Here is a 57,671-nt window from a genome sequence, read left to right as displayed (position 1 = left end):
GCCGAACTAAAGGCTCTTATATCCGCGACAAAACCTATTACAACTACACCTATACAGGTTCCACATGGGATAATCAGTGGATGGGTTCATTGCAGCAAACAACGCGTTTCTTAGCGGGCACATATGATGCTTCGTATACTAACTACGCTATTTATCTCGACGATAATATCCAATATAAACGCCTCACATTACGTCCTGGTATCCGTTTAGATCGTGATGATTTTGTTCAAAAAAATAATATTTCTCCACGTTTAAGCGGAACTTATGATCTTTGGGGAACAGGTGATACCTTAATTATTGGTGGTGTAAACCGTTATTACGGTCGTTCCATGCTGACTTACGCACTGTATGGCGCACAAAATGCAGGCTTACAGCACTGCTATTTCTCTTGTGATAACAACAATCCAAATGATTGGGAAAACCGTACCGACTTTGAAGGTGTTGATTCTCTCAAAACACCGTATAACGATGAAATTACGTTAGGTTTACAACAAGAAATTGTGTCTACAACTTGGCGTCTGCAATACGTTCATCGTGAAGGTCGTGACGAAGTCCGTAGTGATACAAAATACCCGAATGACAAAGACAAAATAAGAATTCGTCACTTCAATAATAATGGTCGCAGCACTCACGATACCTTAACGCTTTCAGTGAAAAACAGTCAGCCTTGGGAATTAGCCCAAGCAGATCATGTTTTTAATGCTTCTATTAGTTGGCAGAAAAGCAAAACCAATACCCCTAAAGATTCTGGTTACGCCAATTTCGATCCTAGTTCACAAGGAATGAACTATGACAAAGTTTGGTATGACGGAAAAATCATCAATGCCAAAGACTTACCTTCTGGCAATTTTAACTCACCATTAAAAGTCACGGCTGAACTCACCAGTGTTTGGGATGATTGGGATATTACTTGGTATAACCGACTTCAATGGAATGGTGCTCGTTCACAAGCAGAAAAAGTCAATAATGGCGCGCCAAAACCAAGTGAATATGGTCCATTATTTGAATACAAAAAACGTAATTACAGTAGTCGTTTTACTTGGGATACCAAACTGGGTTGGAAACCTGAATTTGCTTATGGTGTCGGTATTTCTGTTGAAGTGAATAATGTCCTTAACACCAAAAATGTGGCTGACTACTTCACTTACCAAGATAAAGATTACAAATCTTATGAACCAGGTCGTCAATTCTGGTTACAAGTCAGCTACGACTATTAATAAATTGACGAAGTTAATGTGAGCAACCTAGTCGATAAACAATAAAAATATGACCAATAAGCAATGAAAACAATAAAACAATTTTTCTATTTAGTTTCACCTTTTTGGGGGCGGCGTGCCGCCCTTTACTGCTGGTTTCTGTTGATTGTCTCATTAACCTTAACCCTGTCATCGGTTTGGTTTAACGTCAAAATGAATGAATGGAATGGCAGTTTCTATAACGCATTACAACAACTTGACGGACAAGCGTTATACAAGCTCCTTCAACAATTTGTCATTATTATTGCGGGATTAATTACTGTGGTAGTAATGGGCGATTTTTTACGCCAAAAAATGGTCATTCGCTGGCGAGAAGGCATGACTGAACAAGTGCTTGATCGCTGGTTATCAAAAAACAGTAAACACTATATGTTAAGACTCACTTCTCAAGAGCCTGATAACCCAGATCAGCGTATTGCAGAAGATATTCGTTTACTGATCGAATCAACAATGCGTTTAACCGTGACATTTTTGCACTCGTTACTCACGCTTATCTCTTTTGCCACCATTCTTTGGTCACTGTCTGGCGCTATCTCTTTCACATTAGGTGGTAGCGAGTGGACAATTCCTGGCTATATGTTCTGGGCTTGTATTGTGTATACCATTATTGGGATCACTATTACGCAGTTTATTGGTTCGCCACTGCGTAAAATTAATATGGATAAACAGCGCAAAGAAGCTGATTACCGTGCTGCTCTCATCACCCGTAAACAACATGGCGATGCAATTGCAGGCCAACGTGGTGAAATCAGTGATCGTAATGAATTAATGGGCCGTTTTTTAGGGGTTATTCATAACTGGAATAACCTTATCCGCTACGAAAGAAATCTTGCATTCTTCACTGTGGGCTACCAACAAGCTACTGCAATGGCGCCAATTATTTTTGCCTTACCTAAATTCCTTGCTGGCGAATTAATGCTAGGGGGATTAATGCAGTTGAGACAAGCATTCTCTAGCGTTGCGGGTGCATTAAGCTGGTTTATTTTCTCCTATAAAGAGATTGCTGCATGGCAAGCAACGGTGACGCGTCTTTACAATTTCGTAGTGCTTTTAGAGCACGATCATGAGCCAGAAGTCACTGATTTAAATGATAAACAGATTAAGTTGAAAGCCAATCTTTCTCTATTTATGCAAGATAACAGCCTGTTAATCCAAGATATTAACTTCTCTGTAAAAGCGGGTGAATTAACCGTTATCGAAGGTTGTTCTGGTTTAGGTAAATCAACACTGCTTAGAGCATTAAGTGGACATTGGCCTTATTTCAAAGGGGAAATTCAACGCTCACCAAATGTGTGTTGGATCCCACAACGTATGTATCTGCCTTTTGCGCGTTTAGATAGTTTGCTCGCTTATCCTTATCAGCCTAATCAATTCTCCGCCAAAGAGTACGAAGAAGCGCTTCATTTGGTGGGCTTAGATAAAATAAAAAATCAACTTTCACTGGAAACTGATTGGACAACACGCCTATCAGGTGGTGAGCAACAACGCCTTATTTTTGCCCGTTTATTACTCAATAAACCAGAGCTTATTTTACTAGATGAAACCACATCAGCACTTGATGAACAAAATGCATTAAGCATGTTGAAGTTGCTAAAACAACATCTGCCAACTGCGGGTATTGCCTTAGTCAGCCACCAGCGCTTTACACATGTGATTGCAGATAATGTGCTTTCATTAAAAGCCTCTACCGTATCCTCCTCTCAACCTGCTGGAGCTACCGAATATGTATCGTAATTTACTGATTGTTTCAGTCAGTCTTTCACTTTTAGGGTGTGCTGCAAGCACCCCTAATCAAAATGACAAAAATACGCTATCTCTGCGCCCTGATGTTCGCCATTTTACATTAGATAATGGTTTAGACGTCTACTTACTGCAACGCCAACAAACTGGCGTTGAAATGCGTCTATTAGTGAAAAGCGGTTCTGTGCAAGAAGATGAAAAGCAACTTGGTTTTTCACACTTTACCGAACATATGGCGTTTAAAGGCACCACACACTTTCCGGGTACAACGGGCTTTAAACAACTTGAAAGCCTAGGCATGAAATTAGGTAGCCACGTTAATGCAGCAACTAGTTTAAATGCAACTACCTATAAATTGTCATTGCCGAATGCAAATCCCATCCAAATTAAAACAGGGCTAAAAATCTTATCAGATTGGGCATTTGAAATGACATTTGACCCTATTGAGTTTGATAAAGAGCGCCCTGTTATTGTTGAAGAATGGCGTTTACGTCAGGGGATTGGTTTTCGAATTAACCGCCAGTTAGAAGAATTGCGTTATTACGGTAGCCGTTATCTGGATCGTGATCCTATTGGTGATTTAGACATCGTTAAATATGGCGATGTAAAAGATGCGAAACGTTATTATGATGCTTGGTATCAACCAGAAAGAATGGCTTTAGTGCTGGTGGGTAACTTTAATCAAGGCGATGCAATCGCAGATATTAAACAACTGTTTAACGCTAAAAATAGCGAGAACAAAGGGATTGACGACCCATCTTGGCACAACTTTATCGATCATAAAGATTTACTCGTTAAGACTATTTTCGATAAAGAACAAGGCTCACGTATTTTGCAATTTACCTTGCAACGTACTTTGCCTGCACCTTTAAATAGCCGCCAAGGTCAATATGAAGACCTAATGGATTCATTATGGCTATCGATTTTAAATCAACGCTTCTCAACTATCGTCGATAATGGCTTGATTGCGTCCATTAGCGCTAATGCGCAAGGCGCAATGTTAGACTCTCGCCGCTCACAGCAATTGATGATTGCGCACCCTAAAGGTAATGATTACCAAGGCGCATTAGATATCTTATTTACCGAAGTTCAACGCCTAGCCTCTGTTCCGGTAACTCAAGAAGAATTAGATAATGCTCGAAATGCGATGTTAAAGCGTCTAAGTCAACAAGCAGCGGGCGAAGAACGTTACGAGCACGATTATTTAGCCAATCAAATTACCACCGCGATCGAATTGGAGATGCCAATTCAAACAAAAAAACAGGCATTAAATTTAAGCTATCAACTCATCAATAAAGTGACACCTGAAACACTTGAACACTATTTTGCTCAATACCTAAAACAAGCATCACCACGAGTGGCGGTTATTGGCCCTGATAGTGATGCCAATGTATTTAGTGCAACTAAAGCAGCACAACGTTGGCAAGAAATTAGACAATCAAATCCAGGTGCATTTACGTTAAAAACACAAGCCGTTGTGTTAGATATCAAACCTGAACAAACAGGCTCCATTGTTTCAACGCAATCACTGCCGATTGAAAAAACACAAGAGTGGACACTGAGCAATAACGTAAAAGTGATTGTGAAAAATGACAGTTATCTTAAAGATAATATTCAAGTTTCACTGCGTATTCCGGGTGGTTCATCCCTTGAAACCAATCAAAGCTTAGGCATGGTGCAATGGGCATTAAAATTACCTGAAGTCAGTGGATATGGTCATTATAACGCTCGCGAATTAACGTTATTTACCAAACAACACCAAATTAGTTTACGCCCTTACAGTGAACTATTATTCCACGGTTTCCGTGGTGAAGCGCCCATTGATGAATTGGAAACTTTACTCACGTTAATGCACTTAAAAATCACATCACCGCAATTTAATGGCGAGAAATTAGAGCAACAAAAACAAGCGATGGCATTAGGCATTTCAAAAACGCCTGTTGAACGCACGTTCTTAGATAATATCAATAAAGAAAGTTATCAAAATGGCGATCGTTTAGTGGTTTCTCCTCAAGGTGCTTGGAAGCAGTTTACTGCCCAACAATTACAGCAAACCAACCAAATGATTTTAGGGCAACCTGCTGATATGACGTTAGTTATCAGTGGTCCCGTGAACCTTAATCAAGTTAAACCGTTAATTGAGCGCTGGATTGCGAGTCTGCCAACACGTTCAGAGCAACGCTTATTTTGGGCAGATCCCGCTATTAATCCTAAACTCACCTCGTTTAGCAAAACATATCCTATTGCAAGTAGTGATAAGAGCATGATTAGCATTCAATATGCAGCGCCTGCTCAATGGTCACAGCAACAAGTATTAGCGCTAAATTTACTCGATACGGTGATCAGCCAACGCTTAAGACTTAATCTACGTGAACGTGCTGGAGGAATTTACTCTCTTGGTTTCTCTGAAATGTTAACGAAAGTCCCTACAAGCTACTATACTGGCCGTTTAAACTTTACAGCATCACCTGAGCGTGCAGATGAATTAATCACTCTCGCGCGTAAAGTGGTCAACGAAGTTAAGCAGTCAGGCATTACAGATAAAGAGTTACAAGAGGCTAAAAATATCTGGCTAACTGAAAATTCACAAGTAAATGACAGTGCAAGCTATTGGACAGATGCCCTTGCACAAGTTGCAACTGATGACCAGCAGTATCAGCGTTTACTTACTGACCCTGCCATTATAAAAACATTAAGTGTTAACGATATAAACCAAGTAGCTCGTCAGTGGCTAGGCGAAAATGAAAAAGTATTTAAATTAACGCCACCAAATCAAAAATAAAAACGACTTTAGTTTATAAACGATAATTAACTACGTTGTCGAAAACAAAACGCCCAGTTCAAGATAAAACTGGGCGTTCATTCATCAATTTTAATCAAGTTATAAAGATAACATTCAAATTTATTGATTATTAAATTTATTAATCCTTTTTAACAGCGAAACGACCGCTACCTAAAAACATGACAGCAATTGCCGCAAATAAATAGAAGCCCGCGCTTTCTGGTGCCCATCCCCCTGTTTTAGGGTTTAGTGCAAATAAATCACCTGAGTGCACCATCAGTACAGCAACAAACATTGTACCCGCTAAAACCAGCGCTGAAGCACGAGTAAATAAACCAATAATCAATAGAATAGGCGCAACAACTTCTCCAATCACTGTGCCATAAGCAATAAATGCAGGTAGATTAGCATTAGCCAACATTCCCTGAATACCTGCTAATCCACCCGGTTCCATTTTATGAAGTCCATGTAATAACATTAAAACGCCAAGAGAAACACGTAATACCAATTTACCCAAGTCAGAACAGTCAACAAGTTGATTAAATTTATTAATCATAACGTCTCCAAATTCAAAATAGTGAAGTGTGTTTTTAATACGTATTAATAGGTACACTACATTATATGATGAAATATTATGAATGAGTGTGATTTTTATTATCACTATTTGTTCTCATTAACTAATCACTTAGATTATTATTGATTTATAGCCCGCCATTCACCTTTTCCATGATTAAGATCACAACTTATTAACATAATAAACTCTTAATCACTCACTTCTCGTTATGCTAATAGATATCTCATCTGACCAGTATAAAAAGGGTATCTGATGGCACATTATTCTCATCTATTTTCGCCTCTTGATTTAGGGTTTACCGTACTTAAAAACCGTATTCTTATGGGCTCTATGCATACTGGACTTGAAGAAAATCCGAATGATGCCCCAAAACTTGCACAGTTTTATGCCCAAAGAGCCGCGGCAGGTGTTGCACTAATAGTGACTGGAGGGATCTCTCCCAATAAACAAGGCGTGTTATTGCCACACGCTGCAACATTGATGTCTGAAAGCCAACTGGCAACTCATCAACTTGTTACTGATGCGGTTCATCAACAAGACGGTAAAATTGCATTACAGATATTGCATACAGGCCGTTATAGCTACCAACCTAATTTAGTTGCACCTTCAGCTATTCAATCGCCAATCACCCCGTTTATGCCAAAAGCCATGAGTCATGAACAAATCGAACAAACCATCAATGATTACATTCATTGTGCTCAATTGGCTCAAAAGGCAGGTTATGATGGTGTTGAGATAATGGGATCGGAAGGCTATTTAATTAATCAGTTTTTAGTCAGACAGACTAATCAGCGAGACGATCAGTGGGGAGGAAATATCGAAAATCGTTGTCGCTTTGCTTTACGTATTCTTGAAGGCATTAAGAAAGCCGTGGGTGAGGCGTTTATTATTATTTACCGCCTTTCTATGTTGGATTTAATCAAAGATGGCGCAGAGGCATCAGAGGTACTTTATCTTGCCAAAGCCATTGAAAAAGCGGGCGCTACAATGATTAATACAGGGATCGGTTGGCATGAAGCGCGAATTCCGACCATTGCCACGATGGTACCAAGAGGCCAATTTGCGAATGTCACACGCGAATTAATGGGAAAGGTGAATATCCCACTGATTACATCAAACCGAATTAACACACCACAAACCGCAGAAGCTATTTTAGCTGAAGGCTGTGCTGATATGGTTTCAATGGCTCGCCCTTTCCTTGCTGATCCTGAGTTTGTGCTTAAAGCACAACAGGGGCGCGAAGATGAAATCAATACTTGTATTGCTTGCAATCAGGCATGCCTTGATGAAATATTTTCAGGTCAAACCGCCTCTTGTTTAGTTAATCCCTTTGCTTGTCAAGAAACCGAACTTCTGGTTATTCCAACTCAACAACCTAAAAAACTGGCTGTTGTTGGTGCGGGACCCGCGGGATTATCTTTTGCGGTAACCGCCGCGAAACGAGGCCATCATGTCACACTGTTTGAAAAAGAAGATGTGATTGGTGGTCAACTTAATATCGCCAGTCAAATTCCGGGGAAAGAAGAATTTCAAGAGACATTACGTTACTTCAAACGACAATTACAACTCACGGGAGTCATTGTTAAAAATAATACCGAAGCCACTCCTGAACATCTTGAAAACTTTGATGAGGTGATTTTAGCAAGTGGCGTTAAACCTCATATTCCTGAGATTGAAGGACTTGATGAACCCATTGTGAAATCTTATCTCGACGTTCTTAAATACCACCAGCCAGTAGGTAAAAATGTCGTGATCATGGGGAGTGGCGGAATTGGCTTTGATACCAGCCTTTATCTCACGCAAAAAGGGCAATGTAGTAGCCTAAGTCCTTGCGCCTTTAATAAAGAGTGGGGTATTGATCCGACACTTTCTTATCGTGGTGGCATAAAACCCGCAAATCATTCAAAAGACGATACTAAACACATTGTTATGACACAGCGTAAAGCAGGGAAAATAGGTTTAAGCTTAGGTAAAACAACGGGATGGATACATCGTTTAACGCTAGAGAAAAAAGGCGTTAAATTTTTAACCCATTGCAACTATCAAAGGATCACACCAGAAGGTCTCATTATTGAACAGGATGGAAAGCAACAGCTTATCCCTGCTGATAATATTATATTGTGTACAGGGCAACGTGCTTATCACCCATTACTTACGCCTTTAGAAAAAGAAAACAAAACAGTTCATCTTATTGGTGGAGCAAAAGATGCCAGTGCATTAGATGCAAAACGCGCTATTAGGCAAGGCACAGAACTCGCCCTTGAAATTTAATCAATTAAAGTTAGCAAGACAAAAAGAAACCCCACAAAATGTGGGGTTATATTTTTTTATTAATTATTATTTTTACTACTCTTCCTGTCTTACTACTTACCCTTTTTACCCATTATTTTTTTCAGTTAATGGATTTTCTGAAATACGATTATCTTCAGCGATACAAACTGTTGCAGTAAACAGAACGTCAGTTGATGAGTTCAGTGCGGTTTCAGCTGAATCTTGTAACACTCCGATCATCACGCCCACAGCAACCACTTGCATAGCGATATCATTGCTAATACCAAACATGCTACAAGCCAGTGGAATTAACAGTAAAGAACCACCTGCAACACCTGATGCACCACACGCACAAATCGCAGCAACAAGACTTAACAATAACGCAGTTGGAATATCGACTGGCATACCCAGTGTATTAACCGCAGCTAATGTCAAAATAGTGATAGTGATTGCAGCACCACCCATATTAATGGTTGCACCTAATGGAATTGAAACAGAATAAGTATCTTCGTTTAAATTCATACGACGACACATTGCCATATTCACTGGAATATTTGCAGCTGAGCTACGTGTAAAGAAGGCAGTTACACCACTTTCACGCAAACATGCCCACACTAATGGATATGGATTACTACGGATTTTCCAAAATACGATCAGTGGATTCACGACTAAAGCAACGAACAACATACAGCCAATCAATACAGCAAGAACTTGTAAGTAACCTGCTAAGACTTCAAAGCCAGTTGTTGCAATCGTTGATGACACTAAGCCGAAAATACCGATAGGCGCTAAACGAATAACAACACGCACTAAATTAGTTACTGCGTCAGCTAAATCTTGCGTTAAGGCTTTAGTAGTATCACTTGCGTGGCGTAATGCTAAACCAAGCCCGATAGACCACGCTAAAATGCCCATATAGTTACCATTGATAAGCGCATCAACAGGGTTTGCAACCACATTAATTAATACGCCTTTAAGAACTTCAGCAATATTTTCAGGTGGTGACAATTGTGATTCGTTAACAACTAGCGTTAAAACTGATGGGAATATAAAGCTGGCAACAACTGCGGTTAACGCAGCAAAGAACGTTGCTAACAGATATAAAATTAATACAGGACGAATATTAGATTTTTGCCCTTGACGGTGGTTTGCAATTGAAGCCATAACCAGCACCCAAACTAAGATAGGGGCAACAGCTTTTAATGCACTAATAAACAGAGTACCTAACAGGCTCATCATTTTGGCAGCTTCTGGCGCTAACCAAGCAAGTAAGATCCCTGCGACTAATCCCACGAGAATTTGTTTAACGAGACTTCCCTGAAAGAACAGGCTGAAGACTCTGGATTGTTGTTTATCCATAGCTATTCCATTACTTAAAATAATATTTAAAAAAGGCATTTTTGAGTGTTTGCAATGCCAGTATAAGGAATTGAATCGCGCTGAAAAGCTGATTATGCAAAATATACAGCATTAACCATTTTTGTTAACAATAAAATAACATAACTGTGATCATAATAGGATTTTGTTCTTTTTAATAGACCAACATGAAATGAAAGAAATTATTATTATCAGTAAGTTATACATAGTCACCTTACTTATTTTTTATTTTGTTTCTCTTCTTTTAGATTTTCTTAATCAATTAATAGTCTTTTTTATTAACATTATCGCTAACAATTATTCTCTCTAGCCCTTCTTGATTTGAATAAATAATAAACAAGATAATGCTTTATTTTTGCACAATTAATATTAAAAACTTATCTTTTATGAACGCTATAAAATAGAGAACACCTCTTGGTATTATCCCTCATCTTAAGCTTTTCTTTTTTAAAAGCGCCTATTCTGAACTCAAAAAGAGATTAGATGTCTATTTTTCGAGATCCAATATCCATGTATAAATAGTGTCGTCATCCAGTTAAAAAATTTTCTGTCTAGTTTTTCATGATTTTGTTAGAGTGTTGCTGTTTTAAACAATGAAAAATAGACCCTATGAAGTAGAAAACGGGTAAATAGATTACAACACCTATTGATTCTATATTTACCCCCAAATGACTCAGTTTTAGGAAGCCTTTTATATGGAAATCGTAAGAGAGCTATTCTTGGCGCTATGGCACCAAGATTACGAAACCTTAGCTAATCCTTCATTAATATGGATTATCTACATTTTATTATTCACCATACTATTCCTAGAAAACGGAGTATTGCCCGCAGCTTTCTTACCAGGAGATAGCTTATTAATTTTAGTGGGCGTGTTAATTGCTAAAGATACAATGGATTTTCCATTAACCTTACTTATTTTGACTGCAGGCGCGAGCCTAGGCTGTTGGTTGGGCTATCTTCAAGGGCGATGGCTTGGAAATACTAAATTAGTACGCAGTTGGCTATCGCATCTGCCAGAACATTACCACCAACGTGCTCATGGGCTTTTTCATCGTCATGGCTTAGCCGCACTGTTAATTGGACGTTTTTTAGCCTTCGTGAGAACACTGTTGCCAACAATTGCAGGTCTTGCTGGATTAAACAACACGCGCTTTCAAATCTTCAATTGGTTAAGTGGGCTTTTATGGGTTGGTATACTGACCACGTTAGGTTACTTATTAGGTAATAGCCCGCTCTTTCGCCAATATGAACACCATTTAATGAATATCCTTATGCTATTACCAGTTTGCCTATTAGTTATGGGATTAATTGGTAGTATCTGGGTTGTGATTAAAAAGAAAAAGAAAGTGAGCTAAAGCGCTGCTTTTTCTAATAATATCAAGATATTCTGAATACAAAATAGAGTCATAAAACTCATACTTAAAGCCTGTTTCAGATAACTGAACAGGCTTTTATTTTATGGGTGACCTCTTCTTTTTTTATCTCAAGCAATACAGTAAATATTCCCGTTTAATTAAGACTTTTCTCTTTTTTACCTCGTTACATCAATATTTAATTTTATTAAGAGATAAAATTGGTCTATGGTTATAAGTATTAACCTGTCACTATTAAAGGAGTTAATTATGTCTCATCAACGTTCAAATGAAGATCTGCGTAGTGAATTGAAATCTCTTGCTGATACTCTAGAAGAAGTGCTGAACTCCTCTGCTGATAAATCCAAAGAAGAAATCCAAAGCTTACGCGCAAAAGCTGAATCGGCAATCAAAGGTTCTCGTGCAAAATTGAGCGATGCCGGTCGTGAAATTGTCGATAACACCAAAGAAATTGCAGGCAAAGCAGACAACTATGTTCGTGAAAATCCGTGGACAGGTGTCGGCATTGGTGCTGCAGTTGGTGTTGTTCTTGGTGTTCTTCTAGCTAAACGCTAATCACCCATGAGTGATACGCAAAGACCACAGGGCCCCGCATCTGGGGTTCTGAATTCTCTCAGTAAGATTGGCGCTATCATGATAGGCATGGTTGAAACACGCCTAAACTTGATTGCCGTTGAGCTAGAAGAAGAAAAAACCACGCTTATCCAGCTTATTTTAATGGCTGGTGTTACTTTGTTGCTCACCGCTTTTGGCTTAATGAGCCTACTTATTCTGATTTTTTGGGTTATTCCACCTGAATATCGAGTCCATGCTTTAGCCATCACAACCGCTACTTTACTTTTTTGTGCACTGATTGGTGCCATCATGACATTAAGAAAAGCGCGAAATTCCACCTTGTTAGGCGATACTCGCCAGCAATTGGAATTAGATAAACGTCTTTTGGAGCAATATCATGATGAACAAACAAAATAAGCAGGCGATCCTCGCAAGACGTAAAAAGCTGTTGTTGAATAAAATTCAGCAACAGCGCTCTGATTTAGGGCAAAGCACGCAAACTTGGCTTGATGTGACTGAGCCTTATGATAAAGCATGGAGAATTATCATTTCGTTAAAACCCGCGCTTTTAGTGGGTGCCAGTTTTATTTCTCTTTACAGCATTAAACATCCTAAAAAAATCATACGATTAGGACAACGTGCTATCGGTGCAATTGGTTTAATTCGTACAATCCAAAAGTCCTTCAAAAAAACCTCAGATTGAACATCAATTTTTTTGTCTAAGAATGTTAATTCTTCTTAATATCCTCTTTACTCAACTCACATTATTATATATCTCACAACGTAGCCGTGGTTATTAAATCTAAAAACAGAAAAATAGCCGACGAAAATACAATACAAATCGATATACATTGCAAATAATAGAGTTTAATTAGGAATAAACATCATGAAAAAATTTGAAGATATTGCGTTATTAATTGCCCGCATTTTAATGCCAATTTTATTTATCAGCGCAGGCTACGGAAAAATTGGTGGTTACGAAGGTACACAGCAATATATGCAAGCAATGGGTGTTCCAGGTTTCTTATTACCACTGACTATTTTATTAGAATTAGGCGGTGGATTAGCAATCTTATTTGGTTTCTTAACTCGCACAACAGCAATCTTTACCGCGGTATTTACTCTTCTAACCGCACTACTGTTCCACAGTAATTTTGCTGAAGGCATGAACCAATTAATGTTTATGAAAAATATGACAATCGCAGGTGGATATTTATTACTGGTTATCACTGGTCCAGGTAAATGGAGCTTAGATCGTATTTTCAATAAAAATTGGTAATAACGAATTTAGAAACAAAAAAGATCCTCTAGGGGATCTTTTTTTGTTTTAAGCATAAAATCTAAAGATTATCTGAGCTTCAAAACTATTTTTTATTGTTCGCAAAGAGTTTAGGTATTTCACGTAAACACCACGATTTTGCTTCGCCCATGCTGTCTCTTCGCCATGCCATAATAATATTATTTTCATGGTGATATTCAGGGCCAACAACACGTAAACGCCCTTCTTTGATATCATCTTCAATTAAATCAATTGGCATCGTCGCCACACCTAAACCCGCAATTAAAGCACGGCGTTTATCTTCAATAGAACTGACCGTTAAGCGGCGCTGTTTATCCAATAGTAGCACAGTTAAAACTGGGCGCTCTCTTGCGGTATCTGCAATAGCAATGCCTCGATATTTTAAGCGAGTTTCTTCGGCTAATGGCTCAGGTTCGTTATGGATGGGATGATCTGGGCTGGCGACATAAACGCTAGTGGTATTGTATAAAGGACGAAAGTTGATTTCTGATGAAGTGCGAAAATGCATATCAGGTGAAATCACAATATCACATTTACCGCTTTCTAAGCTTTCCCAAGCACCTGCTAAGACTTCAGTCACTAAAGAGAGTTGGGTATTGGATTTTTCAGCTAATTTATCAACCAAAGGAAAGAGTCGAGATGCAGGAGTAAGTGCTTCACAAACGATAGTGATATGAGGCTCCCAACCTCTTGCTAAGGCTTCTGCGTCTGACGTTAATTTGTCAGCAGCCTCAAGTAATATGCGTCCTCTATCAAGCAGCATTCTGCCAACATTAGTAAATTTAGTTCTATGGCCAGAACGGTCAAAAAGGACAACGTCTAAATCTTCTTCTAATTTTTGCATGGTATAACTGAGTGCCGATGGAACTCGATTTAGTTCATCAGCTGCTGCTGCAAAACTCCCTCTACGATCAATGGCATCCATCACTCGTAAAGATTCCAACGTAATTGCTTTGTCTTTACTCATTATACTTATCTCTATCAAATAATTTGATTATTGGCACCAGATTAACTTGCTAACAATAGACAGTCCATACCTCTATGATAAATATATTGATAATCTACTCGAAAAATACCGCTATGATAAAATACAGAACAGCACAACAATGTGGTAAAGCGGATTATGGTTGGCTACAAGCTCGCTACACATTTTCCTTTGGCCACTACTTTGACCCTCATTTTTTAGACTATGGCACGCTAAGAGTTCTCAACCAAGAAGTGCTTGCCCCAAATTCTGAATTTAAAGCAAAGACTTATCCTCATGTTGATGTGGTTAACTTGATCCTTCAAGGAGAAGCGACATACCTTGATAATATGGGACGTACAGTGACGGCAAAAGAAAATGAGTGCTTACTTATTTCACCGCATAATACTGATACGTATATAGAGAAAAACAGTAGCCCTGATACACCGTTAACCCGTATTCAGTTGTGGTTAAATGCGTGCCCACAACAAGAAAGTTTAGCTTCACAAAAATTGGCTTTAGATGAAAACTTAAAATATCAATTGTTAGCTTCACCTACCGGTGATGATGGCTCATTAATATTAAGGCAAACAATTTGGCTTTATCATATTCATTTGCAAGCAGGCGATGAAATTACGCTACCAATAAAAGGACAGAAAGGCTTTTTACAATCCATAAAAGGTGGCACCTATTTGCAAACATCAACACAAGAAAATGGGCAAATTCAGTGTGGTGATGGAGCTTTTATCCAAGAGAGCCACAGTATCACGTTAAAAAGCTCGGCTGAGTTTCGTGGCTTGTTTATTGATATCATTTCGTGATAGTTGATTTGGATTGGCTTAAAAACAGAAAACCCTCGAAACACAATGTGAATCGAGGGTTTTTTATGAGGTGAGTTGACCGTTAAGCCGGGTTCTGTCGTGGACAACCATTCATCTAGGCCAGAACTTGCGCGCTGGCTCCAGCAACCTACCCGGGTTCAATGCGGGCCGCACCATAAGAACCCCTATTTGGTCTTGCTCCGGGTGGAGTTTACCATGCCACAAACTGTTACCAGTTGCGCGGTGCGCTCTTACCGCACCCTTTCACCCTTACCTGATCCTGTAAACAGGCCATCGGCGGTTTACTCTCTGCTGCACTTGTCGTAGGCTCGCGCCTCCCAGACGTTATCTGGCACCCTGCCCTGTGGAGCCCGGACTTTCCTCCCCTCTATCCGTCTCCCCCGAAGGGACAACGATAAAGCAGCGGTTGTCTAGTCAACTCAGGGTGCGGATTATAGGGATTTTGGTAGAAAATGTATAGCAAAAGAAGCTAAAAAATCACTTTACTCGTCTTGAGCTTCACCATTTTGCTCAATGACATGTTTATAGAGTGCATTTTTCTTCACGCCATAAATCTCAGCAGTGACTGCTGCCGCTTTTTTCAGTGGTAACTCTTTTTGTAAAATCGCAAGTGTCCGTAATACTTCTGGGGAAAAATCGTCATCAACGGGTTTTTCATAACCTTCAACAATTAATACCATTTCACCTTTACGACGGTTTTCATCTTCAAGTACCCACTTAAGTAATTCACCAACAGGCATGCCTTGAATAGTTTCCCACGTTTTTGTGAGCTCTCTCGCTAATACTACGTAGCGATCTTCACCCCAAACTGTCACCATATCAGCTAAACTATCTAACAGTCGATGTGTTGATTCATAAAAAATCAATGTACGAGGCTCTTCTGATAATGCGCGTAAACAATCTTGACGACTTTTTGTTTTTGCTGGCAAAAATCCTTCATAACAAAAACGATCAGAAGGAAGCCCTGCCGCAGAAAGTGCCGTAATAGCAGCACAAGCGCCAGGTAATGGCACGACATTGATGCCATTCTTACGACATTGATTGACTAAATGATAGCCAGGATCGTTAATTAATGGTGTACCTGCATCAGAGACTAATGCGATACTTAGCCCCTGTTGTAATTTGCTAATTAATTGATCCGCTTTTTGCTGTTCATTATGATCATGTAACGCATACAAACGTGCGTTAATGGCAAAGTGCTGTAATAGAAGCCCTGTATGACGGGTATCTTCTGCAGCAATTAAATCGACATGAGACAGCACATCAAGTGCCCGCTGGGTGATATCGCCCAGATTACCAATAGGTGTGGGTACTATGTACAGTGTGGATGTCGTTACCGCTGCTCGATTAGGTTGATTCATTGTTTATTCCGAATGACCGATTTAAAATTGAGCATAATTATAAAACATCACTGGGTACAGTATGCTTTCCTCAATTTTTGTGCGTTTTAAAACAGGTTTATCCTATACTGCGATACTCTCTGCGTTGATTATGTCAGGTTGTACCCTGACGGGGCAACAAGAACAACCTCTCACTCCAGCTGCAAAAGCAGAAATGGAGATGAAACAATTTCAAAAAGTGATTGATGACGCTCAAGGGCTAGCATCTTTAGATGTTATTAGAGCCTATATTGGGTTAGAAACATTAATTACTGATCCTCAACTGCATCAGAAAAATATTGATGATACATGGCTCACGCTAACCAAACTCACACCAGAGCAACGCCGTGGCGTTGTTATCAAAGCAGATGAAAATACACTGCAAGGTTGGTTAGATTTACTGAATACCTATGAATACAACAAAGATGATGCTGATAAGCTATCAGCGGCAGTCAGAGAATGGCAGACTCGCTATCCTCGTAATCCAGCAGCATTAACCCTTCCAGCAGCATTATTACGTCTTTCACAACCCTCTGTGAGTACGAGTAGCCAAATCGCATTATTATTACCTTTAACAGGGCAAGCGAAAGTCTTTGGTGAAGCTATTCGCCAAGGTTTCCTTGATGCACAAAGTGGTTTACCGCAACCTCAAGCTATGCCAACAGCACCGCAAGAGCCTAAAAAAGATGACAGCCTTGCATCAATTTTAGAAGAGTTGGGCATCAATAATACAGAGACACCAGCAACAGATACGGCAAAAGAAACAACCGAAAATACGCAAGCGACTCAAGATCAAGGAAAAGAGAGCTCAACATTTTCTGGTGATACAACATTACGCTTAGATCCTATTGCACAAAACTCACGCCAAGTGATTGTTTATGATACCAATAGCCAGCCTATTGATGTTTTAATGAAAAAAGTGCAGCAAGACGGCGCTAGCTTAATTGTTGGCCCGCTGCTAAAACCTGAAGTCATGAAGACGATAGAGCTTCAAAGTGGTTTACCTGTATTAGCACTCAATGAGTTAGATAATGTGCCTTCTGCAACCACGGTTTGCTTCTTCTCGCTTTCGCCAGAAGATGAAACACGTAATGCGGCACAACATTTACGTCAGCAACAAAAATCAAACCCATTAATTATTGTTCCTGATAATAAATTTGGTCAAAGAATGGCTCAAACATTTGCTGATGAGTGGCAACGCACAGGTGGTGGCACCGTTTTACAACAAACTTTTAGTTCTGTTGATAGCTTAAAAGCCTCTATTAACCGTGGTGTGGGTATTCGTATGACAGGTACGCCTGTTCTACCAACAGCTAATGCACCTTTACCATTAGAGACACAATCTATTCCATCTGCGGGTGGTGCCATTGATTCGGTTTACATCATTGCCACCAGCGATGAATTAACCTTAATTAAGCCAATGATTGATATGGCGATCAGCACCCAAAAACGGCCACCAATTTATGTTAGTTCGCGGAGTAACCAAGGTGGAACAGGCCCTGATTTCCGTATGGAGATGGATGGTATTCAATTTAGTGATATTCCATTGATGGCTGGCGCTAATTTGCCGTTAATGCAAAAAGCATCCAGCAAGTTTGCGAACGATTACTCATTAATGCGTCTTTATGCCATGGGAATTGATGCATGGTCATTAGCAAACAATTACAATGATCTGACAAAAGGCACATTACGTTTTAATGGTATTTCAGGTTCATTACGTGTTGAAAATAACTGTACTGTTTATAGAGAACTTCCTTGGATGCAGTTTAAACAAGGTAAAATTGAACCTGTGGTACAGTAATACACATATTTAGTTATCATTAAAATAAACCGCCATAAAGGCGGTTTATTTTATGAGTGAGATAAAGAAGGAAATCATGGATGATTTTTTCTAAAAACCCTTATTTTTTAGGGCTGTATTATGAGCAAAAAGCGCTAAAATATTTACGCCAACAAGGATTAATATTGATTGAGCGTAATGTCCGATATCCCTGCGGAGAAATTGATCTTATTATGCAGGAAAAGAGGACATGGGTATTTGTTGAGGTTCGTTTTAGACGTAACATCTTATTTGGTGATGCAATAAGCTCTATTACTGCCTCAAAACGACGTCGCTTGTGGCGTACAGCACAGTGTTGGTTAGCACAACGCCAAGAAAGTATCGAGACATCAGACTGTCGCTTTGATATTTGTGCATTTAATCAACGCCAGCTAATATGGTTAAAAAACATTCTCGATTATACGGAATTTATTCGTTAAATTAGATTATATAGGTCTTAACGTGCTTGATAGAATCAAAGTCTGCTTTACAGAGAGTATTCAAACTCAAATTGCAGCAGCAGAAGCATTACCAGATGCCATTTCCAGAGCCGCCATGATGATGGTTCAATCTTTGTTAAACGGCCATAAAATATTAAGCTGTGGAAACGGTAGCTCAGCAGCAACAGCACAGCGATTTGCCGCAAGCATGATCCATCGTTTTGAAACTGAGCGCCCAAGCTTGCCTGCATTATCGTTAAACACAGATAGCGTTGTGATGACTGCAATTATGGGGAATCAGCAGCACGATGAAATCTATGCAAAACAAGTGCGTGCATTAGGACAAGCTGGAGATGTGCTACTTGCTATCTCAACGCACGGTAACAGCAGAAGTATTATTAAAGCCGTTGAAGCCGCTGTTACACGAGATATGACCATTGTTGCATTAACAGGTTATGATGGCGGAGAGCTTGCTGGGTTATTAGGCCCTCAAGACGTTGAAATTCGTATTCCATCTCAACGCACCGTCAGAATACAGGAAGTTCAGATGCTAACAGTCAATTGTCTCTGTGATTTGATTGATAATACATTATTCCCACATCAGGATGACTAAGGAGTTACTATGAAATTGCTTCCTATCACTGCAGTGCTGTGTTCTGCACTTTTACTGCAAGGTTGTATCGGCGCAGCTGTTGTCGGCACAGCAGCAGTTGCGGGTAAAACTGCAACCGATCCTCGCTCATTAGGGCAACAAGTTGACGATGGTACCTTGGAAGCTCGTGTTTCTGGTGCTCTAAACAAAAACGAACAGATCAAGAAAAGTAATTCACGTATTGTGGCGACTGCTTACCAAGGCAATATTCTGTTAACAGGTCAAAGCCCTGATATGTCTGTTGCGAATACGGCAAAACAAGTCGCAAGTCAGGTTGAAGGGGTGAATAACGTCTACAACGAAGTGCGCCAAGGTGAGCCTGTGACATTAGGCACTGCATCTTCAGATACATGGTTAACAACCAAAGTTCGCTCTCAAATTTTAGGCAGTGATTCAGTAAAATCCTCTTCTGTAAAAGTGATCACTGAAAATGGTGAAGTGTTCTTGTTTGGTATTTTAACCCGCCAAGAAGGGGCCGCTGTTGCAAAAATTGCCAGTGAAACCAAAGGGGTAGTAAAAGTCACTACCGCATTTACTTACCTTAACTGATCCCATTGCTAATATCGTTTTTAGATTATCCTGATAGTATCGGTCTTTATAATAAAATGACCGATACTATCAGTTTCTTTCTCGACTAAAACTCGCCTTTACTCAACAAGCAGTTAGCGTCTTAACATCCCTTTATCAATGATAAAATCGATAATCGTTTCCAAGCCAACTTTTTCTTTTAGATTTGTGAAAACATAAGGCTTCACAGGGCGCATTCTTGCTGTGTCTGCTTCCATCACTTCTAATGATGCTCCAACATAAGGTGCTAGATCGATCTTGTTGATCACGAGTAGATCGGAATGAGTAATACCAGGACCACCTTTACGAGGGATCTTTTCACCTTCGGCAACATCAATTACGTAAATAGTTAAATCAGCAAGCTCAGGGCTAAATGTCGCACTTAAGTTATCACCACCGCTTTCCACAAAAACGATATCAAGATTTTTGTGGCGCATAGCTAATTCTTCAACCGCCGCAAGGTTCATTGATGCGTCTTCACGAATAGCAGTATGAGGGCAACCGCCCGTTTCGACACCAATAATACGATCCGCATCTAATGCTTCAGCACGTGTTAAGATCTTGGCATCTTCTTGAGTATAAATATCGTTAGTCACAACCGCGATTTCATAAGTGTCGCGCATTGCTTTACAAAGAACTTCTAACAGTGCGGTTTTTCCTGATCCAACAGGGCCACCCACACCAATACGTAGTGGTTGATTATATTCTTGCATATAGATTTCTCATGAACGAAAAAGTCGAGTGTATTGTGTTTCATGGCGACTACTGGCAATAATTTGTGCGGGTGTAAAACTCCCAATATCTTCCGTTGCCCAATGTGCGGATTGCTCAACAATTGCAGGGATCTGCTCTGCTAATGTAAACAATATTTTCTGCCCCGCACTTTGCCCTAATGGGATCAGTTTTACGCCTGACATCACTGTATTTTCAAGCCAACCCCAAGCGTAAGCACAACATAACTTTTCAGAGGAGATATTCCATTTCACAGCAGCTAACGCAAACGCCATGAGTTGTGTCTGTTTTACACATGCTTGTAAAGTTTCATCTAACTCAATATCTAATTGAGGAAGTAAACGAGCAAAAGCGATACCTCGTTGGCGCTCTTCTTGTCTTAACTCTTTAGTTTCACGACTTGCGACAATAAAATCACACCAATATTTCACTTCACTCATTTTGGCTTGTGCCAAATTTTCTTGTAATCGCCGTAAGATAGGGAGCTCTAACGTTGCTATAGTGCTGGTCATTTGGGTACTTAACCAATCCGATAATGTTTGCGGACAACAAACCCAACCCTTTTCAATCGCCCACTCTAATCCTTGGGAATAAGTAAACGATCCCACAGGTAAAGAAGGACTGACTAATTGATATAAGCGCAGATCTGCAAGCATCAATAGGCTCCCTTATTCAAATAATTAGTGATGATGATGGTGATCGTCATGAGAGTGATGGTGATGATGACCACCTGACGATCCACCATAAGCGCCTGGCTCAGGTTGGTATTTCTCTAAACCCACCACTACATTGGCGCCTAAACCTCTCGCCATATCATCTAAAACATGATCATGAAAATAGCGACACCAACCCGCTTCGATTTGTAATGGAACATGACGATTACCTAAGTGGTAACAAACACGAGCCAATAACAGCGGATCGTCACTATACACGGTTGAAACTTGCTCTTTAGCTGCTTCAATCGTTACCAGCGTATTATCTTCTGACAGTAAGATATCGCCCTCTTTTAGCACCGTACCACGGGGCAAAAATAGCCCAGCTTCTTGCCCATCACTTAAGGTTACTTTTAAACGACTTTTGGTTCTTTCATCCATCGTTAAGCACAAAGTAAGAGCCTGTTTTTCCGAAGTTGCTATTTCAAGCGCTTTTTGTTTATCAATAAGTTGAGTAAATCTTTTCATTCTCTACATTCTCGGTAAAACGCGGATCAAAAGAGGAAATAGCGTTGTGCCATAGGTAATTGCGTTGCAGGTTCGCACACTAATGGCACACCATCAGCTTTCACAATATAGGTTTGAGGATCAAGCTCGATATGAGGCACATAACTATTGTGGATCATCGAAGCTTTAGTCACATTACGACAACCTTTAACACGACCAATTAAGCTCTTTAAGCCCAGCTTTTCAGGTACACCTGCGTCGATCCCCGCTTTCGACATAAAGATCATCGACGTTTGATATTTCGCTTTACCTAAACACGCATACATTGGACGATAATGCACAGGCTGAGGCGTTGGAATAGCCGCGTTAATATCACCCATTGGCGCATAAGCCACCATGCCACCTTTCATGATCAATGCGGGTTTCACACCAAAGAAAGCCGGATCCCATAAAACCAGATCAGCCAATTTTCCTTTTTCAATAGAACCAACTTCATGTGCAATACCATGCGCTAAAGCAGGATTAATAGTGTATTTCGCCACATAGCGTTTAATGCGATGGTTATCACTTTCAGGTGTGTCACCTTCTAATATGCCACGTTGTAATTTCATTTTGTGTGCACATTGCCAAGTACGAAGGATCACTTCACCTACGCGCCCCATTGCCTGCGAGTCCGACGACATAACAGAAATAGCGCCCATATCATGCAAAATATCTTCTGCAGCGATAGTTTCACGGCGAATACGAGATTCAGCAAAAGCCACATCTTCAGGAATAGAAGGATCAAGGTGATGGCAAACCATCAACATATCAAGATGCTCATCTACCGTGTTAATGGTATAAGGCATTGTAGGATTGGTTGAAGCGGGGAGAATATTCGGCTCTCCGACTGATTTAATTACATCGGGGGCGTGCCCTCCACCCGCGCCTTCGGTGTGGAAAACGTGGATCACACGACCAGCAATTGCTTTCACAGTTTCTTCATAGAAACCGCCTTCATTTAAGGTGTCAGAGTGAATAGCAACTTGCACATCCATTTCATCGGCAACATTAAGGCAGTTATGAATTGCCATTGGTGTTGCGCCCCAATCTTCATGAATTTTTAAACCAATAGCACCCGCTTCAATTTGCTCACGAACGGCTTCAGGTTGACTCACACAGCCTTTACCAAATAAACCAACATTAATCGGGAGTTCATCAACAGCCTCTAACATGCGGTACATGTTCCAAATACCCGGAGTGACTGTGGTTGCATTTGTTCCAGCCACTGGTCCTGTACCACCACCAATAAACGTGGTGACACCAGACACCAAACCTTCTTGTGCTTGTTGAGGGCAGATAAAGTGAATATGCGTATCAACGCCACCTGCGGTAACAATTTTACCTTCACCAGCAACCACTTCAGTAGCAGGCCCTACAACAATGTCCACATTAGGCTGTACATCAGGATTACCAGCTTTACCGATACCCACAATGCGACCATCTTTAATACCGATATCCGCTTTTACGATACCCCAATGATCTAAAATAATGGCGTTTGTAATAAGTACATCGACACATTCAGCATTGATGACTTGGCTCTGCCCCATACCATCACGAATAACTTTACCACCACCAAACTTGACTTCTTCGCCATAAGTGGTGAAGTCTTTTTCAATTTCAAGAAAAAGCTCAGTATCGGCTAATCGCAGACGGTCGCCAGTTGTTGGGCCAAACATATCTGCATAAGCTTGACGTGAGATAGTTTTCATTTTTTCTCACTCTCCAATTTACCCATCACTTTGCCATGAAAACCGTAAATTTCACGTTTTCCTGCAAAAGCCACCAATTCGACTGTGCGGCTTTGACCGGGTTCAAAACGAACCGCCATGCCCGCTGGAATATTTAAACGAAAACCCAAAGTGCCTTCTCGTTCAAATTTCAGTGCGTCATTCACTTCATAAAAATGATAATGAGAACCAACTTGCACGGGTCTATCACCATGATTGGCAACCTGTATTGTTTTTGTCTCTCGACCGGCATTAAGCTCGATATCCCCTAATGCCTGATTAACTCTAATTTCACCGGGTATCATGTTGTTACCTACACAATAGGATCGTGAATAGAAACAAGCTTTGTGCCATCAGGGAATGTGCATTCTACTTGAATGTCTTTGATCATTTCTGGCACCCCTTCCATGACTTGTTCTGCCGTCAAAACAGTACGTCCATCACTCATCAATTGGGCAACAGTTTTACCTTCGCGCGCGCCTTCCATAATGGCGCAACTGATAAGTGCAACCGCTTCAGGATAATTAAGCTTGAGCCCTTTCGCTAAACGTCTTTCAGCAACAAGACCCGCTGTAAAAAGCAGTAATTTATCTTTTTCTCTTGGTGTTAATTCCATTTCTGCTCCTAAAATTAACGATTATGTCGCCCATATACGAGGCGGCTCAGGGCAATACCCTAACCAGTGTTGTCTGACGGTTTGCCAAACTTGAGCAAAACACGCCATCATCGGCTCTGTTTGCGAGCCTAATAACCGTAAAACTAAAATACCGTCTACATCCGTTAAACCATATTCGATAACAGGATCGTAAGTGGCTGAAGAAATCTCAACGCTCTGTTGAATAAGGTTTTTTAATTCGTCTGTTGCGGGATAAATATAAAGTGACCCCAACATAGGAAATTCACGCATGGCAGCCGATCTTTTTTGTAAACCATCGACAAAAAGCGACTCAGTTAATGTCAACTTTTCATCAATATAGAAATTTAAACGCCCTTTTACATTGCCATTTTCAAACCATTCATTTAAAACAGGGCGACCAAAACATTGGATTTCCCAGCCAATAAATCTGGCTGTAGATGCAATATGAATATGCGTTTCTAGGCAAACTTGAGCTTCAGGAAAAAAGATATTTTCTTGAGGTAACCACTCTAAAAAGCCATTAGCTGCCACTTTTAAGGTTTGAACTTGCCGAGCAACACCGCCTGCACTACGGTAAAACTTAGTGGCTCCAGGTGTTGTAAGCAACGCGTGCGCTTGAGGCTGCACATCAATATTGATCAATAGGTTATCGCCACCAACCACACCGCCTGGGGGATGAAGCAAATAAGTGTGTGCAATACCTTGCTCAGGATAAAAAGGACGCTGAACCATTAATGGGCCGATATGGCGCTTTTCTGTAAGACGTGTTATTTCACGTTTTACTTCATAACGTAAAACGATTTCAGCAAGCCAACCCTTCCCTGAAAAGTCAGACATACTCACTCCTGCCAACTCGGCAAAATTATCAATAAATCAGGAAAATACGTGAATACATACAGCGCTATCCATAAGATTGAGTCATTCAAAATCAAATAGAAAATAAGCTAATGAATGTTGGATAGGGTGTGGATACAAGACAAACAGTGATATCCTAAGAACAGGATAATCTCCTTCGTCTTTGACGCGCGATTCTACACCTTATTACGAAAAATGCGTTTTGAATAAATAACAATTTATTTAGAAAAAATGACACTGTTTAAAATAAATGTAAAAAATGAGCAAATATCTATATTGTCATGTTTTATCAGCAAGATTATATTCTGTTTTGCTCTCATTCAGCTTTGCATGACAACACTAATTTAAACTAGAATAATCTCTCTATTTATTATTCTAGACGTGGCTTATCAGTTTATACAGCAAATGAGCTAATTTTGAGTATTGTTCATTTAAGCAAGATTAATGCTTAACTTGCCTACGGTATATCGGAGATCATGGAATACAAACACATCCTGTCCTCTAACCAAATGTCTTTAAAAACGTTTTACATCGAAAACCCGATGATAGCGATGGTTAGTGGCGCAAAAGGTACAATTTGCATCAATGGGCAAACTATTGATGTATCAAGCCATTTAACCCTTATTATTCCGAAATACAGTCAAATTTCTTGCGATATTGTCAGCCAATTTACGCATAAATCTATTGAACTACACACTCTGGTGTTATGTGAAACAGAGCTTCAATCGGTTTTCTCTTTACTAAAACCTTTAATTAAATCTAGCTCGCCACTCACAAGCCACCTTCCTTCTTACCATTTATCAACTCCTGAAGTGATAAAAAGTAATTTTGGAATTTTAAAACAGTGTTTACCGCTACCACATGGCTCTCCATCACAAGAAACCATGTTTATGCAGCAGTGCTTATTCTTTATTTTAATGGCGGTACATCAGGCAGGTGTGGATATTCTAAATATCTTTCGTTTTAACTATGATGAGCCGAAAAATCAGGCCATTACACACCTGATAACACAAGATCCACAGCGAAAATGGCATTTAGAAGATGTCGCAAAAACATTGTTTACGACGCCATCGACATTACGTCGGCATTTAAATAAAGAAGGGGTTTCATTCTGCCAATTGCTATTAGATGTCAGAATGGGGATCGCTTTAAACTACCTCACATTCTCTAATTACTCGGTATTTCAAATCAGCCATCGTTGTGGATTTGGAAGTAATGCTTATTTTTGTGATGCCTTTAAACGTAAATATGGCATGACACCGTCACAGTTTCGCATTCAATCTCGTCAAGCTAATGATCCATCGACGATAAACAAAATGTCAGAAAAAATTGCAGAGCCAGAAAGTAAAGTGTTTCCGACCTTATAAAGGTGTTACAAATTATTTTTCTTTAAAAAGGCTATTCCACCCATTAGTCGCATCTGATTTAAGATCCACTGTTGCCGTTTTAAGGTATAAGCAGAAGGTTTATTTACGTGATAAATATGCGGGTTAGGCAATACCGCAGCCAATAATGCAGCTTCATGGCTTGTAAGTTGTTTCGCTGGCTTTCTAAAATAGTGTTGAGAAGCCTGCTCTACACCGAAGATCCCATCACCAAATTCAACAATATTCAGATACACCGTTAAAATACGTTTTTTTGACCAAATAAGCTCGACAACTGGCGTCATTCCCGTCTCAAGCCCTTTTCTTATCCAACTACGACCATCCCATAAAAAGAGATTTTTGACCGTTTGCTGAGAAATAGTCGATGCACCACGTAATGTTTTCCCGTTGTTATGATTTTTTTTGAAAACTTTCTCAATAGCATCAAAATCGAAGCCCCAATGTTTGGGAAAATTTTGATCTTCAGAAGCAATAACGGCTAAATACATCACAGAAGCTATCTCTTTTTCACTTACCCAAGTAGAATGTGATACATAAGAGAAATCAAACTCACTCCAAGCAGAAATTTGTCTTTGAACCATAACAGCAGAAAAAGGCACAGGTAAAAAAGAAAACAGCACAACTGTTAACAGCCATAAAGCAATTAAAATAATTAATAGTTTCTTTAACTTTCTCACCAGTACCATCTGCTGTTTTTACCTACTATTTATGCCATCTCAAGGACTTTCTTAACTAGTTTCTCAATACCTACCTGTGCTTGTGCAATAGATTGTGCAAGCATATACGCAGGAGTTGTGACAACACGATATTTTTCATCAACAACAATATCATCAACCGGGCAATCTATATGGATGCCACCCATCTTTTCAATTGCACGAGCTGTTTCTGCGTCATTTCCAATTGTTAATTTTACTGGAGAATTTAACATTTTTGGTAACATTACAGGCGCAATACATATTAACCCTAATGGCTTATTTTGCTGATGCATCTCTTGTACAAATCTTAAGAGATCTTTGTTAATTTCACAGTCACTCCCTTTTGTTGCGAAATTGCATAAATTCTTCGCTGCACCAAAGCCACCAGGAATAATGACAGCATCAAAGTTTTCAGCCTTTGCCTCTGATAAAGGGGAGATTTTTCCACGAGAAATACGAGAAGATTCTTCCATCATATTCCTTTTTTCTGATTTTTCCTCACCTGTAATATGATTAATTACAGTTGGTTGCAAATCATTAGGTGAAAAATAATGAACTTCAGCATTATTTTGGCTTAAAGCAAGCATTGTGAGCACTGATTCATGGATTTCACTCCCATCGAATACACCACAGCCACTTAAAATTACCGCAATTGATTTCATATCTTTCTCCGTTTGTAGTAGATTACTAGTTACCCATTTATAGGTGTAAACACCAATCGGCATCACATATTTAAATGTTTCTTGTAACAAAAAAACTTATCTTTGCTATTTTGTTGCTTGTATGATGTATGGAATAGTTTCATCCTATTCGCCTATGTAATGAGAATCAAAAAAAGCGGATAGAAAAGTTTCCCTGGTGTTGGCGCAGTATTCGCGCACCCCAACTTCGGTTGGGGTTATTTTTTTCTAGCGTCTGCCAACCAGTTTCTTAAACTTTCCACATCCTTTCTCCAATCCTTCCCTAGCTCATCGACCCACTCTTGTACATTGTCCCACCAAGCAGGTAATTCCGGTGATTGGATCTGTTTAGCGAGTTGCTGTAAATGTTTTAAACCTATAGAACCTGCTGCACCTTTGATTTTATGTCCTTCCTCAGTGATGCCCTTCTGATCACGCGCTGTTAGGTTAGATTCAAGAACTGACATATAACTTGGCATCATCTTTTCAAAAACATCTAAACCATCAGTGATTAATTGAGGTCCGACAAGTTCGATGTATTGATTCAGCATGTCTATATCTAATAATTCTTCATTTTTATTCAACAATTCCGATGACTCATTACATGGCACAGAAACCGCACCATCACCCCAGAATTTGTTGATAATCGCGGTAAGTGCATCCACAGAAAGTGGTTTACTTAGCACATCATTCATTCCCGCATCCAAATACTCTTTTTTGTCTTTCAAAACATTTGCTGTTAAAGCGATAAGAGGAGGAAGTTCATTACTGTCGAATTCTTGACGTAATTTTCTTGAAATATCGAAGCCAGTCATATCAGGTAATTGAATATCTAGTAGCACTAAGTCATATTCATCAGGCTTAAACATCGATAACGCTTCTTGTCCTGTCATTGCCACATCAACGGTATTACCCAATTTTTCTAAAACAGAGCAGGCAACAATCACGTTAAGTTCTATATCTTCAACAAGCAGAATATTTAAAGCAGGTAATAAGAGTTCATCATCACTTTCGATATCGTGGTGCTCTTCAATCGCAGGAGCGACGATAGAGAGGGTAAAGGTAGAACCCTCACCTAACTCACTCTCAACACGAATATCGCCGCCCATATGCTGTGCTAGGCGTTTTGAGACAGCAAGTCCGATACCCGTTCCCGTTGCAGAACGACCACCTTGACTATCATTGACTTGATAGTACATAGCAAAGATCTTCTCAAGCTCACTTTTTGGAATACCAATTCCGCTATCCTTCACTTCAAATAACAACTTATCTGGCGCTTCTTGCCAAATACGCACTTTGATTTCACCTTCTTGAGTAAACTTCACAGCATTACCAATGAGATTCCATAAGATCTGACGTAATCGAGTCCCATCAGAGGTTATCTTATGCGGTAGCGTTTCTTCAGCTTCGAGTGTGAATTTCAATCCTTTTGGCTGTACTAACAATCCAGACAGGTTTTCTAAATCAGAAATAAATTCAGTAAAGTCAATTGGCTGGTTATCTAACTGAATTTTTCTACGCTCAATTTTGTCCATCTCAATCACGTCATTAAAAATATTCCCTAACGTAATCGCACTCACATGGATCGTTTTTAAGTAATTGAGTTGTTCTGGTGAAAGCTCGGTATCCAATAAGATACGGCTTAATCCAACAATACCATTTAGCGGTGTACGCAATTCATGGCTGATTGTTGAGATAAAGGTGGTTTTATCACGGCTCGCGTTCTCTAATGCGTCTTGATAGCGCTTACGCTCTGTAATGTCACGTCCAAAGCCCATTAAGCCATGACGTTTACCAATACGATCATAAAACGGCACTTTGCGCAGTTCAAAACAAGCCTTGCGGCCATCAGGATAAACTAACCACTGCTCATAAGTGAGCGACACATTATGACGGAAGACTTTTTCATCCGTTTCCATCACTTTTATCGCAATATCTTCGTCATACACATCAAGTGGTGTTAAACCGATAAGTTGCTTTTCACTTTTACCTGTCAGTAATTCCGTCGCACGGTTACATCCTGAAAATTCATTATCTTCATTGCGGTAATAAACTAAGTCAGGAGAGGCATCTAAGAATGAGCGTAAAAGTGAGGATTGCTGTTCAAGATCGATTTGCGTCAATTCACGACGCTTCATTTCACTTTTTAGTTTTTCTAGTAGTTCAAGGTGTGCTTTTTCAACTTTTTCACGCTCTTGAATTTCCAAGTTTAATTGCTCAATATTCTCTTTCAATTGAGAGTTAAGCTCTAAGTCGCGCTGGCGCATTACACCTAGTTTATCCACCATACGAGATAAACGGCGTCGTGATTCTTCAAGTTGTTCAACCACAACAGAGAGAAAATAGACAGCCCAAGGCGTAATAATCAGCCCAAAGAAAATAGAGCGAACAAGGTCAATACTGGTAACATCACCTGCAAGCAAGAATGTCACCGCCATTTGAACAACCATCGCTAAAACAACTAATGCAGAAGCTAACAACAATGAGAAGCGAATTAGCCCCAGCCTCATCATTAAGTCAACGTAGTATTGGGCAAGCCCTTTGAGCAATTTCATTGAAAACTCCAATATATTGAATCTATGGAATGATAACCCAAAAATGAATTGGCGCAGTGGCGAACATTCAGAAATCTTGCTAAGAGTGGTTATTTCTCATTACTTTGTTTGATTTAACCCTCTATTTTCTCTCAACGAATCTATTCAGACATATGCATTCATAAAAATAATACAAAAACTAAGCAACATAGACGATAGCAATATCAACGATAAATAGACCTTATTAGAAAAAATTCAATTTGTCTTTTTTTATACAAAATGTATAAAAACAATAAAACTCCAAAATCAATATATTCAGTAGAATAACTCACTACCCGTTTTTATCATTAAAGGATGAGATAAAGCTAAACCGCTCAAATAAAGTGATATAGCTCACATTAAAAAATCGCTCTCATACTATTTTAAAATAGAATAATTTAGTTATTAATCAATGCATTAAAATAAAAATATCCTTATCTATTTTATCTCAGTCAAATATCCCTACACATTGACCTGATTTTTATTTATCGATAAGTTGAAAAGGCATTGCATAGCAATATAAAAAACACTCCAAGCTAGGCAAACACAACATCACCCGACTGAGCACCCATAAATTTACCTACATACTTTGAGCCAAAACGTTCCTTTTGTGCTCTGTTTTGAGGTGCTCAGTAAACAAAGTAGGAAGCAAAAAAATGCTCTATCAAAAGACACAGGAAAAAGACAATTGTGGGTTTGGGTTGATCGCGCATATTGAAGGGCAAGCCAGCCATAAGATTGTCAGAAATGCCATACATGGTCTTGCCAGAATGCAACATCGTGGTGCTATTCTTTCTGATGGTAAAACCGGCGATGGATGCGGATTACTCTTACAAAAACCAGAGCGTTTCTTCCAATTAGTTGCACAAGAAAAAGGCTGGCATTTAGCAAAAAATTACGCCGTAGGGATGCTATTTTTAAGCCAAGATCCCAATATTGCTAAACAATGCCGTCTCATCGTTGAAGAAGAGCTACAACGTGAAACACTTTCTATTGTCGGCTGGCGTGAAGTGCCTATTAACACTGATATTTTAGGGAGTATTGCCCTTTCTTCTCTTCCTTTAATCGAACAAGTTTTTGTTAATGCCCCCGCAGGATGGCGGATAAGTGATATTGAGAGACGACTCTTTGTTGCCCGCAGACGTATTGAAAAGCGCATTACTGACAATGATTTTTATATTTGTAGTCTTTCTAATTTAGTGACCATCTATAAAGGTCTCTGCATGGCCATTGATTTACCGCGCTTTTTTACCGATCTTGCCGATCTACGCATGGAATCTTCAATTTGTTTATTCCACCAGCGTTTTTCAACTAACACCACACCAAGATGGCCTCTTGCGCAACCTTTTCGCTATCTTGCTCATAATGGTGAAATAAATACCATTACAGGCAATCGTCAATGGGCAAGAGCGCGTGCCTATAAATTCCATACGCCACTTATTCCTGATCTACAAAGTGCAGCACCTTTTGTCAATGAGAATGGCTCAGATTCAAGTTCACTCGACAATATGCTAGAACTTTTTCTCAATGGCGGTATGGATATTGTTCGTGCAATGCGATTGTTAGTGCCGCCTGCATGGCAAAACAATCCACAAATGGATGAAGATCTTCGTGCCTTTTTTGATTTTAACTCAATGCATATGGAGCCTTGGGATGGCCCCGCAGGCATTGTATTATCAGATGGTCGTTACGCTGCGTGTACGCTAGATAGAAACGGTTTGCGCCCTGCTCGTTACGTTATTACCACAGATAACATCATCACTTGTGCTTCTGAAATTGGTATTTGGGATTATCAGCCTGATGAAGTGCGAGAAAAAGGACGTGTAGGTCCTGGCGAGCTGATGGTCATTGATACTCATCAGGGGCGTATTTTGCACTCTGCCGAAACCGATGAAGATTTAAAAAGACGCCATCCTTATAAACTGTGGTTAGAGCGCAATGTCAAACGTTTAACGCCCTTTGAAGAGTTACCAGAACAACAAGCTACAGGACAACGTGCCTTTGATGACACTTTATTAGCCACTTATCAAAAACAATTTGCATATAGCCAAGAAGAACTTGAAAGCATTTTGCATGTGCTTGCAGAAAACGGACAAGAAGCCACAGGATCAATGGGCGATGACACGCCATTTGCTGTACTTTCTCAACGCCCTCGGCTTATTTATGACTATTTCAGACAAAAATTTGCGCAAGTAACAAATCCTCCCATAGATTCATTAAGAGAAGCACATGTTATGTCTTTAGCGACCTGCATTGGGCGCGAGATGAATGTGTTTTGCGAAGCGGAAGGTCAAGCTCATCGACTGAGTTTTAAATCGCCTATTTTGCTTTATAGCGATTTCCAACAGCTTATTAATCAAGAAAGTCCTTATTACCAATCTGTTCATCTTGATATCACATATCAACCAACAGAATGCAACTTAGAAACAGCGTTACGCCAATTATGCGCAAAAGCACAACAGGAAGTTCACCGTGGTGCGGTATTATTGGTTTTATCAGATAGAAATATCACTAAAGAGCGATTGCCTATTCCTGCTCCTATGGCAGTTGGCTCGGTACAAAAAGCATTGGTAGATAATAACTTACGCTGTGATGCCAATATTATTGTCGAAACCGCTAGTGCCCGTGATCCTCACCATTTCGCCGTATTACTCGGATTTGGTGCTACCGCTATTTACCCTTACCTTGCTTATGAATCTTTAGCCCAACGTGTTGATAAAAAAATCCTGCAAGCAAGCTATGCCCAAGTAATGCTTAATTACCGCAACGGCATAAATAAAGGATTGTATAAGATCATGTCCAAAATGGGCATTTCAACCGTAGCTTCCTACCGTTGCTCTCAACTTTTTGAAGCGGTGGGATTAAATGATAGCGTTGTCGAGCTCTGCTTTGCGGGCGTTGATAATCGGATTAATGGCGCTGACTTTAGTGATTTTGAACACGACTTATTTAATCTATCTAAACGAGCTTGGTTAACCCGTTACCCTTTAGATGCGGGGGGATTATTGAAATATGCGCATAAAGGGGAATATCACGCCTACAATCCTGATGTCGTTCAAGCACTGCAACAAGCGGTAAATAGCGGGGAATATGCCGACTATCAGCATTATGCTAGTCTGGTACAACAACGCCCAATAACCACATTGCGCGATATGCTAGTCCTCAATAACAAGGCAACGCCTATCTCGATTGAAGAAGTCGAACCTGAAACAGAATTATTTAAACGCTTTGATACCGCCGCAATGTCAATTGGGGCACTAAGCAAAGAAGCTCATGAGGCCCTTGCGCAAGCGATGAATACGTTGGGCGGCTTTTCAAATTCAGGCGAAGGCGGTGAAGATCCGGCTCGTTACGGTACTAATAAAGTCTCACGCATTAAACAAATTGCCTCGGGTCGTTTTGGCGTGACGCCTTCTTATCTAATGAGTGCAGATGTTTTGCAAATCAAAGTCGCACAAGGAGCAAAACCCGGTGAAGGAGGACAACTTCCCGGCGATAAAGTCACCCCTTATATTGCGCAATTACGCTACGCTGTTCCTGGTGTTACTTTAATATCACCGCCACCTCATCACGATATCTATTCTATTGAAGATTTAGCACAGCTTATTTTCGACTTAAAACAGATCAATCCTACTGCACTGATTTCTGTAAAACTCGTATCAGAGCCTGGTGTGGGCACCATTGCTACGGGTGTTGCCAAAGCCTATGCGGATTTGATAACCATTGCAGGTTATGACGGAGGTACAGGTGCAAGTCCTTTAACTTCTGTAAAATATGCAGGTAGTCCGTGGGAATTAGGTTTAGTGGAAACCCAACAAGCGCTAGTGGCAAACAATCTTCGTCATAAAATTCGTTTACAAGTCGATGGCGGATTAAAAACAGGACTCGATATTATTAAAGCGGCGATTTTAGGCGCAGAGAGTTTTGGTTTTGGTACAGGTCCTATGGTCGCGTTAGGCTGTAAATACTTGCGTATTTGTCATTTAAATAATTGCGCAATGGGTGTTGCAACTCAAGATGAAACGCTACGTCGTAACCATTATCACGGATTACCTGAACGTGTTATTAACTACTTCCGCTTTATTGCACAAGAAACCCGTGAGTTAATGGCATTGCTCGGAGTACAAAAAATTACCGACTTAATCGGTCGTACTGATCTGCTTTCTTGTTTAGAAGGTGTGACAAGCAAACAACAAAAACTCTCATTAGGCGGATTACTAGAAACAGTGACATCCCCCATAGGTAAATCCCTTTATTGTCAGGAAAATAATGAAACTTATGATAAAGGTGAATTAAACCAGCGTATTGTTACTCAAACGATTGAAGCCGTTGAACAGCAAAAAAGCCAAACACACTATTTTGATATTCGTAATACAGACCGCTCTGTGGGTGCAACGTTATCTGGCATTATTGCTAAGAAATATGGCGAGAATGGGTTATCTGCAACACCTATAAAACTCAATTTTACGGGCACCGCAGGTCAAAGCTTTGGTGTCTGGAATGCACAAGGCGTTGAATTAACCTTAGTCGGTGATGCAAATGATTATGTTGGCAAAGGTATGGCGGGCGGTCGTATTGTAATTTCGCCTCCAGTTGGTTCTGCTTTTAAAAATCATCATGCAACCATTATGGGTAATACGTGCCTTTATGGCGCAACAGGCGGGAAACTGTATGCTTCAGGCTTGGCAGGTGAACGTTTCGCCGTCAGAAACTCCGGCGCGATTGCTGTTGTTGAAGGCGTTGGTGATAACGGCTGTGAATATATGACGGGCGGTATTGTCTGCGTTCTCGGTAAAACAGGGATTAACTTTGGTGCAGGAATGACGGGGGGATTTGCCTATCTATTAGATGAAGACCTCACATTATCGCAACGGATCAACACTTCGTCGATTGAGTTGCTTCCTGTTGCATCCTTTGCCATTCTCGCTGAACATCTACGTGGCATGATTGCAGAACATGTCAGACTAACAGGCTCACAGCAAGGAGAAAGATTACTTTCACAGTGGGAATATTGGTCACAACACTTCAAGTTGGTTAAGCCAAAGTCCAGTGATGTCAATGCGTTGCTTGGTCATCCTCGTCGTTCATCTGCTGAATTACGCGTTCAGGCACAATAGGAGAATATTATGAGTCAGAATGTGTATCAGTTTATCGACTTAAATCGTGTTGAGCCGACTAAAAAACCGTTAGCAATTCGCAAAATTGAGTTTGTTGAAATCTATGAGGCCTTTTCACCACAGCAAGCCTCCGCACAAGCTGATCGCTGTTTAGGTTGCGGGAATCCTTATTGTGAATGGAAATGCCCTGTTCATAATTACATTCCTAATTGGTTAAAGCTGGCAAACGAAGGACGTATTATTGAAGCGGCCGAGCTTTCTCATCAAACAAACAGTTTGCCTGAAATTTGTGGTCGCGTTTGCCCTCAAGATAGGCTTTGTGAAGGTGCCTGTACGCTTAATGATGATTTTGGTGCAGTCACAATTGGCAATATTGAACGTTACATCAATGACACCGCCTTAGCACAAGGATGGCGCCCCGATCTTTCTCACGTCACAATGACTGATAAAAAAGTTGCGATTATCGGCGCAGGCCCTGCGGGTCTTGCCTGTGCAGATGTTCTTATTCGTCAAGGTGTGAAACCAGTTGTTTATGATAAACATCCAGAAATTGGGGGATTACTTACGTTTGGGATACCCTCTTTTAAACTCGAAAAATCACTGATGATCCGACGCCGCGAATTATTTAGTGAAATGGGTATCGAGTTTTGCCTTAATACGGAAATAGGCAAGGATATCGCCCTAAATACCCTAATAACACAATATGACGCGGTTTTTCTAGGATTGGGCACTTATCACAGTTTAAGCGGTCATTTTCCTAATGAAAATGCTGATGGTGTTTATAGCGCCCTACCTTATTTAATTGGTAATACACGTTATTTAATGGGTTATGGTGAAGATCCTCAAACACCTTATATCGACCTTAAAGATAAAAATGTAGTGATATTAGGCGGTGGCGATACCGCAATGGACTGTGTGCGTACTGCAATTCGACAAGGTGCAAATAAAGTCACTTGTGTTTATCGTCGTGATGAAAGCAATATGCCAGGTTCAAAACGTGAAGTAAAAAACGCCAAAGAAGAAGGCGGCGAATTTTTATTTAATCTTCAACCTATAGATATTGAAGTTGATAATCAAAATAAAGTGGTTGGTATTCGCGTTATTAAAACTCAAAGTGATAAAACATTAACGCCGATTGAAGGAAGTGAGCATTTGTTATCTACTGATGCGGTTATTCTGGCATTTGGCTTTAAACCTGCACATTATCCATGGTTAGATGAAAATAATATTGAATATGCATCTTCAGGCAGAATTATTATTTCAGATAATCAAGAAATACCAAATCAAACAACAAATCCTAAAGTGTTTGCTGGAGGCGATATTGTACGAGGCTCTGATCTTGTGGTAACAGCAATAGCAGAAGGAAGAGAGGCTGCCGAAGGAATATTGCAATATTTATCATGTTAAATATTTTTTATTTCCGTTATTTTAAATAACAATTTCTCTTGTTTATTATCCCATTTAATTTAAGTGGGATAATTTTGCAATATTATCGGTGAAATTAATAAATAGTATTTAAGGATCATCAAGATATCAGACCAAATAATCATTCTCATTACCATTTAATATAATTTATAGAATAATATTTTGATAAAAAGCGATATTCTTTTTTGTATCAAAATAACACTCCTTATCTATAGTAAATATAATTTATTTTCGTATTTTTTACTTTATCTCTTTTTATTTAACCTTTTTGTCATCTTTTAATGATCATTGTTTTACAGCATTTGTTAATAACATCACAGTCTAAAAAAATAGATTTTATTTCGGCTATTAAATTTGATAACAATCAAATATTGTCAACCTACCAACTTCATAATGGAGTCACCTAATAACTTTACAGAAAAATATAATTTATTGATGTTAGGTTCGCTTTCATAATTAATAGTATTGTCATAATTAACTAGGGGATCACCATGGTGATGCAACTTATAGCCGTAGCCGTTATTATCGTAACTGTCTATTTGCTAATAAAAAAATATGAAACCCGAATGGTACTTATCGGTGCGGGTTTATTGCTTTGTATTTTGAGCCTAAGCCCATTAGATGCGTTTGCCGCATTTAGTGAGCGCATGGTATCTTCATCATTAATTCAAGCAATCTGTTCGAGTATGGGTTTTGCTTATGTTATGAAATATACCAAATGCGATATGCATCTGGTTCATGTTTTATCAAAAGTAATGACTCGTCTGGGCTTCTTCCTTATTCCAGCTACGGTTGTCGTAACGTATTTTATTAATATCGCAATCCCATCAGCAGCAGGTTGTGCGGCAGCGGTAGGTGCGACACTCATTCCATTATTAATCGCAGCACGTATTCACCCAGCTATTGCTGGTGGTGCAGTGTTATGTGGTACTATCGGCTCAATGCTAAGCCCAGGTATGTCGCATAACGCCTTCGTTGCTAACATGGCGAATATGGAAGTGGTTGATTTAATCGCTCGCCATAGCCCATATAGCTTAATGGCTGGTGGTATCGCAGCAGTTTCACTGGCGGTTGTCGCTTTAGTGAAAAAAGAGTTCAAAATGGCTTCTGTTGCGGGTGATGCATCATCTTCATCAGCACAAGCAACGCCAGAAGCTGTTCGCCCTAACTACTTATATGCAACAGCACCTTTCATTCCATTAATCCTGTTAATTCTGCCATTCTTCGAGACTTTCAGTACATTTAAACTGTCTGTACCAGCGGCAATGTTAATCGGTTCTATCTATGCTCTGTTCATCACATTAACTAACCCAGCTCAAATTACGAAAGAGTTCTTTAAAGGTATGGGTAATGCTTATGGTGATGTATTAGGTATCATCATTGCAGCAGCAGTATTCGCAGCAGGTCTGAAAGCATCTGGTTTAATCGACGCGTTCATCAACTTCTTAACTCATTCTCCTGAATTCGCTCGCTGGGGTGGTACTTTAGGGCCATTCTTAATGGGTATTATCACAGGTTCTGGTGACGCAGCAGCATTCGCATTCAACGAAACAGTAACACCTCATGCTGCACAATTCGGTTATGAAATCCCAGACATGGGTATGGCAGCGGCATTATCTGGCGCGTTAGGTCGTACTATGTCACCACTGGCAGGTGCAGCAATTGTTTGTGCTGGTCTTGCAAACGTAAACCCTATGGAAATCGCAAAACGTACTGCACCGGGTATGATTATCGGCGTCATCGCTGTTGCGTTATTCATGTTATAAGTGGAGAAATGAATATGTCAGCAATTACACTAGAAAAATTAATTAAATGGCGTCGTGAGTTTCACCAATATCCAGAAATTGGTTGGTCAGAATTTTTAACCACAGCAAAAATCGTCAAAGAACTACGTAGCTTAGGTTTAGAAGTTAAAGTTGGCCCAGACGTTATCAATCAAGAGTTTGCTTTTGGTCGCCGCCGTCAAGTCGTTGAAAAAGGTCTAGCTGTTGCAAGAGAGCATAAAGTTGATGAAGCTCTACTTGATGAAATGAAAGAGCTAACTGGCTGTGTGGCTATCTTTGACAGTGGTAAAGCAGGCCCAACAGTAGCACTGCGTTTTGATATCGACTGTGTTGGTGTTAACGAAGCAACAGAAGCAAAACACCGTCCTCATGCAGAGAACTTTGCTTCTTGTCACGCAGGCGAAATGCATGCTTGTGGTCACGATGGACACATCTCTATCGGTTTAGGTGTTGCTCACTGGTTAGTTGAGAATAAAGATAAAGTGGTTGGTAAAGTTAAAATTCTATTCCAACCAGCAGAAGAAGGTGTTCGTGGTGCTCGTGCAATGGCAGAAAGTGGTATCGCAGATGATGCTGATTACTTCTTAGGTGCTCACTTAGGCTTTATCGCCAACAGTGGTGAAATTGTTATTAACCCAACACATTTCTTATGTACCACTAAATATGACTTCCGCTTTAAAGGCGCACCATCTCACGCAGGCGCAGAGCCAGAACTTGGTCGTAATGCTTTAGCGGGTGCTTGCCACGCGGCAACACAAATGCTGGGCATTTCTCGCCATGGTAAAGGAATGTCACGTATCAACATCGGTGTATTAAAAGCCGGTGAAGGCCGTAACGTCACCCCAGCTAACGCAGAAATGCAAATTGAAGTTCGTGGTGAAAATGAAGAGATCAACAGCTTTATGGCTGCAAATGCAGTACGTATGGCTGAAGGCGCAGCACATAGCTTCCAGTTAGAAATGGAAAGCGAAATCATGGGTGAAGCCGTTGACTTGACGAATGACCAAGAACTGATTGATGTTATGACCAAAGTTGTAGGTAAACATTCTGAACTAACTGCGGTTGCAACTCGCCCATTCGGTGGTAGTGAAGATGCAACAGTATTAGCAAAACGGGTACAACGTTGTGGTGGTAAATCACTGTACTTCGTTGTTGGTGCCGATAGAACAGCGGGTCACCACCAAGCAGGCTTTGACTTCGACGAAAAACAATTAATGACTGCAGTTAATCTTTACACTGGTTGTTTAGAAGAACTGCTGAAATAATTTCAGCCCAATCATTAATTTAAACGCCCTATAGAAATATAGGGCGTTTTTTTATGTACAAAAAAACCCAGTTCAAATGAACTGGGTTTTTCATTAATACAAATAAGATAATCTCTTATTTCACTACACGCAATGATGGACGACCTGTAGGACGAGGTGGCTCTGGATCATCATCTGGTGGCGTTACATCATCAGAAACAGGTTTATCCGTTACTAATGATAAGACTTCGCCAACAGGAGCATCTGGTGTTTCTTGATGCTCATCTTCAGCAAACTGTAATGATGCACCAGATTCATAAGCAGGCTCTGGCTCAAACATCATTCCCGCACCGTTTTCTCTCGCATAAATAGCCATAACAGCAGCCATAGGCACTCGCACTTTACGAGGTATGCCACCAAAGCTTGCACTAAATAAAACCTGATACGGTGTTAACTCTAATTCATCTACAGCACGAGATGAAATATTTAGTACAATTTGACCATCATGCGCATATTCCATTGGGACTTGAACACCGACAACATTCACATCAACAACTAAATGTGGTGTTAAATCGTTTTCGATGATCCAGTCATAATGCGCACGTAATAAATGCGGACGACGCGGAGACATATCCATAATCTCCATACTTAATTACCCTCTTGAAGGTAAGCGCATCTCACGCTCTGCTTCGGTTAATGACGCGAGGAAAGAATCACGCTCAAAAACACGCTGCATATAAATTTGTACATCTTTAGCGCCAGCACCACTTAAATCTACACCGAGCACTGGTAAACGCCATAACAGAGGAGCAAGGTAGCAATCTACTAAGCTGAACTCTTCACTCATAAAGTAAGGATATTCTTTAAACACAGGAGATACAGCCAGTAGCTCTTCTGCTAACTGTTTACGAGCGGCATTTGCTTGCTGTTCAGTTCCTTTTTCGATGGTGTTCATTAAAGAATACCAATCATGCTCGATGCGATGCATCATTAAACGGCTGCTACCACGAGCAACAGGATAAACTGGCATTAAAGGAGGATGAGGGAAGCGTTCATCAAGGTATTCCATGATGATGCGTGAATCATACAGAGTCAGCTCACGATCAACCAAAGTCGGTACACTTTGGTAAGGGTTTAGATCGATAAGATCCTGTGGAAGATTACCAGCTTCAACCTGTTCAATTTCAACACTGACACCTTTCTCCGCTAGGACAATTCTGACCTGATGGCTGAAAATATCAGTCGGACCGGAAAACAAAGTCATTACCGAACGTTTGTTGGCAGCGACAGCCATGAAAACCTCCAAGTTAATCAATTAAAGAAATGAATTAGCACAATGCCTTTTCCATTTCCCCATTCCTAAAAGACAAGCACACAAACGCAGTAGACCTAAATAAACATTTAAGCTATTAACTGCATTGGGTAACTACCTGTATAACAGTGTTATCGTGGGATAATCATATTTTACAGGGTTAAAAACTCACCTGTCTTTGCGGCACATATCATTATCAAGTAATACCAAAATAATCATTCAACAATCATATTGTCATAATAATTTTGGTATGACTTTCAAACTCATCACTGGTATTACGATCAATATACCCATTGGCAACATGATGAAGTCATAGAAAGAAAGACATCAAAGCTCGCTATTCTACCAGAATTCATGTTACTTAGGGGGGCTAATGCAAATAATTCAACACAATATGCCACACTACCTTAAAAGTAAGATTATAATATCAAAAAATGAAATTATTTAGAGATAACATCTGAAAAATAGACTTTTTAATACTATCGTTATCTTACATATAGCCTGTTTTATGAGTAACAGCCTCATGTATTAGCAACATTATGTTTTTATTATTAATAAGCACAAATAAGTTAAAAATAAAAAACCCGCCTGTGAAGACGGGTTTTCAACATCAAATTGATATCTAAAGATAACAAATTAACGTTTAGAGAACTGTGGACGACGACGTGCTTTACGCAGACCCACTTTCTTACGTTCAACAGAACGCGCATCACGGGTTACGAAACCAGCTTTACGCAGATCAGAACGTAGAGTCTCATCATATTCCATCAGTGCACGAGTGATACCGTGACGGATCGCGCCAGCTTGACCAGAAATACCACCACCTTTAACAGTGATGTATAAATCTAATTTACCCAGCATATCAACTAATTCCAGCGGTTGACGAACAACCATACGTGCTGTTTCGCGGCCGAAGTAAACTTCTAGGCTACGTTTGTTGATTACGATATTACCGCTACCTGGCTTAATGAAGACACGTGCGGAAGAACTTTTGCGGCGACCTGTGCCGTAGTATTGATTATCAGCCATTGCCTATTATCCCGATTAAATGTCCAGAACTTGCGGTTGTTGTGCCGCGTGGTTGTGCTCAGATCCTGCGTAAACTTTCAGTTTACGATACATCGCACGACCCAGAGGCCCTTTTGGCAGCATGCCTTTTACCGCGATTTCGATTACACGCTCAGGACTACGGGCGATCATCTCTTCGAAAGTCGCTTGTTTGATACCACCTACGTGACCAGTATGACGGTAGTAAACTTTGTCAGTACGTTTATGACCAGTTACCGCTACTTTCTCAGCGTTTAAAACGATGATGTAATCACCAGTATCAACGTGCGGAGTGTATTCCGCTTTGTGCTTACCGCGTAAACGGCTAGCAATTTCAGTTGCTAAACGGCCTAAAGTTTTGCCGTCTGCATCAACAACGTACCAGTCGCGTTTTACGGTTTCTGGTTTAGCTGTAAAAGTTTTCATTATTGAAAATTACCCAATGTTTAGTTACACGTTGGTGAACGCTCGGTTCAAATACTATTGAGGTTCACACGACTCTTGTGTCCAGCAAACCTACCCCTTCGAGTAGCACTGCTGACTCTAAAATGCGAGTTTTTTGGGAAATAAAAAACTTGCTGCAACGTGGGGTCGCAAGATTATAGAGAAGTCAGAAAAAAAAATCGAGTCATAATTGAAAAACAATTGAATTCTTTTTCAATATTTCAGCGAAAAAAACGAATCTGGCACTTTTTTCTGATTTGACTGATAAATTCTTGCTACCTGAAGAGAAGAATTGTTCCTTTCCAGAGCGCTTGTAAGCTGCCTAATGCACTCTATTTTCATAGAAAAAAACATCAAGCAACTTAACCTGCGTCATCCTACCATAATGAAAGATGACTTTCTTCAAGAATTAAAAATTAAGCGAGATGGGGTTGTACTAAATATTCTTCACTTTGCATCTCTTGTAAACGAGATAAGCAACGTTTATATTCAAAACGTAAAAAATCACCTTGGTAAATCTCGTTCATTTCTACATTTGCATTAATAATAAGTTTCACCTTACGCTCATAAAACTCATCAACAAGCGCTAGAAACCGACGCGCAGCGTCTTCATTTAATGTCCCCATTTGCTCCATGTCATATAACAAAACAGAGTGGTAATGCTTAGAAAGCTCAATGTAATCAAGCTGACTACGTGGTTCCATACACAAGGTTGAAAAATTAATAGCGAGTACCCCATTAGATGCTTTTCTTACTTTCATGGGGCGATGGTTAATGGTTAAGGTACAATCAACTTGCGGTTCGCTGGTTGCCAAGTGCATGAAAATTCTATCCATCTCCTGACGATTTTTATCATTAAGTGGAGATAAAAAAAGATGCGCTTGCGTTAATGTTCTTAGTCGATAATCAATCCCTGCATCCACATTTAAAATATCGCAGTGTTGTTTGATTTGCTCTATTGCAGGTAAAAAACGAGAACGCTGTAATCCGTTACGATAAAGCTCATCAGGTGGAATATTTGATGTCGCCACCAATGTGATACCTCTAGCAAATAACGCCTCAAGCAAGGTACCTAAAATCATCGCATCAGTAATATCAGAAACGAAAAACTCATCAAAACAGAGCACATCAGTTTGCGTTTTAAATCCATCAGCAATAATTTCTAGCGGATTTTCATGGCCTTGTAAGTTTTTTAGTTCTTCTTGAACACGTAACATAAAGCGATGGAAATGTAAGCGAAGCTTTCGTTCTGTCGGCAAGCTTAGATAAAACATATCCATGAGCCATGTTTTACCTCGTCCAACACCGCCCCACATATATAGACCACGTTCTGGTGTAACAATCTGTTTTTTTGTGCGAATTCGCCCGAATAATCGTTGGGTTAGCGAATTTTTTTCTGGTGGAGTCTCTTTTAATAATGCATGGTATATCTGTTGAAGATGGAGAACCGTTTTTCTCTGAACATCATCAGGTTGATAATCACCTTGCTTCAATGCGGCTTCATAAAGTGATAACGGCGTACTAACAGTCATGAATGCCCTCTTATCCTTAATTTTCTGACATACTGATTTGTGTCTGTCGAATGGCTCTATTATAAGCATTAAGAATTGTTTTAACATCAACGTAACACACGAATTTTATATTAAGCTTAAGGATATTATTCCACCCATGCCTTTTAGCGGTTATGATGTTATAAGAATCCATCGTCCTCACTATTAGATGAAAAGGAGTTGCCATGGTTTGGGTTTATGCACTGATTGGATTAGTTGTCGGTCTTATTATCGGCGCACTTGCAATGCGTTACGGTAACAGCACCCTTCGTCAACAAGATGCTATCAAAGCAGAGTTAGACACAAAAAAAGAAGAACTTGATACTTATCGCAATGAGCTTGTCAGCCACTTTGCTAGAAGTGCTGAACTATTAGATAACATGGCGAGAGATTACCGTCAGCTTTATCAACATATGGCAAAAAGCTCTAATGAGCTCATGCCTGATATGCCTGCTCAAGAAAATCCATTTAATTACCGTTTAAGCGAATCAGAAGCAGCGAATGACCAATCTCCAATAAAAATGCCACCTCGTGATTACTCCGAAGGAGCATCTGGATTGTTCAGACCCACAGATAAAAAAGACAGTTAATATTAAAAACGCCACATTTTTTGTGGCGTTTTTCTTTCTAACAAACGTCATAAAATGACAATTATTTGCTATGGTTTTAAAGATAGCTTTTGTCTTGTAAATCCGTGTAAAAGGAAGCAAAGCACATCATGTCTTAATGAACTTTCCTTTGTCAGTACAGGTCTTAGTGACATCGCGCTCATTTTGAGCAAAAACTTTTATTTTGATAACTGTATCAAGAGACTCTAATTCATGTTGACTAAAAAAAGAAAATTATTACTTAGTGCATTAGCAATGAGTGTCGGACTTTCACTCTCTACTATTCCAGCAACCAGTATGGCTGCACTACCTGCTGTGATGCCATCAGGCGAACAACTGCCAAGCCTTGCACCGATGTTAGAAAAAGTGTTACCTGCGGTTGTCAGTGTGCACGTTTCAGGAACGCGAGTACAAAACCAGCAAGTGCCCGAAGAGTTCAAATTCTTCTTTGGCCCCAATTTCCCATCACAACAACAAAGTGTACGCCCTTTTGAAGGCTTAGGCTCTGGCGTCATTATTGATGCACAAAAAGGCTATGTATTAACAAATAACCACGTTGTTGATGGTGCAGATAAAATTCAACTGCAAATTAATGATGGCCGTGAATTTAGTGCAAAATTAATTGGTAGCGATCCACAAACCGATATCGCATTACTGCAAATTGAAAAACCAACCAACTTAACCGCAATTAAAATGGCGGATTCTGACCAACTACGTGTTGGTGACTTTGCGGTTGCAGTCGGTAACCCATTTGGTTTAGGCCAAACAGCAACATCCGGTATTATTTCCGCACTAGGTCGTAGCGGTTTAAATCTTGAAGGTTTAGAGAACTTTATCCAGACCGATGCTTCAATCAACCGTGGTAACTCTGGTGGCGCGCTCGTTAACTTGAATGGTGAGTTAATCGGAATTAACACTGCTATTTTAGCACCAGGTGGTGGCAATATCGGTATTGGCTTCGCCATCCCAAGCAATATGGCGCGTGACCTTAGCCAACAACTGATTTCTCATGGTGAAGTTAAACGTGGCATATTAGGTATTCGCGGTACAGAAATGAATTCTGATCTGGCGAAATCCTTTAATATTGATGCACAACGCGGTGCTTTTGTTAGCGAAGTAATGCCAGATTCATCTGCTGCAAAAGCAGGCATTAAACCGGGTGACGTTTTAATTTCAGTTGATGGTAAACGTATCAATAGCTTTGCTGAATTAAGAGCTAAAGTGGGTACAACACCGCCAGGTAAAGAGATCCTAATTGGTTTAATCCGTCAAGGTAAACCAATGGATGTGAAAGTGACATTAGAGAAACAATCGGCAGATGCAACACGCGCAGATAACTTCTCTCCTGCACTACAAGGTGCAACATTAAGTAACTATGTGAATAAACAAGTGAAAGCTGTTGCAGTCGATTCTGTCGAAAAAGATTCAGCCGCTGCTGCATCTGGTTTACAAAAAGGCGACCTTATTATTGGTATCAATAATACGCCAATTACATCACTAGGCGATTTACGCAAAGCAATTGATGCTAAACCGCCTGTTCTTGCATTGAATATTCAACGTGGCAATGAACAAATTTATCTGCTGTTACGTAATACACCGCGCTAAGAAGTAAGCTTTCACCTATCTAATTTATTGATTTCCTTAGCCCTGTAATATCTATTATAGGGCTTTTTTTATATCTATTTTTGATGAGCGTCATTGGCTTAAAAGGGGATTTTATGCGTTGAGCGATGCTTTCATAAGTTAAACTATGCTATTCTCACCCCTTCTACGCGAATAATTTCACAGTCAGACATAAATACAGGATTTTTATGTTAACTAAATTACTGCGATCAACTCTAATTGGTCTTCTCACAGCAGCAATTCTTTTGATTGCAGTTCCTTCAATTCGCCCTATTTTTATTGAACGCCTACTTAATGGCGATTTTCTCAATGCGCCTTTTAGCTATAACACAGCAGTACGACGAGCCGCCCCTGCGGTTGTTAATGTTTATAGCAGTACGATGGGAAGCTTTTCTCAAGAAGGTCGTGAGCTGACATCTTTAGGCGCTGGCGTCATTATGGATGGTCGTGGTTATATTCTGACAAATCAACATGTTATTAATAATGCTGATCAAATTATTGTTGCGTTACAAAATGGTGATCTCTATGAAGGTTTACTCGTTGGCTCTGATCCATTAACTGATCTTGCTGTGTTAAAGATTGATGCAGATAAACTCCCGACGATCCCCATTAATAGTAAACGAATTTCTCATGTTGGTGATGTTGTACTGGCTATTGGTAATCCCTTTAATATTGGACAAACTATTACTCAAGGGATCATCAGTGCTACGGGTCGAGTTGGGTTAAGTCCAACACGCTACCAAAACTTTCTACAAACAGATGCCTCAATTAATGAAGGCAACTCGGGTGGCGCATTAATTAATACTGAAGGCGAACTTGTGGGTATTAATACCATGACGTTTGATTCAGGTACTTATAATGGATATCGCCCTAGTGCAGAAGGATTAGGCTTCGCTATTCCGACTGAACTTGCTGTAAAAATTATGAATAAGCTTATTCGTGATGGTCGTGTTATTCGTGGTTTTATTGGTATCACAGCAAAAGAATTACCTAAAATTCGTTCATCAAATACCGACATCAAACAAATTCAAGGGTTGCGCATTTTCCGTATCACACCAAATAGCCCAGCAGATAAAGCAGGAATAAAAACTGGCGATATCATTCTTAGCATTAATCATGCACCAGCGACTTCTGCGATGGAAATGATGGATTATATTGCTGAGACGCGCCCCGGTACGGTATTACCTGTAACATTATTGCGTGATGGCAATGAAATTAATGTCGATGTCACCATTTCGGAATACCAACCAGAATCATAACTAACAAAAAAATCTCCCTATTTTTGACTAGTAGGGAGATTTCATATAGAACGTTGCACTTTGTAAGCAACTTTCTTTAAAGCTTTGGGTATTACGATAGTCCTCTAATGTGCTGTGATTACAACCGCTATATTGTCCTTCTTTAGTACCATCATTTTGCCAGCCACATACGGGGCAGATCTCAAAAAATGCCTCATCTTTATCTTTGAAAACAAAATAATGGCATGCAACACAGCTCACTTCTAAAGGAAGATGACAACTTCGCTTTTCCATAGGATTAGCTCTCCTATCATATCGTTAATTATACTATTCGCTCTTACTCTCTTTATTAGCAATTGAGTTATTTTCAACAGCATGCCAAATTTTTTCGGCTTTTCGCCCAATTAAAATCAGTGAAACCGCCAAAATAAAGAAAAAAATCGCACTGTGTAAACTATCCCAGAAATATTCAAAGAATCGGGTATAAAGGTTGATACCAAGGAATGTTAGGCCAAATCCTCTTAACATACCGTCATCTGTTTTAAGGCTTATATAAATACAGATAACGGCGACAACACCAAATAATAGCGCCCAAGGCAATAAATTCACACTTGAAGTGCGATACCACGTATCTGGATCGTAATTACCGAAAATAGACATTATCCATAGTGCAATAAACAGATAAGTCAGCCCCATTATTTTTGTCATGGTAAATAAACGACGGTGTATCAATATATTTTGTAGGAAATAACAGCTTGCTAATAATACTGCGCCAAAGAAGACAAAGCGGATAGGATAGTTCATCCCTAACCAATAAGCGCCCCATCCTGACATATAGCCAGTTTCAGCACCAAACCAATTTCCTAACATCAATAAGAAGAATAACCACACCAACGAGGAACGACTGATAAATCCAATTGCACCATAAATAACACAACCGATTAGAAAGAGAGGAGCAATATGACCACTTCCTGTATCCAGTAATTCTCCCAGTTGCCAAAGGAAAATAGCCGTAAACATCACACCTAAAAAGAGAATAAACTCAGTACTGTAATGCCACTGTGTCTCTTTTCGCTGACGTTTAAATCCCCATAAATAGAGCGCAGAAGCAATAAGTGCAGGAGAGATAACTCGCATAATTTCAGAAACACTAAAAATCTCAATTAAATAATAGACTAATGCGCTATCGCTAAAGATACTCCCAGCGGCAATAATCAAACAGACCATTGCTATCCAAAATGCGTAGCGACTTAATCTTTTCCAATCAAAAGGAATACGATGCAACGTACTTCCTAATTGTTGATATTCTTGTGTCGAGATTGCACCAGATTGTTGCCATTCATCCAGTGCTTGGCGAACTAGGCGCTCTTGTTTCCTTGTTACCTGCATATATGTCCCTTCCTTTTAGCTCATAGAGATTTCTCTAAAACAGGTCTATTTTCTTACTGTATCTTGTCACGCAAGAAATGCCTTATGAATTATCCTATTCTATTGAGAGCCCTATTGAAATAATGCGCAAAAAAAAACCATAGCACAACAATGCACTATGGTTTTAAATCGCTAAAAAAGGATAACTAAAATAAATTAGTCATTAGAGCGCAAACGTTCTATTTTTGCCCCTAATCCTTGTAATTTGGCTTCAATATTTTCATAACCACGGTCGATATGATAAATACGATCAACAATGGTTGTGCCTTCAGCAATACAGCCTGCAAGTACTAGACTTGCAGAAGCACGTAAATCGGTTGCCATCACTTGTGCGCCTGACAGTTTTTCAACACCGTGGCATAACACAGTATTGCTTTCAATTTCAGCGTGAGCGCCCATACGGATAAGCTCAGGAATGTGCATAAAACGATTTTCAAAAATAGTTTCAGTGATCATGCCCGCGCCTTCAGCAACTAAATTTAAAAGGCTAAATTGTGCTTGCATATCGGTTGGAAAACCCGGATGTGGCGCAGTACGCAATGTTACCGCTTTAGGGCGTTTACCATGCATATCAAGGCTTATCCAATCTTCACCCACTTCAATATCTGCACCAGCTTCACGTAATTTTGCTAACACAGCATCTAACGTATCAGGTTTTGCATTACGACAAACAACGCGACCACGCGAAATAGCAGCAGCAACTAAGAAAGTCCCTGTTTCAATACGATCAGGTAGAATTTGATAAGTACCGCCACCAAGGCGTTCTACACCTTCAATAGTAATGCTGTCTGTACCTGCACCACTAATTTTGGCACCTAATGTATTGAGGAAGTTTGCGGTATCTTCAATTTCAGGCTCTCTTGCCGCATTTTCAATGATGGTTTTGCCTTCAGCTAATACCGCAGCCGTCATAATAGTGATAGTGGCGCCCACGCTCACTTTATCCATGACAATATGTGCGCCTTTTAAACGCCCATTAACACGTGCTTTCACATAACCTTCATCCAGTGTAATTTCAGCGCCTAATTGCTCTAAACCTGTGATATGAAGATCAACAGGACGAGCACCAATGGCACAGCCACCCGGTAAAGAAACCTGACCTTGACCAAAACGAGCCACCAGCGGGCCTAAAGCCCAAATAGAAGCACGCATGGTTTTTACTAACTCGTAAGGAGCGCAAAATTCATTAATGTTACGAGCATCAACAAAAACAGAGCCATTACGTTCAACATTAGTTCCCAAGCGATTAAGTAACTTAATCGTTGTATCGATATCTTTTAATTTAGGAACATTGGTTAATTCTACTGGCTCTTCGGCAAGGATCGCAGCGAACAGGATTGGTAGTGCGGCATTTTTTGCGCCTGAAATAGTGACCTCACCTGATAAACAGGTTGGTCCTTGTACTCTAAATTTATCCATCTGTAGAACTCTCTTTTTATTTTGCTGTACGCTGTATACCTACTGGATTAAAGCCCGTTAAGTTTACGATCTCTCTTCCACTCTTCAGGTGTGTAGGCTTTAATAGACAAAGCGTGAATACGGTTATCTGCGATATATTCCATCAAAGGGGCATAAATGGTTTGTTGTTGTTTTACTCTGCTCATTCCCTCAAACATTGCGCCAACAACGACAACTTGAAAATGACTACCATCACCATTGACGATGACTTCATCTAACGACAGGCTGTCCATTAATACTTGTTTGATTTCATTTGTATCCATAATTGCTCAATCTCAACGTTAAAATAATAATCAGTCGTCTATCCTAATGGAATCCGCTCTACTCTTAAACCATCAAAAACCCCCTTAATGATAAAAGTATCACGAAGGGGGCTTTTTAATACCTTTACTCAAAAATCTGTATTAGGCAATATTCATAATTTCATCAAGATCATAGAGTGTAATTAATGTTTGAAAACGCTCACTTACACCTTGAATAATAAATTGACGATTTTGCTCTTCCATTTCTGCTTTTAAGTGAACAAAAAGTGCCAACCCTGTTGAATCAATATGTCCTAAGGCAGAAATATCAATGATATTAATATCAGCTAATAATGCTTTACGCTGCTGCCAAGCAGGCAATAACGTTTCACGATCTAGCGTTCCTTGGAAATAGAGGACACCCTCCTTTTTTTCCCAATTTAACGAAGCTGACATGTTATTTTTTCTCATCCAGTGTGATTGGTGTTTTAGCACTGATTTCTAACTGTTTTGTTAAACCATCAACACCTTTAGAATTTAAAATATCTGACCACTCATTCTGTTTTGTTGTGATCATGCTTACACCTTCAGCAATCATATCATAAGCTTGCCATTCACCTGTTTTACTGTTTTTACGCCATTGGAAATCAAGGCGAACAGGTGGGCGGCCATTTGTATCGATAATGGTGACGCGAATAGTTAGCGTTGACTTATCTGCGAAAGGTTTTGCTGGCTCAATACGGTATTCTTGACCTTCATACATGGCTAATGCTTGACCATAGACTTGAGCAAGATACGCTTCAAATGCAGTGAAATAAGCATCACGTTGCGCTGGTGTTGCATTACGATAATGTGGGCCTAACACTAATGCACCTGCATATTTAATATGTACATAAGGCAGTAATTCTTGCTGAACAATTTGACGTAAAAGTTCAGGATTTTTACGAATTTCAGGCTGTTCATTTTTTAATTTACTAAAGGTCTTTTGTGCCGCATCTTCCATCAATGCGTAAGGATTGGTTTTATCTACCGCCATAGCAAAAGGCGTTATCACTAATAGTGCGACCATCAATAAGCGTTTAAACATACGTTCGCTTCTCCTCAAATAGGGTTTCAATAATACGATGCATTTATTACGCAAAATCTAGCTAAATGTATAAGTGCATCGTATAGGAATTCATGATTAAGGTAATGCAGAGTGTTCTTCTGTTGGTTTAGATTCAGATTTAGCTGAATCATCACCATCACCCGTTTTATAAAGGAATTGACCAATAAGATCTTCTAGCACCATTGCTGAATTAGTGTTTGTGATCCGTCCCCCGTCTTTTAACAGAGTAGAATCTAACGCTTCATCATAAAAACCTAAATTCAATGCAAGGAACTGCTCACCTAATAAACCAGATGTACGAATAGACAGTGAGCTACTTTCTGGAATGTGGTCATAAATGCTCAGAATATCGAGCGCGACTTCAGGGCGATAGTTTCCTTCATCTTCTTCTTTTAAGGTGATAGAAGAAACACGACCAATCACCACACCACCAATCTTAACTGGAGAGCGCTCTTTTAACCCACCAATATTACCGAAGCTGGCATAAACGCGATAAGTCGGTTGGTTACCCATTTCTTTAATATCAGCGACTTTAAGACATAAGAAAATCACAGCAGCTAACGCAATCAGAACAAATAGACCAACCCAAACTTCAATTTTTTTACTTTGCATGACTTAGTTCCCAAACATCAGTGCTGTTAGCACAAAATCTAAACCCAATACGGCTAACGATGAATGAACAACAGTACGTGTTGTTGCTCTGCTAATCCCTTCTGATGTTGGGATTGCGTCATACCCGTTAAAGAGCGCTATCCAAGTGACGGTAATGGCAAAAACGACACTTTTAATAAAGCAGTTCACTAAATCGAGTCGCCATTCAACGGCACCCTGCATAGATGCCCAGAAAAAGCCTTCATCGATCCCTTTCCAATCCACCCCCACAATTGCACCGCCCCAAATACCGATGGCAACAAAAATAAGTGAAAGTAATGGCATACTAATAAGCCCCGCCCAAAAGCGAGGAGCAACGACACGTCTTAAAGGATCGACTGCCATCATTTCTAAACTAGAAATTTGTTCTGTGGCTTTCATTAAGCCGATTTCAGCGGTTAAGGCTGAACCTGCTCGACCTGCAAATAATAATGCAGTCACCACAGGACCTAATTCTCTTAACAATGAGAGTGCGACCATCATGCCAAGACTAGCTTCAGCACTAAAAGTGGTTAAAACAAGATAGCCTTGTAATCCCAACACCATGCCAATAAACAGCCCAGACACCATGATAATTAATAAGGATTGAACACCAACGTTATACAGTTGCTTCATTAACAGAGGCCACTGTTTACGAAATTCGGGCTTACCGACTAATGCTCGAAAGAGCATAATGCCAGCTCTCCCGAAGGTTGCAAAAATCGCTAATGCTCTAGTACCAATGCGAGATAATAAATTTACCACGTACTAATTTCCTCGTCCTAATAGGTCGTCCTGATAATCTCCCGCAGGAAAACGGAAAGGCACAGGGCCATCAGCAATACCATCTAAAAACTGCCTTACTTGCCTATCTGGGTTATCCTGTAATTCTTGTGCACTGCCTTGAGCAATCACTTTCTGCTCCGCAACAATATAGGCGTAATCTGCGATACTCAACACTTCGGGTACATCATGGGAAACCACAACACAAGTCACACCAAGCGCATGATTTAACTCATCAATTAGCTTAACCAGCACACCCATTGTGATAGGATCTTGCCCAACAAAAGGCTCATCAAACATAATCAGTTCAGGATCAAGCGCGATAGCTCTTGCTAATGCCGCCCTTCTCGCCATTCCTCCTGATAATTCAGAAGGCATTAAACTTGCCGCACCACGTAATCCCACGGCTTCAAGTTTCATCATCACCGTTGTACGGATCAATGCTTCAGGTAAATTTGTATGCTCTCTTAGTGGAAACGCCACATTTTCAAACACATTCATGTCAGTGAACAGTGCGCCTGATTGAAAAAGCATACTCATTTTTTTTCTTGCCTGATACAACGCAGAACGTGATAGCGCAGGAATATTATCGCCATCAAACCAAATTTCACCACTATCTGGAAGGATTTGTCCTCCCATTAGACGTAACAAGGTTGTTTTACCAATCCCTGAAGGGCCCATAATCGCAGTCACTTTCCCTCTCGGTACAACAAGATTGATCTCAGAGAAGATCTTTCTGCTACCGCGAGTGAAGTTCATATTGCGCACTTCAATTAGATTGTCAGATTGTGCGTTCATGAATAAAACATCCTCAAGCCTGTCTGCATAAACGAATTTTTACGCTATTTTGGCAGGTCATTCGCCATGTTACAAAGAAATCACCACTATTTAGCAATTTATTGCACGGTTAATTTTACTTTTCGTGCTTGGCTAGTCAAAATATGGTTAATTAGCAAAACCTTTTGACAATATGTTTTTTTATCAGCCCTGTCTTATTGGTTTTTTCTTTATTCGCTCATTGTTGGAAAACTGATGGCATGTTGATTACTTTGTCTCTTTTAATTTTTGGGTTGATGTTACTTGTTTATGCATCAGACCGATTAGTTTATGGTGCGAGCGTTTTTGCGCAATCGTTAAAAATTCCGCCAGCCGTTATCGGTATCTTAATTGTAGGTACTGGTACTTCACTGCCTGAGCTTTTTGTTTCAACTGATGCCGCAGTTCATAATTTGCCTGATATCGCTATCGGGACAGCCATTGGCTCGACACTCACCAACCTTCTCCTCATCGCAGGTATTGGCGCGATGATTTACCCCATGAACATTCAGTCCGCAGTGCTAAAAAAAGAGCTTCCCTTAATGATTATAGTCATCATGCTCGTTGGCATTATTGTTTCTAGCGGAAACTTAGGGCTTAGAGAAGGCTCACTGCTCTTTTTTATTGGTTTTGCATCCATTTTTCTAATGATAAAAACAATGCATAAAACACTAACACAAGAGCGCCACGTATTACCTTTAGAAACCTTAACCCGTTTTGAATTACAGACAAATCCCCGTAATTCTGTTGCACTTTTTTGGGTCGTTATTGCTTTACTGATTATTCCAGTTGCGACCCAAATGATATTAGATAATGTCTTTATTTTAATGCAACAGTATCATCTTAGTGGATTTTTTGTTGGTTTAACCTTGCTATCTATTGGAACAAGCCTACCTGAGTTAGCAACAACCATTGTGGCAGCACTAAGACGCGAGAATGAGTTAGCATTAGGGAATATTATAGGTGCTAATATTTTCAATCTAACTTTTGTCTTGGGCATGCCAGCATTACTCTCACCAAGCACATTTAATATCAATACATTTTATTTTAGTTTTGCTGTACTTGGTGTCGCCAGTTTACTGTTTTCTCTCTTTTCATTAGGGCGCAAACAGCGTCTTAATCGAGGAAAAGGGATATTCTTGTTAGTTTGCTTTATTGTTTATATTACGGTGTTGTGCGTCGCACATTCTCTCTTAACCTAAAATAAATGGTACAAAAAAATGACCGAGTTTGATTTTCAGCAAGCGGGTAAAAAAGTCCTTCATATTGAGCGTGATGGGTTAGCTGAACTAGAACAATATATCAACGATGATTTTACGCTTGCCTGTGAAAAAATTTTTCACTGCCAAGGTCGAGTGATTGTGATGGGTATGGGTAAATCTGGCCATATTGGGCATAAAATTGCTGCAACATTCGCCAGTACAGGAACACCTTCTTTCTTTGTTCATCCTGGTGAAGCCAGCCACGGTGACTTAGGAATGGTGACAGAAAAAGATATCGTTCTAGCGATTTCAAACTCAGGGGAAGCCAGCGAGATCCTTGCGCTTATTCCAGTACTGAAACGTAAACAGATAACACTGATTTGTATGACACGCACTCCTCAAAGTACAATGGGGAAAGCGTCTGATATTCATCTTTGTATCAAAGTACCTAAAGAAGCCTGTCCTTTAGGGCTTGCCCCAACAACCAGTACAACGGCAACCTTAGTCATGGGGGATGCGCTAGCGATCGCACTTTTACGTGCCCGTGGTTTTACCGCTGAAGATTTTGCGCTTTCTCATCCTGGTGGTGCACTAGGTCGTAAATTACTCCTTCATGTCAGTGATTTAATGAATAAAGAGGCAGATATTCCGCGCGTCACCAAAGATGCCACTTTACGTGAAGCTCTTGTCGAGATAACCCGTAAAAAATTAGGAATGACCGTCATTTGCGATGATAGTATGCTGATCAACGGTATTTTTACTGATGGTGACTTACGAAGAATATTTGATTTAGGGATAGATCTAAATAATGCCAAAATCTCAGATGTGATGACAAGAGGCGGTATTCGTATTCGCCCAGATTGTTTAGCGGTTGAAGCACTGAATTTAATGCAAGCAAAACATATCACCTCGCTATTAGTGACGGAACAAGATAGTGATATCCTGTTAGGTGTTTTGCATATGCATGATTTATTACAGGCTGGTGTTGTATAAGATAGTCATAACGTTCGAAGGATAAAAATGAATACAATGATAGAAACTTGTTATGGTGCAGTAAGCGAACAAATCATCAAAAAAGCAGAAAAAATCCAATTGCTGATTTGTGATGTTGATGGTGTGATGTCAGACGGACTCATTTACATGGGCAATAATGGCGAAGAATTAAAAGCTTTTAATGTCCGTGATGGGTATGGCATCCGTTGTTTGCTTACATCCGGCATTGAGGTTGCTATCATTACAGGTCGTCAGTCTAAACTGTTAGAAGGTCGTGCTAAGACCCTTGGCATTACATATCTTTACCAAGGTCAGCATAATAAGCTTTTGGCGTATCAACAACTGTTAGATACACTAAACCTTAAACCTGAACAAACAGCCTATATTGGTGACGACCTGATTGATTTACCTGTAATGGAAAAAGTAGGACTTTCCGTTGCCGTGGCTGATGCTCATCCATTACTTACACCTCATGCTAATTATGTAACCCGCATTGCGGGAGGGCGTGGTGCAGTACGAGAGTTGTGTGATTTAATCCTTTTAGCGCAAGGTCGGCTTGAAGAAGCTAAAGGTCTTTCGATTTAACGTATAACGATACAGAATGAATAAATTAAAATCCTGGTTTACCTTAATTCTTGCCATTACCGCCCTTGCGCTGATTGGCTGGAACTACACTAATAACACTGAATTCGGTGATGGTGAGATTGTTGATGATGGTCAGCCAACTTATCAATCCAAATCATCGATATCTTTTGTTTACGAGCCAACGGGTATACTCGGATATAAACTTGTTGCTGATGATGTCAAAAATTATGCTCAACAGAAGTTTACATGGTTTACTAACCCTGTCTTAACTACCTATTCACCGACAGGGGATGCAACATGGACAGTACGCGCGAATAAAGCCAAGCTGACAAACAGTAAAATGCTCTATCTTTATGGCGATGTTCAAATTGATAGCTTAACCGATGATTCTCAACTACAGAGAATAAGCACAGACAACGCTATCGCAAATTTAGATACACAGGATGTTTCCTCTGATGATGAAGTGACTATTATCGGCGTCGGACTGAAATCAGTCGGCTTAAAAATGCGAGGCAATCTGCGCGAGAAACGTGCAGAGCTGATTGAAAAGGTAAACACCTATTATGAGATCCCTAATGAATCAAAAAATCCGTAATACACTGATTATCGGTACACTTTTAGCGATAAGTGTACCTGCGATGGCGCTTAAAGATGACA

The 57,671-nt window shown here is 40.0% G+C and carries 54 protein-coding genes, 1 other RNA gene and 1 pseudogene (2 of these 56 cut by a window edge); 27 read left to right on the top strand and 29 right to left on the bottom strand.

Annotation, left to right across the window (positions count from 1 at the left end; all coding sequences use genetic code 11):
- The 3 genes and pseudogenes from JEP36_RS09690 to JEP36_RS09680 all read left to right on the top strand — a co-directional run.
- Positions 1-1,217: pseudogene (locus JEP36_RS09690) on the top strand (TonB-dependent receptor); its annotated part reaches 333 nt to the left of the window's first position; the annotation flags it as partial.
- A 63-nt stretch (positions 1,218-1,280) separates the two neighbouring features.
- Complete coding sequence (locus JEP36_RS09685; protein WP_198630135.1) at positions 1,281-2,990, top strand: ABC transporter ATP-binding protein/permease; 1,710 nt, start codon at positions 1,281-1,283, stop codon at positions 2,988-2,990.
- Complete coding sequence (locus JEP36_RS09680; RefSeq protein ID WP_198630134.1) at positions 2,980-5,778, top strand: M16 family metallopeptidase; 2,799 nt, start codon at positions 2,980-2,982, stop codon at positions 5,776-5,778. The genes JEP36_RS09685 and JEP36_RS09680 overlap by 11 nt, the downstream gene beginning before the upstream one ends.
- A gap of 139 nt (positions 5,779-5,917) precedes the next feature.
- On the opposite strand, the gene JEP36_RS09675 is transcribed toward JEP36_RS09680, so the two are convergent.
- Positions 5,918-6,334 carry a DoxX family protein gene (locus tag JEP36_RS09675; RefSeq protein ID WP_198619294.1) on the bottom strand — a complete coding sequence of 139 codons (417 nt, stop codon included), beginning with the start codon at positions 6,332-6,334 and terminating at the stop codon, positions 5,918-5,920.
- A 270-nt stretch (positions 6,335-6,604) separates the two neighbouring features.
- Here JEP36_RS09675 and JEP36_RS09670 point away from each other — a divergent pair, with 270 nt between their 5' ends.
- Positions 6,605-8,623: an oxidoreductase gene (locus tag JEP36_RS09670; protein WP_198630133.1), complete on the top strand. Its 2,019-nt coding sequence runs from the start codon at positions 6,605-6,607 to the stop codon at positions 8,621-8,623.
- Positions 8,624-8,728: 105 nt separating this feature from the next.
- On the opposite strand, the gene sstT is transcribed toward JEP36_RS09670, so the two are convergent.
- Entirely contained in the window at positions 8,729-9,982 is a 1,254-nt protein-coding gene (gene sstT / locus JEP36_RS09665; RefSeq protein ID WP_198630132.1) for a serine/threonine transporter SstT, read from the bottom strand.
- Positions 9,983-10,695: 713 nt separating this feature from the next.
- Here sstT and JEP36_RS09660 point away from each other — a divergent pair.
- The 5 genes from JEP36_RS09660 to JEP36_RS09640 all read left to right on the top strand — a co-directional run bounded on the left by JEP36_RS09660 (position 10,696) and on the right by JEP36_RS09640 (position 13,207).
- Positions 10,696-11,355 (top strand): DedA family protein, encoded by a 660-nt coding sequence (locus JEP36_RS09660; RefSeq protein ID WP_109371893.1) that lies wholly within the window; start codon positions 10,696-10,698, stop codon positions 11,353-11,355.
- Between the two features lie 267 nt (positions 11,356-11,622).
- The gene (locus tag JEP36_RS09655; RefSeq protein WP_098941181.1) at positions 11,623-11,928 is read left to right on the top strand and encodes a DUF883 family protein; all 306 of its coding nucleotides are present in this window, start codon (positions 11,623-11,625) and stop codon (positions 11,926-11,928) included.
- Positions 11,929-11,934: 6 nt separating this feature from the next.
- Positions 11,935-12,345 carry a phage holin family protein gene (locus JEP36_RS09650; RefSeq protein ID WP_160229968.1) on the top strand — a complete coding sequence of 137 codons (411 nt, stop codon included), beginning with the start codon at positions 11,935-11,937 and terminating at the stop codon, positions 12,343-12,345.
- Entirely contained in the window at positions 12,326-12,631 is a 306-nt protein-coding gene (locus JEP36_RS09645; RefSeq protein WP_232797544.1) for a YqjK-like family protein, read from the top strand. The genes JEP36_RS09650 and JEP36_RS09645 overlap by 20 nt, the downstream gene beginning before the upstream one ends.
- Positions 12,632-12,814: 183 nt before the next feature.
- Positions 12,815-13,207 carry a DoxX family protein gene (locus JEP36_RS09640; RefSeq protein ID WP_023580968.1) on the top strand — a complete coding sequence of 131 codons (393 nt, stop codon included), beginning with the start codon at positions 12,815-12,817 and terminating at the stop codon, positions 13,205-13,207.
- An 85-nt stretch (positions 13,208-13,292) separates the two neighbouring features.
- Here the strand turns inward: JEP36_RS09640 and JEP36_RS09635 are convergent, their stop codons facing one another.
- Entirely contained in the window at positions 13,293-14,195 is a 903-nt protein-coding gene (locus JEP36_RS09635) for a LysR family transcriptional regulator (RefSeq protein ID WP_023582840.1), read from the bottom strand.
- A 113-nt stretch (positions 14,196-14,308) separates the two neighbouring features.
- Between JEP36_RS09635 and JEP36_RS09630 the strand changes: the two genes are divergently transcribed.
- Entirely contained in the window at positions 14,309-15,013 is a 705-nt protein-coding gene (locus JEP36_RS09630; protein WP_198619292.1) for a pirin family protein, read from the top strand.
- A gap of 67 nt (positions 15,014-15,080) precedes the next feature.
- Here the strand turns inward: JEP36_RS09630 and rnpB are convergent.
- Together rnpB and rsmI are read right to left on the bottom strand one after the other, a co-directional pair.
- Positions 15,081-15,456, bottom strand: an RNA gene (gene rnpB, locus JEP36_RS09625) — RNase P RNA component class A.
- A gap of 60 nt (positions 15,457-15,516) precedes the next feature.
- Positions 15,517-16,395: a 16S rRNA (cytidine(1402)-2'-O)-methyltransferase gene (gene rsmI, locus JEP36_RS09620; RefSeq protein ID WP_023582842.1), complete on the bottom strand. Its 879-nt coding sequence runs from the start codon at positions 16,393-16,395 to the stop codon at positions 15,517-15,519.
- Positions 16,396-16,456: 61 nt separating this feature from the next.
- Here rsmI and JEP36_RS09615 point away from each other — a divergent pair, with 61 nt between their 5' ends.
- From JEP36_RS09615 to dolP, 4 genes are all read left to right on the top strand, one after another.
- Complete coding sequence (locus tag JEP36_RS09615) at positions 16,457-18,214, top strand: penicillin-binding protein activator (RefSeq protein ID WP_198625955.1); 1,758 nt, start codon at positions 16,457-16,459, stop codon at positions 18,212-18,214.
- Between the two features lie 80 nt (positions 18,215-18,294).
- Positions 18,295-18,672 carry a YraN family protein gene (locus JEP36_RS09610; protein WP_198619290.1) on the top strand — a complete coding sequence of 126 codons (378 nt, stop codon included), beginning with the start codon at positions 18,295-18,297 and terminating at the stop codon, positions 18,670-18,672.
- Between the two features lie 22 nt (positions 18,673-18,694).
- A complete protein-coding gene (gene diaA, locus JEP36_RS09605; RefSeq protein ID WP_004245257.1) occupies positions 18,695-19,285 on the top strand; it encodes a DnaA initiator-associating protein DiaA in 591 nt (196 codons plus the stop codon).
- A gap of 9 nt (positions 19,286-19,294) precedes the next feature.
- Positions 19,295-19,873, top strand: coding sequence for a division/outer membrane stress-associated lipid-binding lipoprotein (gene dolP / locus JEP36_RS09600; protein WP_023582845.1), 579 nt, complete (start codon positions 19,295-19,297; stop codon positions 19,871-19,873).
- 113 nt (positions 19,874-19,986) lie between these two features.
- On the opposite strand, the gene ureG is transcribed toward dolP, so the two are convergent.
- From ureG to JEP36_RS09565, 7 genes are read right to left on the bottom strand one after another with little or no spacing between them, the layout of a single operon-like run.
- A complete protein-coding gene (gene ureG, locus JEP36_RS09595) occupies positions 19,987-20,604 on the bottom strand; it encodes an urease accessory protein UreG (RefSeq protein ID WP_006535303.1) in 618 nt (205 codons plus the stop codon).
- A 9-nt stretch (positions 20,605-20,613) separates the two neighbouring features.
- Positions 20,614-21,279: an urease accessory protein UreF gene (locus JEP36_RS09590; protein ID WP_198619289.1), complete on the bottom strand. Its 666-nt coding sequence runs from the start codon at positions 21,277-21,279 to the stop codon at positions 20,614-20,616.
- 24 nt (positions 21,280-21,303) lie between these two features.
- Positions 21,304-21,804 (bottom strand): urease accessory protein UreE, encoded by a 501-nt coding sequence (gene ureE, locus JEP36_RS09585; protein WP_196573643.1) that lies wholly within the window; start codon positions 21,802-21,804, stop codon positions 21,304-21,306.
- A gap of 26 nt (positions 21,805-21,830) precedes the next feature.
- On the bottom strand, positions 21,831-23,534 hold the full coding sequence (gene ureC / locus JEP36_RS09580) for an urease subunit alpha (RefSeq protein ID WP_198630131.1): 1,704 nt from the start codon (positions 23,532-23,534) through the stop codon (positions 21,831-21,833).
- Positions 23,531-23,857: an urease subunit beta gene (locus tag JEP36_RS09575; protein WP_069368686.1), complete on the bottom strand. Its 327-nt coding sequence runs from the start codon at positions 23,855-23,857 to the stop codon at positions 23,531-23,533. Before JEP36_RS09575 ends, ureC begins: the two co-directional genes overlap by 4 nt.
- 8 nt (positions 23,858-23,865) lie before the next feature.
- On the bottom strand, positions 23,866-24,168 hold the full coding sequence (locus JEP36_RS09570) for an urease subunit gamma (protein ID WP_198619288.1): 303 nt from the start codon (positions 24,166-24,168) through the stop codon (positions 23,866-23,868).
- 21 nt (positions 24,169-24,189) lie between these two features.
- A complete protein-coding gene (locus tag JEP36_RS09565) occupies positions 24,190-25,026 on the bottom strand; it encodes an urease accessory protein UreD (protein ID WP_198619287.1) in 837 nt (278 codons plus the stop codon).
- 494 nt (positions 25,027-25,520) lie between these two features.
- Here JEP36_RS09565 and JEP36_RS09560 point away from each other — a divergent pair, with 494 nt between their 5' ends.
- On the top strand, positions 25,521-26,411 hold the full coding sequence (locus JEP36_RS09560; protein WP_196532370.1) for an AraC family transcriptional regulator: 891 nt from the start codon (positions 25,521-25,523) through the stop codon (positions 26,409-26,411).
- A 5-nt stretch (positions 26,412-26,416) separates the two neighbouring features.
- Here the strand turns inward: JEP36_RS09560 and mtgA are convergent, their stop codons facing one another.
- From mtgA to arcB, 3 genes are all read right to left on the bottom strand, one after another.
- A complete protein-coding gene (gene mtgA / locus JEP36_RS09555; RefSeq protein WP_196532371.1) occupies positions 26,417-27,115 on the bottom strand; it encodes a monofunctional biosynthetic peptidoglycan transglycosylase in 699 nt (232 codons plus the stop codon).
- A 20-nt stretch (positions 27,116-27,135) separates the two neighbouring features.
- Positions 27,136-27,786, bottom strand: coding sequence for an isoprenoid biosynthesis glyoxalase ElbB (elbB, locus tag JEP36_RS09550; protein WP_198625954.1), 651 nt, complete (start codon positions 27,784-27,786; stop codon positions 27,136-27,138).
- A gap of 236 nt (positions 27,787-28,022) precedes the next feature.
- Entirely contained in the window at positions 28,023-30,359 is a 2,337-nt protein-coding gene (gene arcB / locus JEP36_RS09545) for an aerobic respiration two-component sensor histidine kinase ArcB (protein WP_198630130.1), read from the bottom strand.
- Between the two features lie 674 nt (positions 30,360-31,033).
- Between arcB and gltB the strand changes: the two genes are divergently transcribed.
- The 4 genes from gltB to JEP36_RS09525 all read left to right on the top strand — a co-directional run bounded on the left by gltB (position 31,034) and on the right by JEP36_RS09525 (position 39,968).
- Positions 31,034-35,494, top strand: a complete 4,461-nt coding sequence (gene gltB / locus JEP36_RS09540; protein ID WP_198630129.1) for a glutamate synthase large subunit — start codon at positions 31,034-31,036, stop codon at positions 35,492-35,494.
- Positions 35,495-35,503: 9 nt separating this feature from the next.
- On the top strand, positions 35,504-36,901 hold the full coding sequence (locus tag JEP36_RS09535) for an FAD-dependent oxidoreductase (protein ID WP_198619283.1): 1,398 nt from the start codon (positions 35,504-35,506) through the stop codon (positions 36,899-36,901).
- A 509-nt stretch (positions 36,902-37,410) separates the two neighbouring features.
- Positions 37,411-38,685 (top strand): C4-dicarboxylate transporter DcuC, encoded by a 1,275-nt coding sequence (dcuC, locus tag JEP36_RS09530; RefSeq protein WP_198630128.1) that lies wholly within the window; start codon positions 37,411-37,413, stop codon positions 38,683-38,685.
- 14 nt (positions 38,686-38,699) lie between these two features.
- A complete protein-coding gene (locus JEP36_RS09525; protein WP_109371927.1) occupies positions 38,700-39,968 on the top strand; it encodes an amidohydrolase in 1,269 nt (422 codons plus the stop codon).
- A gap of 115 nt (positions 39,969-40,083) precedes the next feature.
- Here JEP36_RS09525 and sspB read toward each other — a convergent pair whose 3' ends face one another.
- From sspB to zapE, 5 genes are all read right to left on the bottom strand, one after another.
- Positions 40,084-40,593, bottom strand: a complete 510-nt coding sequence (sspB, locus tag JEP36_RS09520) for a ClpXP protease specificity-enhancing factor (protein WP_160229959.1) — start codon at positions 40,591-40,593, stop codon at positions 40,084-40,086.
- A 6-nt stretch (positions 40,594-40,599) separates the two neighbouring features.
- On the bottom strand, positions 40,600-41,241 hold the full coding sequence (sspA, locus tag JEP36_RS09515; RefSeq protein WP_023582862.1) for a stringent starvation protein SspA: 642 nt from the start codon (positions 41,239-41,241) through the stop codon (positions 40,600-40,602).
- Between the two features lie 654 nt (positions 41,242-41,895).
- The gene (gene rpsI / locus JEP36_RS09510) at positions 41,896-42,288 is read right to left on the bottom strand and encodes a 30S ribosomal protein S9 (RefSeq protein ID WP_004245284.1); all 393 of its coding nucleotides are present in this window, start codon (positions 42,286-42,288) and stop codon (positions 41,896-41,898) included.
- A 15-nt stretch (positions 42,289-42,303) separates the two neighbouring features.
- Positions 42,304-42,732 carry a 50S ribosomal protein L13 gene (rplM, locus tag JEP36_RS09505; protein WP_006535327.1) on the bottom strand — a complete coding sequence of 143 codons (429 nt, stop codon included), beginning with the start codon at positions 42,730-42,732 and terminating at the stop codon, positions 42,304-42,306.
- Between the two features lie 434 nt (positions 42,733-43,166).
- On the bottom strand, positions 43,167-44,282 hold the full coding sequence (zapE, locus tag JEP36_RS09500) for a cell division protein ZapE (RefSeq protein WP_198630127.1): 1,116 nt from the start codon (positions 44,280-44,282) through the stop codon (positions 43,167-43,169).
- A gap of 203 nt (positions 44,283-44,485) precedes the next feature.
- On the opposite strand from zapE, the gene zapG reads away from it, so the two are divergent.
- From zapG to degS, 3 genes are all read left to right on the top strand, one after another.
- A complete protein-coding gene (gene zapG / locus JEP36_RS09495) occupies positions 44,486-44,890 on the top strand; it encodes a Z-ring associated protein ZapG (RefSeq protein WP_023582864.1) in 405 nt (134 codons plus the stop codon).
- Between the two features lie 231 nt (positions 44,891-45,121).
- A complete protein-coding gene (gene degQ / locus JEP36_RS09490; protein WP_109371935.1) occupies positions 45,122-46,513 on the top strand; it encodes a serine endoprotease DegQ in 1,392 nt (463 codons plus the stop codon).
- Positions 46,514-46,719: 206 nt separating this feature from the next.
- The gene (degS, locus tag JEP36_RS09485) at positions 46,720-47,790 is read left to right on the top strand and encodes an outer membrane-stress sensor serine endopeptidase DegS (protein ID WP_109371937.1); all 1,071 of its coding nucleotides are present in this window, start codon (positions 46,720-46,722) and stop codon (positions 47,788-47,790) included.
- A gap of 27 nt (positions 47,791-47,817) precedes the next feature.
- Here the strand turns inward: degS and JEP36_RS09480 are convergent, their stop codons facing one another.
- From JEP36_RS09480 to mlaF, 9 genes are all read right to left on the bottom strand, one after another.
- A complete protein-coding gene (locus tag JEP36_RS09480; protein WP_198630126.1) occupies positions 47,818-48,063 on the bottom strand; it encodes a CPCC family cysteine-rich protein in 246 nt (81 codons plus the stop codon).
- A gap of 33 nt (positions 48,064-48,096) precedes the next feature.
- The gene (locus JEP36_RS09475; RefSeq protein WP_198630125.1) at positions 48,097-49,158 is read right to left on the bottom strand and encodes a DUF2157 domain-containing protein; all 1,062 of its coding nucleotides are present in this window, start codon (positions 49,156-49,158) and stop codon (positions 48,097-48,099) included.
- Positions 49,159-49,353: 195 nt separating this feature from the next.
- Positions 49,354-50,616 (bottom strand): UDP-N-acetylglucosamine 1-carboxyvinyltransferase, encoded by a 1,263-nt coding sequence (gene murA, locus JEP36_RS09470; protein WP_198619279.1) that lies wholly within the window; start codon positions 50,614-50,616, stop codon positions 49,354-49,356.
- A 47-nt stretch (positions 50,617-50,663) separates the two neighbouring features.
- Entirely contained in the window at positions 50,664-50,918 is a 255-nt protein-coding gene (gene ibaG / locus JEP36_RS09465; protein ID WP_006535338.1) for a BolA family iron metabolism protein IbaG, read from the bottom strand.
- A gap of 141 nt (positions 50,919-51,059) precedes the next feature.
- Positions 51,060-51,353: a lipid asymmetry maintenance protein MlaB gene (gene mlaB, locus JEP36_RS09460; RefSeq protein WP_098941205.1), complete on the bottom strand. Its 294-nt coding sequence runs from the start codon at positions 51,351-51,353 to the stop codon at positions 51,060-51,062.
- A 1-nt stretch (position 51,354) separates the two neighbouring features.
- The gene (mlaC, locus tag JEP36_RS09455; RefSeq protein WP_109371945.1) at positions 51,355-51,984 is read right to left on the bottom strand and encodes a phospholipid-binding protein MlaC; all 630 of its coding nucleotides are present in this window, start codon (positions 51,982-51,984) and stop codon (positions 51,355-51,357) included.
- A gap of 96 nt (positions 51,985-52,080) precedes the next feature.
- Positions 52,081-52,617: an outer membrane lipid asymmetry maintenance protein MlaD gene (mlaD, locus tag JEP36_RS09450; protein WP_099074096.1), complete on the bottom strand. Its 537-nt coding sequence runs from the start codon at positions 52,615-52,617 to the stop codon at positions 52,081-52,083.
- A gap of 3 nt (positions 52,618-52,620) precedes the next feature.
- A complete protein-coding gene (gene mlaE / locus JEP36_RS09445) occupies positions 52,621-53,400 on the bottom strand; it encodes a lipid asymmetry maintenance ABC transporter permease subunit MlaE (RefSeq protein ID WP_109371950.1) in 780 nt (259 codons plus the stop codon).
- Between the two features lie 3 nt (positions 53,401-53,403).
- Positions 53,404-54,216, bottom strand: coding sequence for a phospholipid ABC transporter ATP-binding protein MlaF (mlaF, locus tag JEP36_RS09440; RefSeq protein WP_100159974.1), 813 nt, complete (start codon positions 54,214-54,216; stop codon positions 53,404-53,406).
- 239 nt (positions 54,217-54,455) lie between these two features.
- Here mlaF and JEP36_RS09435 point away from each other — a divergent pair, with 239 nt between their 5' ends.
- The 5 genes in view from JEP36_RS09435 to lptA are tightly spaced (at most 27 nt apart) and all read left to right on the top strand, a layout consistent with a single transcriptional unit that may run on beyond the window.
- Entirely contained in the window at positions 54,456-55,436 is a 981-nt protein-coding gene (locus tag JEP36_RS09435; RefSeq protein WP_198619277.1) for a calcium/sodium antiporter, read from the top strand.
- 18 nt (positions 55,437-55,454) lie between these two features.
- Complete coding sequence (gene kdsD / locus JEP36_RS09430; RefSeq protein WP_075671453.1) at positions 55,455-56,429, top strand: arabinose-5-phosphate isomerase KdsD; 975 nt, start codon at positions 55,455-55,457, stop codon at positions 56,427-56,429.
- A gap of 27 nt (positions 56,430-56,456) precedes the next feature.
- Positions 56,457-57,014, top strand: a complete 558-nt coding sequence (kdsC, locus tag JEP36_RS09425; RefSeq protein ID WP_198619276.1) for a 3-deoxy-manno-octulosonate-8-phosphatase KdsC — start codon at positions 56,457-56,459, stop codon at positions 57,012-57,014.
- A gap of 16 nt (positions 57,015-57,030) precedes the next feature.
- Positions 57,031-57,609: an LPS export ABC transporter periplasmic protein LptC gene (gene lptC / locus JEP36_RS09420; RefSeq protein ID WP_198630124.1), complete on the top strand. Its 579-nt coding sequence runs from the start codon at positions 57,031-57,033 to the stop codon at positions 57,607-57,609.
- On the top strand, positions 57,590-57,671 hold the 5' end (the start) of the coding sequence (gene lptA / locus JEP36_RS09415; protein WP_075671459.1) for a lipopolysaccharide ABC transporter substrate-binding protein LptA. The gene runs 452 nt beyond the window's last position; only the first 82 of its 534 coding nucleotides appear in the window; its start codon is at positions 57,590-57,592; its stop codon lies off the right edge, out of view. Before lptC ends, lptA begins: the two co-directional genes overlap by 20 nt.

It is taken from the genome of Proteus sp. PR00208 (genome assembly GCF_016238545.1).
Classification (GTDB): Bacteria; Pseudomonadota; Gammaproteobacteria; order Enterobacterales; family Enterobacteriaceae; genus Proteus.
The sequence above is the reverse complement of the archived record's forward strand: the minus strand, read 5'-3'. Positions and strand labels throughout refer to the sequence as shown.

What these genes read in the sequence shown, in the direction of transcription:
- JEP36_RS09560 (WP_196532370.1), top strand. Translation starts at nt 25,521, where the DNA reads ATGGAATACAAACACATCCTGTCCTCTAACCAAATGTCTTTAAAAACG.
- JEP36_RS09525 (WP_109371927.1), top strand. Translation starts at nt 38,700, where the DNA reads ATGTCAGCAATTACACTAGAAAAATTAATTAAATGGCGTCGTGAGTTT.
- JEP36_RS09630 (WP_198619292.1), top strand. Translation starts at nt 14,309, where the DNA reads ATGATAAAATACAGAACAGCACAACAATGTGGTAAAGCGGATTATGGT.
- rsmI (WP_023582842.1), bottom strand. Translation starts at nt 16,395, where the DNA reads ATGAATCAACCTAATCGAGCAGCGGTAACGACATCCACACTGTACATA.
- sspB (WP_160229959.1), bottom strand. Translation starts at nt 40,593, where the DNA reads ATGGAGATTATGGATATGTCTCCGCGTCGTCCGCATTTATTACGTGCG.
- JEP36_RS09480 (WP_198630126.1), bottom strand. Translation starts at nt 48,063, where the DNA reads ATGGAAAAGCGAAGTTGTCATCTTCCTTTAGAAGTGAGCTGTGTTGCA.
- JEP36_RS09575 (WP_069368686.1), bottom strand. Translation starts at nt 23,857, where the DNA reads ATGATACCCGGTGAAATTAGAGTTAATCAGGCATTAGGGGATATCGAG.
- JEP36_RS09670 (WP_198630133.1), top strand. Translation starts at nt 6,605, where the DNA reads ATGGCACATTATTCTCATCTATTTTCGCCTCTTGATTTAGGGTTTACC.
- JEP36_RS09435 (WP_198619277.1), top strand. Translation starts at nt 54,456, where the DNA reads ATGTTGATTACTTTGTCTCTTTTAATTTTTGGGTTGATGTTACTTGTT.
- JEP36_RS09640 (WP_023580968.1), top strand. Translation starts at nt 12,815, where the DNA reads ATGAAAAAATTTGAAGATATTGCGTTATTAATTGCCCGCATTTTAATG.
- JEP36_RS09680 (WP_198630134.1), top strand. Translation starts at nt 2,980, where the DNA reads ATGTATCGTAATTTACTGATTGTTTCAGTCAGTCTTTCACTTTTAGGG.
- JEP36_RS09565 (WP_198619287.1), bottom strand. Translation starts at nt 25,026, where the DNA reads ATGTCTGACTTTTCAGGGAAGGGTTGGCTTGCTGAAATCGTTTTACGT.
- JEP36_RS09655 (WP_098941181.1), top strand. Translation starts at nt 11,623, where the DNA reads ATGTCTCATCAACGTTCAAATGAAGATCTGCGTAGTGAATTGAAATCT.
- JEP36_RS09535 (WP_198619283.1), top strand. Translation starts at nt 35,504, where the DNA reads ATGAGTCAGAATGTGTATCAGTTTATCGACTTAAATCGTGTTGAGCCG.
- JEP36_RS09635 (WP_023582840.1), bottom strand. Translation starts at nt 14,195, where the DNA reads ATGAGTAAAGACAAAGCAATTACGTTGGAATCTTTACGAGTGATGGAT.
- JEP36_RS09615 (WP_198625955.1), top strand. Translation starts at nt 16,457, where the DNA reads ATGCTTTCCTCAATTTTTGTGCGTTTTAAAACAGGTTTATCCTATACT.
- sstT (WP_198630132.1), bottom strand. Translation starts at nt 9,982, where the DNA reads ATGGATAAACAACAATCCAGAGTCTTCAGCCTGTTCTTTCAGGGAAGT.
- ureE (WP_196573643.1), bottom strand. Translation starts at nt 21,804, where the DNA reads ATGAAAAGATTTACTCAACTTATTGATAAACAAAAAGCGCTTGAAATA.
- zapE (WP_198630127.1), bottom strand. Translation starts at nt 44,282, where the DNA reads ATGACTGTTAGTACGCCGTTATCACTTTATGAAGCCGCATTGAAGCAA.
- JEP36_RS09475 (WP_198630125.1), bottom strand. Translation starts at nt 49,158, where the DNA reads ATGCAGGTAACAAGGAAACAAGAGCGCCTAGTTCGCCAAGCACTGGAT.
- JEP36_RS09675 (WP_198619294.1), bottom strand. Translation starts at nt 6,334, where the DNA reads ATGATTAATAAATTTAATCAACTTGTTGACTGTTCTGACTTGGGTAAA.
- elbB (WP_198625954.1), bottom strand. Translation starts at nt 27,786, where the DNA reads ATGAAATCAATTGCGGTAATTTTAAGTGGCTGTGGTGTATTCGATGGG.
- ibaG (WP_006535338.1), bottom strand. Translation starts at nt 50,918, where the DNA reads ATGGATACAAATGAAATCAAACAAGTATTAATGGACAGCCTGTCGTTA.
- lptC (WP_198630124.1), top strand. Translation starts at nt 57,031, where the DNA reads ATGAATAAATTAAAATCCTGGTTTACCTTAATTCTTGCCATTACCGCC.
- JEP36_RS09570 (WP_198619288.1), bottom strand. Translation starts at nt 24,168, where the DNA reads ATGGAATTAACACCAAGAGAAAAAGATAAATTACTGCTTTTTACAGCG.
- kdsC (WP_198619276.1), top strand. Translation starts at nt 56,457, where the DNA reads ATGAATACAATGATAGAAACTTGTTATGGTGCAGTAAGCGAACAAATC.
- zapG (WP_023582864.1), top strand. Translation starts at nt 44,486, where the DNA reads ATGGTTTGGGTTTATGCACTGATTGGATTAGTTGTCGGTCTTATTATC.
- mlaF (WP_100159974.1), bottom strand. Translation starts at nt 54,216, where the DNA reads ATGAACGCACAATCTGACAATCTAATTGAAGTGCGCAATATGAACTTC.
- murA (WP_198619279.1), bottom strand. Translation starts at nt 50,616, where the DNA reads ATGGATAAATTTAGAGTACAAGGACCAACCTGTTTATCAGGTGAGGTC.
- dcuC (WP_198630128.1), top strand. Translation starts at nt 37,411, where the DNA reads ATGGTGATGCAACTTATAGCCGTAGCCGTTATTATCGTAACTGTCTAT.
- dolP (WP_023582845.1), top strand. Translation starts at nt 19,295, where the DNA reads ATGAAATTGCTTCCTATCACTGCAGTGCTGTGTTCTGCACTTTTACTG.
- ureG (WP_006535303.1), bottom strand. Translation starts at nt 20,604, where the DNA reads ATGCAAGAATATAATCAACCACTACGTATTGGTGTGGGTGGCCCTGTT.
- rplM (WP_006535327.1), bottom strand. Translation starts at nt 42,732, where the DNA reads ATGAAAACTTTTACAGCTAAACCAGAAACCGTAAAACGCGACTGGTAC.
- arcB (WP_198630130.1), bottom strand. Translation starts at nt 30,359, where the DNA reads ATGAAATTGCTCAAAGGGCTTGCCCAATACTACGTTGACTTAATGATG.
- sspA (WP_023582862.1), bottom strand. Translation starts at nt 41,241, where the DNA reads ATGGCTGTCGCTGCCAACAAACGTTCGGTAATGACTTTGTTTTCCGGT.
- mlaD (WP_099074096.1), bottom strand. Translation starts at nt 52,617, where the DNA reads ATGCAAAGTAAAAAAATTGAAGTTTGGGTTGGTCTATTTGTTCTGATT.
- mtgA (WP_196532371.1), bottom strand. Translation starts at nt 27,115, where the DNA reads ATGGTACTGGTGAGAAAGTTAAAGAAACTATTAATTATTTTAATTGCT.
- JEP36_RS09660 (WP_109371893.1), top strand. Translation starts at nt 10,696, where the DNA reads ATGGAAATCGTAAGAGAGCTATTCTTGGCGCTATGGCACCAAGATTAC.
- JEP36_RS09590 (WP_198619289.1), bottom strand. Translation starts at nt 21,279, where the DNA reads ATGCTTGCAGATCTGCGCTTATATCAATTAGTCAGTCCTTCTTTACCT.
- ureC (WP_198630131.1), bottom strand. Translation starts at nt 23,534, where the DNA reads ATGAAAACTATCTCACGTCAAGCTTATGCAGATATGTTTGGCCCAACA.
- JEP36_RS09650 (WP_160229968.1), top strand. Translation starts at nt 11,935, where the DNA reads ATGAGTGATACGCAAAGACCACAGGGCCCCGCATCTGGGGTTCTGAAT.
- rpsI (WP_004245284.1), bottom strand. Translation starts at nt 42,288, where the DNA reads ATGGCTGATAATCAATACTACGGCACAGGTCGCCGCAAAAGTTCTTCC.
- mlaB (WP_098941205.1), bottom strand. Translation starts at nt 51,353, where the DNA reads ATGTCAGCTTCGTTAAATTGGGAAAAAAAGGAGGGTGTCCTCTATTTC.
- kdsD (WP_075671453.1), top strand. Translation starts at nt 55,455, where the DNA reads ATGACCGAGTTTGATTTTCAGCAAGCGGGTAAAAAAGTCCTTCATATT.
- JEP36_RS09645 (WP_232797544.1), top strand. Translation starts at nt 12,326, where the DNA reads ATGATGAACAAACAAAATAAGCAGGCGATCCTCGCAAGACGTAAAAAG.
- degS (WP_109371937.1), top strand. Translation starts at nt 46,720, where the DNA reads ATGTTAACTAAATTACTGCGATCAACTCTAATTGGTCTTCTCACAGCA.
- degQ (WP_109371935.1), top strand. Translation starts at nt 45,122, where the DNA reads ATGTTGACTAAAAAAAGAAAATTATTACTTAGTGCATTAGCAATGAGT.
- JEP36_RS09610 (WP_198619290.1), top strand. Translation starts at nt 18,295, where the DNA reads ATGATTTTTTCTAAAAACCCTTATTTTTTAGGGCTGTATTATGAGCAA.
- JEP36_RS09685 (WP_198630135.1), top strand. Translation starts at nt 1,281, where the DNA reads ATGAAAACAATAAAACAATTTTTCTATTTAGTTTCACCTTTTTGGGGG.
- mlaC (WP_109371945.1), bottom strand. Translation starts at nt 51,984, where the DNA reads ATGTTTAAACGCTTATTGATGGTCGCACTATTAGTGATAACGCCTTTT.
- gltB (WP_198630129.1), top strand. Translation starts at nt 31,034, where the DNA reads ATGCTCTATCAAAAGACACAGGAAAAAGACAATTGTGGGTTTGGGTTG.